Origin of the sequence: Mesorhizobium sp. B2-5-3, from assembly GCF_006441005.1 — a bacterium.
Lineage (GTDB): Bacteria > Pseudomonadota > Alphaproteobacteria > Rhizobiales > Rhizobiaceae > Mesorhizobium.
This window is the reverse complement of the sequence record NZ_VFUS01000002.1, coordinates 417,501-473,579: the sequence shown is the minus strand read 5'-3', so window position 1 is coordinate 473,579 and position 56,079 is coordinate 417,501. Positions and strand designations below refer to the sequence as shown.

Below are 56,079 nucleotides of genomic sequence, written 5' to 3'. Positions count from 1 at the left end.
TATCTCCGGATGGGCTTCCAGCGCTGGTGCTGAATGCGGATTACCGTCCGCTCAGCTATTACCCCCTGTCGCTCTGGTCGTGGCAGGACGCCATCAAGGCGGTGTTCCTCGAACGGGTGAACATCGTCGCCGAATACGAGCACGCGGTGTCCTCGCCGACCTTCTCGATGAAGCTGCCGAGCGTCGTCAGCCTGAAGGCCTATGTGAAGCCGTCGCGGCATCCAGCCTTCACACGCTTCAACGTCTTCCTGCGCGACCGCTTCCAGTGCCAGTATTGCGGCACGCCCGACGATCTGACCTTCGATCACGTCATCCCCCGCCATCGCGGGGGTGCTACGACGTGGGAGAATGTCGTCGCCGCCTGTTCGCCCTGCAATCTCAGGAAAGGTGGCATGATGCCGGCCCATGCCAAGATGTGGCCGTTGCAGAAGCCCTACCAGCCGACGGTGCACGACCTGCACAATAATGGCCGTCTGTTCCCGCCCAACCATCTGCATGAAAGCTGGATGGATTATCTGTACTGGGATGTCGAACTCGAACCCTGAGATCGTCCGAGAATTCGGGACGCTGGCCGTCTGAAGCGATTGTCTCCATGATAGTCTGACATACCCTGATATCGGACCAGCTCGGCCGCGCTCACTTATCAGCGGCTTCGCGTTTTGAGGACCGGCTTCCTCCACTCCGTCGCCGCTTCGCAGCGCCACCTCTCCCCCCTCCGGAGGGAGAGGAAAGGAGCCTGAGGCAATAGGTTCGCGCCATTCCTCTCCCCCGTCGATCGGGGGAGAGGTGGCTCGGCGGAGCCGAGACGGAGTGGGGGTCGACCTGGCTCGGACGTCGAAAGCCGCGCTATCCGACTCGGCCCGCCGGATTTCTGCTCGAACTCTTGTCGTGCCGTTCGGTTGAACGGACTCAGTCGCGCGAAAGCGCGCTGCGGAAGGCGATGGCCGCGAGGACAAGGCTGGCGATGGCGTTCCAGCCGGCGAGCGACAGGCCGAGAATGCGAAGCGCGGCCTTGTCGCAGGACGGGGGCACGAATTTGTCGAGCGCGTCGAGGACGCCTTTGCCGCCGGTGTCGACCGGGCCTCCGCCCGCGGTGCAATCGGCCGGGCCCTGCCACCAGGCCCACTCCACGCCGGCATGATAGATGCCGAGATAAAGGCCATAGAGCATCAGCAGGCCGCCGATGGCCAGCAAGCCGCGCACCACCCATGCCGGCGCGTGCAGCGCCGATGCAAGCAGCGCCAGCAGCATCAGCGGCACGCCGATATAGTAGGGCGTGCGCTGTTCCAGGCAGAGATGGCAAGGGATGTAGCCGCCAATGTACTGGAAGGCGAGCGCGGAGCCGACAGTGGCGGCCATGGCTACGGCAAGGAACAGGGCCGTCATGGTCCGCTGGCGTCCGGTGTTGGCAGTCATGGTCGCAGTCATGGGGTCTTTCGTCCGTTATGTTCGCCGCTCGCCCGGTCTTGTGGTCCATGTCGCCACGCCGCCGCGCGGTTTGGGCGACATGAATCAGAAGGCGTATTTGACCAGGATATAGAGCAAAATCAGGGCGGCTGCCGCCGCACCCGCGATCAGGCCGAGGCGCTTTTCGATGAACTCGCGGATCGGCTCGCCATAGCGGCGCAGCAGCCAGGCCAGGAGCAGGAAGCGCCCGCCGCGCGCCACGATTGCCAGCGCGATGAACAGCAAAAGATTGACGCCGATGACCCCCGAAAGGATCGTCACCACCTTGATCGGCGGCAGATGGGCGGCGCCCGAGGTGATCAGCATCAAGATGATGAAGCCGATGCCCGAAGAGACGCGCAGCGCCTCGAACTCGTCATACTTGCCGTAGAATTCGAGGATGGGCCGCGCCAGCGCGTCGTAGGCGTAGTGGCCGATGAACCAGCCGGCGATGCCGCCCAGCACGGAGGCGACGGTGGCGATCAGCGCATAGCGATAGGCGCGATCAGGCCGCGACAGTGCCATCGGCAGATAGAGCACGTCGGCCGGCACCAGGAACACGGAACTCTCGACGAAGGCGATGAAGGCCAGCCACCATTCGGCGGATTTGCGCGCCGCCAGCGACAAGGTCCAGTCGTACAGTCCGCGAAGCATCGGCTCTCCTAATGTCGTAAATGCCTACCGCACGGCGCCCACATGCACGGCGTGGCCGGCATAAGGGCAGGCAGAAAACCAGGGGCATGGATGAAACAGGTGCATGCGTGAAACCAAGACCCGAAGCGCGCCGCGTTCCTTCTTCCGGACGCCAGGCGCTTCGACACGACGCCTGTCTAGAAAGATTTTCCGCGCCGCACAATGGCAGTGCCCGCAGGAAACCGAAAGGGGCGGTTTGGTCGCGGCTCCGCAGGCTATCGGCAACAGGCCAGTTGACGAACAGGCCTCCAACCGTATAGTCCGCGCCATCCAGGCCGCCCGGCCTGAGCCCCTATGGCGGAATTGGTAGACGCGCTCGACTCAAAATCGAGTTCCGCAAGGAGTGCTGGTTCGATCCCGGCTAGGGGCACCACTGGACCCTCTTGGAGCCAGGAAATTCAACAGCAGCAAGGGCTTAGAAGTCCCCTGAGGTACAACGCAAGGTACCGACAGAGGACAGTTATGGTCAACGTGACGATGAAGTATTTGCAGGAGCGACAGGGGAAGAAGCGTGGGACGCTGTCCTACCGATACCGCCGCCCGGTGCCGGGGGCGCTCAAAGAGCATCTTGGAAAGGGCGAGTTGGTCGTGCCGCTGGGCAAGACGCTTGTCGCCGCTACGAAGGCCTACAGCAAGGTTGACAAAGAAGTTGAGAAGGCGCTCGCCGAAGCGTGGGACGCCCTCAACGGAAAGACGAAGGCGGCGAAGGTTCAGCAGGACAAGACGGCGCGCGAGCTATTCAACGATGCGATGGATCGGGCACGAGACCTTGGGGTCAACCCGTATCGCCATGATGATCACGACAGCGACGATGCCGACGACGAGGTGCGGGAGCTGATAGCCGATAGCGTCGCGAAGCAGTACCGCCCCAGCTACCGGGCGACGGGTGGTGCCTATGCGACCGACGTTGATGAGCCCGACGAGCCGGCGGGGGTGACGAAGGCTGATGCAACATTGCTCCGAGTGTTGATGACGCCCGACCCCAAGGCCCCTCCGGTGACCATCATGGACGCCAAGAAGCGTTATCTTCAGGACCGCTTTGCGTTGAGGGAGCCGGGCGAACTGGAGCGGAAAAAGGACGAGCAGCGCGCGGAACGGGCGGCGGACGCCATCGTCGAGGCGCTGGGGCGAGTGCCGACTGTCGCAAGTATCTCGCGTGAGGAGGCCCGCAAGGTGCAAGCGTACCTTAAGGGCAGGGTCGCTGCCGGGACGGTGGACCGCTATCTCAACGACGTTCGGTCGATCATCAACCACGCGATTGCCGAGTTCCCCGACCTCCACGAGTTGAAGAACCATTTCACTGGGCTGCCGATCCTCGCGGGCGGTCGTTATGGCGGGCCCACGGCAGATGAAGAAGGAAGGCCTCTGACGGTCGAGGAGGCGACGGCAATCCGGGACAGGATCGAGAGACTGTCCAGACAACCCGACCTCATCCTTATTTGGAGGATGCTGGAGGGCACTGGCTGCCGTCTTGCGGAAGTGACCGGCCTCCGGGTTGTGGACGTCGCGGCGGACGGCGAGATGCCCTACCTCGACATCAGGCCGCATGATCGGCGGGGTCTCAAGACCGTGGCGTCAATCCGCAGGGTGCCGCTTGTTGGTGACGCCCTCGACGCGACCCGCGCGGCCCTCAAGTTGATAGGCGAAAGTGACATGCTGTTCCCGCGCTATGGCGTTGAAGGCGGCAACACATCAGCCTCAGCGGCGCTCATGAAGCACGTTCGGGAGATCACCGACGACAAGTTGGCGAGGGTGCATTCGCTTCGGCACAACATGGCTGACAAGCTCAAGATTGCGGAGGTCGAAGAGGCTGACCGGAAGCTGGTTCTTGGCCATGCATTGGGCGGGGAAGGGAAGCGTTATGGTGGAGCAGAGGGACGGCTTGTGGCGGCGACGAGGGCCATGCGGAGGGCTATGGGCATAACTTAATGCGGCGGCTAGACTTGTGGCAGCAAACAAGGAACGAGCGCGCTCATGTTGCCAGCAACCGAGGAGGAGAAGGCTGACGTCGCCGGTTATCTGCTGTCACAGTCGCCAGCCAGGACGAAGGTGACATTTCTGCAGAAGGTTTATTCCGAGGCACTTATCGGCCATCGGCACGATGTGTGGGATGTCCACACGAACGGGGGCCGGTGGTGGGTGATCACCAATCCGACAAACCTCTACTCCCAAGAGCAGTTCCCCAACATGGACCTCGCGGTCACGTTCCACATGGGCCTCTGCCTGCGTATTCCGCGCACCCAGCAACAGCGCAAGTCGGACAGGCGCGTCATTCCTTTTGGAGACATCTTCAAGCGTCTGGCCGAGACCACGGACGCATTGGGACAGGCTCAGAATGTGGCCGACTACCAAGCCATAGGGGTGCGCGCCCGTGAGGTTCTTCTCGCATTTATCCGCGTTGCTCAGGACATCACTGAATGGACAACGGAGCCTGTTCCGAAGCGCGCTGACTTTCGCGCTTGGACTGACCTGATCTGCAATACTGCACTTGCTGGAGCGGCCCAGCAGGAACGACGGCACCTCTTCAAGACGATGTTGGCCGAGGCGTGGGTGTTCTCAAACTGGCTGACCCATGCCCACTCAGCCACGTGGCATGACGCCGAAGCGGCGATTGCAGCGGTTGAGCACGCTCTGGGTCTGGCCGCCTCCTTGGTGATCCGTCACACCCGCGAGGTGCCTGAAAAATGCCCCGAATGTGGCTCTCCTCACCTTTCCCCGCAGGAAGGGTACCGGGAGGATTTGCCGGAGATTGCCTGGGAGCGCCCAGTGTGTGGCGACTGCGGCTGGACGGGAAAGGGCGTTCCGATTGGAGCCCGAGATGACAAGACGGATGAACTGTTCACCCGAGCCGGGCAAGACAGCGACGAGTGCGCAATCATGACCATTCCGTTGACTGCGATCAGGAAGCCGGGAGAGACGGTACAGCGGCCCAAAAGGCGTCGGAAATCTCCGGCAAAAAATCTGCGCGGGTGATCGGATAGCTGGCACGCGCGCCGACCCCCCGTGCCCCCTCTGTTGAACCTATCGCGCGGGGGCGGCAATCTGATAAGCAAGCCATGGGACGCGAGAGCGAGACGGTGTCATCACACGAGCTATCGCTGCAGGGGGCAGGAACATGACCGACAAAGCAGCACCTGACGAAGAGCCGCCTCCAGCCGTTCCACAGCAGGAAGCTCCCCAGTCGAAAGGACGGCGGTCATTCACTGGTCTTCGCCGGGAACTCAGCGACGAAGAGCTGAAATCGTCCGGCGTTCAGAAGATGCTCCTTGACGACCTTGATAGGCTGGAGAGGGAACTGTTCGACGCCCAAAGCTATCGCGATAAATTCTACGAAGCGGACAAGCGCGCCGCCATCCTCACCGAGCAAGCAACAAAGTCGACGGGCTGGGACATCCTTTCCACCCTCACCATCGCAGTGGGTTCGGCGCTTCTGGGTTTTGCTCCGGTAGTTTGGGGTACCGGATTGGCGGGGCAGGGTGCGCTCGCGCTTGGCATAGCGTTGGTGTTCGGTGGCGCATTCAGCAAGTGGCTGGTCAAATGAACTTAGAGTTACGATCCATCATACGAGCAGGCGAACTATCGCACGAGCGGATTACACTCCGGGTAAGGTCGTCGACAGATGTCGGGGACTACCTACTTGCGCAATCAGGTCTCGGTGAGAACGACGAAGTCACCATACGTCTCCAGTACACGTATTGGTTCACGTACAAACCGGTGGCCGCCGGAGATCTTATCGTGCTGTACACGAAAGTGGGCACCGACAGCGAAAAAGTCCTCACAACCGGTAAGAAGGCGCATTTCTTCTACTGGGGTCAGTCATCGGCTATCTGGGACCGACCCGATAGAGCCGCAGTCTTGCTTAATGCGCCAACCTGGGAACATAAGCCAGCCAAGGCGCTATTCGCCCGCGAGTGATCCAGACCGCGCTTTGCGACAGAATGCCTTGGTCTGCCAAGGTGTGCCCTTTCCGAACCGGGTCGAGACAGGTTCGATAAATGCCTCTTGACCGGGTAAATCGAACCACTTATTAGCGAACCAGTCAAATCGAACTGGAGGGCACCATGACATTCATCCGAGCCTATCTCAGGGCCTCGACCAAGGAGCAGGACGCCGGGCGCGCGCGAGGTGATCTTGAAGCGTTCTGTCGGGAGCGTGGCCTGACCATCGCGGCCACCTACGAGGAGAACGAGAGCGGAGCATCGTTGCACAGGCCGGAGCTGTTCCGGCTGCTGCGGGACAGCAAGCCCGGCGACATCCTGCTGACCGAACAGGTCGACCGCCTGAGCCGCCTGTCTGACAAGGACTGGGAGCTGCTCAAGCGAGAGATCAAGGACCGTGAGGTGAAGGTGGTGGCGTTGGACTTGCCGACCTCGCACATGATGATGAAGAGCGAGGATGCCTTCACCGGGCGGATGTTCGATGCAATTAACGGGATGCTGCTCGACATGCTCGCCGCCATCGCGCGCAAGGACTATGACGACCGCCGCCGCCGCCAGGCTCAGGGGATCGCGAAGGCGAAGGCCGAGGGGCGCATGAAGGGACGCCCCGAGGACGCAGAGCGCAACAAGGCCATCTTGGACATGCTGCGGAAAGGGCAGAGCTGGAACACGATTGTGCGGGCCACCAACTGCTCGCGGTCGACACTGGCGAAGCTGGCAAAGCGAGTTACGCCTGCCGGCGATCCATTGGCGAACTCCGCCGCTAAGTAATCGAGGCTGGGACACATTGCCCGCTTGTCCGCGCAGATCGTGCTGCAGTAGACGCTTGCCCTTCCGCCTATGCGGGGTGGCTACTTTGAGGATGATGACGTGACCAACTGGACGGCCAAACGTGAGCGGAAGGCCGATTTGAAAGGCCGGGCGAATGAGCCCAGCGCGATGTTCACCCGATGCCGTGTGGTCGGGTGCAGCAGACCTGCTCGTGCTGGCACAGGCGACGGTCTGGACACGCGGTTCTGCCGTTCTCATGCTGATCACTATGCCCGCCACGGAAGCCCCTACAGAGCCTCGTATAGGGCGCAGGAGATCAACCCTTATCGGGCCGCCGCCCAGGCCTGGCTTGAGGTTAACCAGAGCGACACCTACGTGGCAAATGCGGTCGATCGGGTGGCGACGCTTCTGCGGACCGCAGGGCCCCACGTAGAGGCTTTCCGGCTGCGTGGGCTGTCACCACAGGATCGTGCAAAGGCCGCCTGGGCGCGGCTACGGAAGGCCGACACCGACCCACGCCGTGTGGTCGCCGTGTGGCTGGCCGTCGAGATGATCATCAGCAACGACCCGCAGGCCGAGCGCAAAGCCGAGTTCAAGCAGGTGCAGGCCGCCAAGCTCGTCCATCGGATGGCGTCTGGGACGCACAAGCGGTGGGGCGAGGGTCCGACCGCGACCGAGCTGCACGTCTATCCGAGGCCCCGGGGACGCGTGCTGCGGCACATGGGCGACGCGCTGGAGAAGGCTTGCGAGCTTCTTGTCGAGCATCGGGGCTCGGACCTCTTCAGGCAGTCGTCGAACCGATGATAGGAGCCGAGGAGGTGGGCGCGATGGCAACGGCCGAGGTCCCTCAGGCCGAGCCCAGATCGTCGACTGAATGGATGACCTGCGAGTGCGTCTTCTGCGCCAATGAGCGACGCAGGAGAGGCTTAGAGGCCGAGGCTGGAGCTGGTGAGCCGAGCCGCACCTCAGACCATGAGGCGATGGACCGCTATCGCTCTCGCTTGCTGCCGGGGTCGCTTGGGGTGAACCGGGACTGGTCTATCTTCATGGCCGGGCGAAGGTTCGTCGGGGGCAAGCCTATCGACTTCAAGGAGATCGTGCAGCGGGTCTATCGGGGAAAGGCAAGGCGGGCGCTTTATTCCAACTTCGGGGCGACCCAGGCCTCGCTGGACGGAGCCTCTCGCATCGACGCTCTCGACGCCGGCTCGAACGACCTTGGGCAAATCGGCGACCAATGGCTAGTAATCTCTGCTTACGCGCAATCGAAGGGCATGGGTCCTCGGAAGGCTCGGGACGTGATGCTCGGCCTTCATCTGCTTCAGCCGGAGATCGAAGTCCGAATGATCCCGTCCGTGGTTGCGCAGGGCGAGAGCGATGGCGACTGGCTAGGCGACACCAAGCCCGACTATCGGACCACGGTCCGTCTCGCCACATGGGCAATTCAGGCAGGGTTCGGCAGACGGATGAAGTCCCGAGCGGGGATTGAGTTCGATGTCCTGTCTCCTGAGGGGGTGGCGTGGCTCGATGCTCGTTGGCCGAAGCCAGTTGAGAAGCCGAAGCCAAAGCGCGGCCGCCCATCGACACTTCGGGAAGATGTCCGGCGCCTTCTCGATGAAGGCAAGACCCCGGCCGAAATAGCCCGGCTCCTCGGAAAGTCCCGGCAGATTGTGTCACACCACGCCAAGGCGCTCGCGTGTCAAACAATTCCGGGTCTTCGCTAAGATATACACCTTAAGGTGACCTGCTGGCTCCGCATGTGCGGAAGACCCCGGACGGGAAGACCACAGATCGTTCCCACCTGGGGTTCGTCCCTTCAAGGACGCTTCACGGCACACTTCGGAACCTTCGGAACGATGGCGACCGAAGGCCGACGTGAAATGAGGTGAAGAATTGGCTGAAGGTGACAGGATGATGAGGAGGACCATCACAAAGCGAGCGGAGCGAGCCAATCGGAAGTGAAGGGAGAGGTCAGATCATGAGTGCCTACCGTCCGGTAGGAGGGCATGATGGTCGTCCTCTCGTCGCCCTCTGTGGGGCTCGCTTCTGCTCGCCGGGAAATGGTTGTCTTCTAAGGTGTCGAGAATGCTCAGGTCGACCAGAAAAGGGCCGTCATTGCGACCCAGCGTGAAGCAGGTGACCATGAGTTGCACTTCTGGTGGCTCTCGTGTCCGCTCGCTGATCCTGATCACGAGGATCGCCGACCAGTCATCGCCCAAAGAGCCGGCTACAACCAGCTCGACTATCGACCTCGCGGTCCGCGTCTTCCCCTCGGAGCTACGTCGCGTCCTGCCCTGATCCGGTCCAGCAGCACGCTGGCGGGTTCGTCGGTCGGGTCTTGCGGTACAAGTTCGCCCCGGAAGGCTTTGGTGAGGACGGATTGGTCGAGATGGTCGATCAGCCTGCGGGCGCTTGCCGTATGAGTTGCAAGACGGTCGATCCACTTGAAGGCGACCTCGATGCGACGGACGATTTCTTCCTGTTGCTCCTTGGAGCAAATCGGAATTGGCAGGCCGCTGACCTTGGAGACGCTCAAGGTATGCAAGCCTGAACTCGACGATGCCACTGCTTCGATAGAGTTGCGCCCCTGCGGCGAAAGCAGCCAGAAGAGCGTGTATGGCGGTATGACATCGTCTCCCATGCGAGCGCGGATCAGATGGTTCTGGTGCGTACATCCCGGCCGCTCGCCCTTCCAAAGCGCGACACGTCCGATCTGGTCGAGGCTCCCATTGCCCTCCACGATCAAGAGGTCTCCGGGCTGTAACAGCGTTCGCTGATATTCACCCTCGGTGCAACCGATCTCTGTGATCTCATCCAGCCGTAGCTCATTGGCATAGACGTTAGCGACGCGAAGGTACGGCACACGAAGTGCCAAGGAGCTGCGGGAAGCGTTCTTAGTCAGACCGCCACCGATCTGTGCTACGGCGCCCATTGAGGTCCACGACCATCCTACGGGCAGGACGCCGAGGTTCATGAGGCGCCTGTCTATGCCGCGATCATCGTATGTAAGTGGGCCTTCCTCGCGCCACTCCCGCGTCAAGTCCCCTGTGAAGGCCGCCGCCAGCACGGCCTGCTTGTACTTCTCGACGAGACGGGGGATGTGATCGAGGTGATCGCGGGCGCGTCTCGATTTGCCGGTGAGGCTGTCGATCTTCGTCACGATCCGCGTTTGCTCGGGGATCGGTGCAACCGGAACCGCAAGTTCGGCGGCGCGGCTGCCCGACAACTCCTTAAAGGTTGTCCCGCTCGCCTTGCTTTCAGCGTAGTCCACCGAAGCCAGAAGGTAGTGCCGGGTGTACTCTGGACTTAGCCCGTTCTTTAGAACGAAGCTCTTGAACCCCTGATTTGTGCTGATCTCTCCACCCGCAATGGCGCAATACCCAACAGGCGCTCGCGATGAGAACAATACCGTTCCCGCCGGCACGATGCGGGCTGCACTGGTCCGATACCCCCTCTCGCTAAGGTCACGACGCCCACGGGAGATGTAAACGTCCCGATATCCTGTAAGATCAGCGGGCGTTAGCCACGGAATGCCATGCTCGACGAAGTTGTTGTCGTCGCCGGTCGACGGCGTACCGCCACCTACAACGTTGGCTATCTCACCGATAGAGGCCCACGCCCAAGACGTCGGTACTTCCCATCGCTCCTCGCTCATTCCGCAGCCTCCGCGATGGCAGCTGCCTCCTCGACGCTATCCGGCCCGATCTCTTCCGACAGCGCCTCGATCTCCTCAAGAGCGGCCTTAAGATGGCCGATGATCGCAGCGGCGATGTCTTCCGGCTCGGTCAGCGCCTCCTCGGCTTCGACCTCAGTGTCGCGCAGCCATGCGATGTCGAGATTGTCGTTCCGGGCAGCGATAGCCTCGCGCTTGAACTTGCGCCAGCGGCCTTCCTCGCCCTGATCTTCGCGCTCTGCCCCGCCATTCGGGTCGGTGCCGTAGGCGGCCTCGAACTCGGCGAAGTCAGCCACCGTGAGCGGGCGGGTCTTGCCGAAGGCGGGCATATTGGCCCGCATGTCATAGACCCAGACGGCGCTCGTGCTGCCCTTGTCGGTCTTGCCCCGCTGGAAGAACAGAACATTGGTCTTGACGCCCTGCGCGTAGAAGATGCCCGTCGGCAGGCGCAGGACCGTGTGCAGGCTGCAAAGGTCCATCAGCCATGTGCGGAGGCGGCGGCCCGTATTGTCCTCGAACAGCACGTTGTCGGGCACCACCACGGCAGCACGGCCACCGGGCTTCAAGGCGCGGACGATGTGTTCGACGAAGGCAAGCTGCTTGTTCGAGGTGTCAGCCGTAACCGAGAAGTCGGACCGGGTCGGGCGACCGCCTCCCTTCTTGGTGCCGAACGGCGGATTGGTCAGGATCAGGTCCGCCCTCGGCAGCGCCTCGCCATCCGGCGACAGCGTGTCGATGTTCTCCACGCCGCCCTCGATCCCGTGCAGCAGCAGGTTCATCATGCAGAGCCGGTGCGTGTCGGGCACAAGCTCGGCCCCGACAAAGGCGTTGTGTCGCTGGAAGAAGGCCTGCGCCTCCGGCAGCTTGTAGAGGTCGTCGGTGTGATCCTTGATGTAACGGTCGGCAGCGACCAGGAAGCCTGCGGTGCCGGCGGCCGGGTCCTGCGTTGTCTCACCCGGCTGCGGCTTCATGAGGCGCACGATGGCGTCGATCAGCGGGCGCGGCGTGAAGTACTGCCCGGCGCCGGACTTCTTGTCGGAGGCGTTCTTCTCCAACAGGCCTTCGTAGAGGTTGCCCAGACCCTCCTCGCGGGCCGAGAACCAGTCCAACTGGTCGATGTTGGAGGTCAGCGCCTTCAAGTTTGTAGGCTTGCGGAGGCGTGTCTGGGCGTCGATGAAGATCGCGCGGACAAGCCCGTCCCTGGCCTTGCCGAGATCGAGAAGCATTGCCTTGTAGTAATCGAGCTGCTCCATGCCCTCGCGCTTTGCGAGCAAGCCCCAGCGGTAATTGTCCGGCAGGCGGTTCTCACGCAGAGCGCCGTTCTGATCCCGGACTTCTGCCAGCATCTTCAGGAACAGCAGGTAAGTCAGCTCGGTCACATACTCGTTGTAAGTGACGCCATCGTCACGCAGGACATTGCAGAGGCCCCAGAGCTTGGCGACGATGTCGGTGGTGCTGGTCATGCTGTGGTGTTCCTTTCAAGCTCGCTCTTCAGCACTTCCCATTCACGCTTCAAGATCCGCTGACACAGCTCGACGTAAGCCGCGTTCAATCGGTATTTATCCGACAGACCGTCTGCGGCCAGATAGCCATACATCGCATCGTGGAGTGCCTCGAAATCCGGGTCTGCTCTATTCATCAAAAGCTCGATCTTAGTTCCCAAGCGATAGAACTCCCGCTCGTTTCGAGGGTCGACATTCGGGGTGGTTCCGTACGCTTGAAACTCCGCCATACAATCTCGCAGGGAGTTGATCCACGTCTGCCGAAACTCCGCTTTCTTGAAAGTCGCCTGAGCTATGTTCGTAGCTTGGACATTCCGAAATGCTGCGCGGGCCGAGAAGTAAGCGGCAAATCCTGCGCCAACGGCTCCTCCCAACGCACCCAGCAGCGCAGCAATGATTGGAATGTACGACACTGCGAACCCCTAGCCGGTCTTCTTCCACAATTCTTCGTTGATCTCGGCGAGCAGGGTTTCGAGCCCGCCGCCGAACACCTTGTTGAGCCGGTTGAACCCTCCATCGGCGATAAAGGGTTCCTTGTCGATGGCTTCGCGGTCGACGATGACCTCTTTCTCGATCTGTTCACCGATGCGCTTCAGCCACCGCTTCTGAGGTTCGGTCCATGCCCGGCTCGCCGTGATGGTTCGCATGGCGGCTCGCACCCGGTCGGCATAGGGCTTCAGCGGGTCCCCTATGGCGGCCTGGCGGACAAATCCGATGATCGAGGCGGCGATCTCCTCGTTCTTCGCGTCCGCCCAGGCCCGGCGCAAATTGGCTTCGGAATAGCCATTGCGGTCGAGCGCGAGACGAAGCTCCTTCAGGTCGGCGCGGGTCAGATCGCGCGGGCGCGTCACGACCAGCTTCAGCGCGGCGATGGTGTTGACGTTGCCGCGAACAAAGGCGGAGAAGCTATCGAGGAAGTCTTGCGGCTTCTTCGCCTCACCATAGCCACGGGTGACGTCCACCACCTCATCGGCATGGTGCGAGATCGGGACGAAGCGCGGGTTGTCGCCATCGCCCTGCCAGTCCAGGATCGGGCCGACGGCGGTACGATCCTTCAACCATGCCGCGAGTGCCGGAGCATCGTCGGCCAATAGACGCCTTAGCATTGCCTCCGGCGTCTCGCCCGCAACCGCCTCGAACTTCTGTCGGGCCTCCTCGGGCAGCTTCTTCAGGCGACGGCGCAGCTTCACGGCAAGCTGCTCGCGGATCGTGTTGCGATGGGCATCCTCGGTCGCCTCGACCAGTTCGCGCACGAGCTGCTCGAAAGTGATCGAGGGATTGACCACGACCGGCTTCATGTCGGTCAGGTCCTGGAGATGCGGGTAGAGGTCCACGGCATCGAAGATGCGGAACACGTCCTTGCCGATCTCTGGGCACTGGCGTGTCGCCCGCCCGATCATCTGCTCGTAGAGGATGCGGCTGTTGACCCTGCGCAGGAACACGAGATTGGTGATCTTCGGCACGTCGATGCCGGTGGTGAGCAGATCGACCGTCACCACGATCTGTGGATTGGCGTCGTTGCGGAACGACCGGATCAGGTTCTGCACCTTATCCACGCTGCCCGTGATCTTCTTCACCGCCGTGTCGTCGATCTCGCCATAGGCATCGGCAAATGCCTTCTTGATTGCGCTCACCACGATGTCGGCATGGGCGTCGGTGGCAGCGAAGATCAGCGTCTTGCCGGAAAGCGCCGGGTCGATGTGCCTCGCCAGCTCCTCGGCGACGACGCGGTTGAACTCCGGCGTGATCACCTGCTTGTTGAACTGATCGACCTCGAAGCGAATTTCGTCGGGGGCACGGGCGAGGTCGATCTCGCCGGTCTGGGTGTTTAGGAGGTCGAGCTGCTCATCCTTCTCGAACTTGATCCCTGCCCGCGCTAAGGCCGTTTCGATGCGTATCGGCGGCTCGTGGTCGATCAGGTAACCGTCGATCACCGCCTCACGGTAGGAGTAACGGAAGATCGGGTCCCCGAAGATGTCGGTGGTGTGCAGCGCGGGCGTGGCGGTCAGCCCGATTTTGATAGCGTCGAAGTACTCCAGCACGCGCCGGTATTTCGAGATGTAGTCGTCCTGACCCCGGAAGCTCAACTCGGCGTCGGACATCTCGCGGTCCAGTAGGTAGCCACGATGGCACTCGTCGATGACCATCAGGTCGTATTGGTCGACCGGCGGGGCTTCGGGGGTGTCGGCGAACAGCACGCGCTTGACCAGTCCCTGAATGGTGCAGATGTGGACCTTGGTCTCCAGCTCCGGCGTCACGTCCTGCAGGCCCTTCAGGCCGAAGATTTCGGCGAAGGTCTTGCCGGAGACGACCTTAGTGGTAGAGAACTCGCCCTCGGTCTGGTGCCCGAGCGCGCTACGGTCGACGACAAAGCAGATGCGACGGAACCGCTTGGCCGACAGCAGCCGGTAGAGCAGAGCAATGGCGAGCTTGGTCTTGCCGGTTCCGGTCGCCATAGCCACCAGCATTGAGCGTTGCTCGGCTGCCAAGGCAGTCTCTACGGCCCGTATGGCCCCTTCCTGATAGGGCCGGAGCGGGAAACCGAACTCGAACGGCTCGGTCTTCAAGGCGGCGATGGCGGCGTCCTGATCGACCTCCAGAAGCCCGGCCAATCCCTCTGGTGTCAGCCAGTCCACCAGCGCGCGGCGATGATTGGCACTGCGCCGCGTGTCGCGGAACCAGACGCCGCTCGCGGTTTCGATCTGCTTCAGATACGAGCGTCCGTTCGCGGCGAAGACGAAGGGTACGCGATACTCGCCCCATGGTCCGCCCGGCTTGACGAAATCGCCGCTGTCGCCGATCCCGGCCGAGTAGCGTTCGGCTTGGTCAATGGCTGCTGAGACGTTCTTGCGCTGGCGTTTCGCCTCCACCACGCCGACCAGCGTCGTGCCGACGAAGAGAGCGTAGTCGGCCGGGCCACTGGCGGTCGGCCATTCGGCAATCGCCATGTTGCGGCCCTTGGCGGGGCGGACACCGGCACTATGGCGCAGTGTCTTCGTGTTGGCTTCCCAGCCACGATCCCGAAGCTGCTGGTCGATAAGAGCGCGGGTCTGGCTCTCGTCGAGTTCGATCTTGGTGGCGGCTTCCTCGCCACGTTCGACCAGTTTGGCGACTTCGGAGCGTGGCGCGACTGCGGCCTCGGCTTGAATGCTGGCGAGCTTGGCGGCGAATGCCGCTTGATAGGCTTCGCTCTCCGTTGGCTCGAACGCAGGGAAGGGAGTGGCCGCCTCGTTGAACCCATACTGAGGCGGAACCGCCAGCCCCGCCTGGAGGCTTGTGAGCCTTGCAACAAGGGCTGACTTCTCGGTCTCGCTCTGGTGGGCAAGCTGCTCCCATACCGCCCGATCCTCGGCCTCGCGCTTGAACCGTTCCTCGACCGTCTCGCGGACGCGGACTTGCTCCTCGGCGTCGCGGCGGGCGATGGTGATTGCCTCCTCGCTCTCCGCGATCTTCCGGTGCAGCGCCTCGATCTCTTCATGCAGTGGCGCTGTGGCGTCGACCGGCTCGGCCGGAGGGATGAAGGGACCAGGGTTAAAGCCGGGCTGCCTGCCATAGGTACAGTGGAACCAGACACCCAGCGACCGAGCGTTCTTCAGAGCGATCAGGGCAAGTCCGTGGGAGCCCTTGATCTCGTGAGCGGCATCGTTGCCGACGTTCTTCAGCGCGTGGAAGAGATCGGCAACCTCTCTCGGAATGATGCGCTCGCAGGACAGCCTTCGGAGCAGATCGTTGAAGGTCTCGCGCTCGTCGCGATAGGCCGCATGGCTCGCGGCAATCAACTTGGCCATCAACTCGGCGAACTGCCGCAACTTGAAGATCGCAGTGGAAGGATCGTCGCGGAAATAGCGTTCCGCAAACGCCCCGAGCGTGGCAAGACGCTGGTCGTGAGTTGCCAGAAACAAGAAGTTCGAGGTGCCGCTCATTACTCCCCCCGAAGCAATGTTGCACATTCTGCTTACCGGATCATCAAAGTATTTGCCGGCATTCTCTTGCCCGGAGCGGATCGCGTTCGTAGCCAGCCAGGGGCTAGATGGCCCTTGACCTGAGGTACGACCACCGCTACTCATTCAGGTACGACGAAGCTTAGAAGCTTCAGGGGGCGACCTCCCTTATCCTGTTGAATTGCCGACTGAATACCGCGCCACAAAGTCCGGTTCGATTTGGTCGATCAAGCCCGGCTAGGGGCACCATTTCAGTCGCCGCTTCGATGCGTCTGCCGCTAATTTCCCGATCGGCGTTTCGGCACTGCGGATATGGTGCTCGAGTTTGTCGTGCGCCGCTTAAAGCCGATATCGCAAGAGCGACATCCGGGAGCGGCTCGGCAGGGTGCAGGACGGCCTGTCCAATGCGGTAGCCGCTTTCACGCTTCAGGACCTATGTTGGCCGCCTGACCGTTCCTCGGTGTGGATATATCAGGCCTTGAGATTGCCCCTTGCATCAGTTGTTGCTTATTTATCTGAAGGGAGGAACTCATGCCGATTCGTCAGAAAGCTCAGGAGGCTGGCGTCTTCGATTCCTCCGAAGTGGCCCTGCTTGGCCGCGTGTTCGACAGGCTGAAGCTCGACGCCCGATCGGCCCAGCAACGCGAAGCGATTTCATCCCGCATAATCGCGAATTACATGGCCGGGATCAGGGACGAAGACGAATTGGTTTCGGCATCCAGACAGCCGCTGGGACGCTAGCGCAATTCTGGTGCAAGTCGGGTCAAAACGGTTTCATCGACGAGCTTCGGAATCCACGTGAAAACAAACGGTTAGGGTGAGCCGGCGGTTTCATCAACGCCGAACCGCGCCAATGGGTCGGCGTAGACACCGGCCATAGTCGCAAGAAACGCCACTCGTGCCGTCCCATCCGACGACATCCGGGTTCAACAAGGAAATCCCGCGAAGCTGAATTCGGCGACCGTGCCGTCCTCCGATCTGGTGACCCGAACGAACAGCGCGCCTGGAATGCGGGGTTGCATCGGATGACCGGTTGCCCGTCTGGCAGCCCCTGCGGGACTTGAAGCCGCCACCTCGTGCGTGCCGATAATTCTCTCGCCCAGGATTTCCTCCACCTTGTAGCTGGTCATTTTCCCCGTTGGGCGACGATCTTGACTATCGACAGAAGGAGCCCGGCCTGCTTTTGGCGGTAGGTTCGGCACTTGGCGAGCAGGCCGGGCTGTGCTCCCGGCTGTCAGGTACCTTGGGTGGAGGGCTTAGCCGGTGCGAAAGGCAGACTGTCTCCTTCTCCTCGGACCCGCAATTGGGACTGAAGTCCGAAGCATCGACGCATTGGTCCTAAACCCTGAACATAAGCCGCCGTTCCTCATTGGCGTGGAAGCCGTCGAGTAAAGTCCCTTCATCGACGGTCCCTGGACGCCCGCCGTTGCTGCGAGCGGCGGGTGTCCGACTTCGGGGAGAAAGACATGCAGCTTGGCGAGATCATCGCGAACACCTTCGCCGTCCTGCTGCTGATTTGTTTTCTCGCGATCGTGTTCTTCCTGTTTGGAAAGCCGCTGTGGCCGGACCACTATGCTCGCATGTCGATTATTCTCCCGGTCGACGCGATGACCACGGCTTCGGTGAGACGGACCGGCGCGCATCCTCATCTGCCGGACACTTTCGACATGGCGCTCGCTCGCCCAAGACCGTCCCCGTAGGGCTCCGTGGCGGGCTTTTTCGCGTCCAGGATTCTGGCGCCCGCAGCTTTCCCATTGGCGGCTCCCCCGCTGGTTCCGGCAGGTGGATTTCTCGCGTTCAGCGCCTGTTCCTCGCAATCCGCGCGCCACCGCCGAAAGCGACGGGGAAGAATGAGGACGAGTGGCTCAAGTTAGATCTGGTCGGCCGTTTCAAGTTCCTGAAGAGCAATGAAGATTAGCCTCATGCTCGCTGCCGGATTTCGTGAAGGCGGACCAAAGTCCCAGGGTCTGGTCCCAAAGGTCTTATGTTACCACTTAAGTTCCGTGAATGTCCTTTATATGTTCGAATGAATTAGCTAATTCTGATGTCCGCCACGAGGAAAAGCGCTGAAGAAAAACGGATGCGCCGCCGGCAAGCGACATGAATTATACCCAAAATCGCATCACCTTTGTCGCGCTTTGTTGAAAGATTGTGACTGTTGCTCAAGCAGGCGCTGGCGAATAAACGCTATCAATACAGTGACTGTTTATCCCATGAAGCAACCAAATGCTCAGGCTTGAAGCAAGCATCCACGCGATCCAGAAGATGCGAGCGCGTCTATCGTCTCTTGAGCAGGCTCTTCATCCGGTTGCGCAGCAGGCGGGCCATGTTGCGGGTCTCCCGGTAGAGATGCAGTTGCGAGGCCGCCTGGCGGGCGAGACGGTCGGCGTCCGGCGTCAGGCCGATCACCAGCGTGCCCATCGGCTTGCGCTCGGTCCACAGCCTGCTCATCACTGGATGGTCGGGCACGGCACAGGAATCGGTCATCATGATGTTGGGGTCGTCGAGATGCTGCCTGGTCACCTCGATCATCAGCAGCGTGCCTGGCGAATAGCCGGCCAGAGTTTCGTCGTAGGCCGTCTTCCAGGTGTAGGCAACGCCGGCTTCGACGAAGACGATCAGGCACGCAATGGTGCGGCCGTCGAGCGTCAGCGAATGGATGCGGCACAGGTCCTGCTCGGCCAGCCTGTGCACGGCCTCGCGGGCGAAGGCGGCGCGGTAGCGGTCGATCGCCATGGCCGTGCGCTCGCGGCCCTTCCAGCCGGCCGCCTCCAGCGTCAGGAAGCTCTCGATGGCGTGACGGATCTCGTCGGGGCCGCGCGCCACGACATGTTCAAGCTTGCCGAGGTCGCCCAGCCGCCGCTTGAGGCGGCGGAACTCGCGGTAATGGTGCGCGCGCAGCGAAGCCTTCAGATAGTCCTCGGCGTCGCGTTCGCTCTCGAGCAGCGGACGCTGGGCGTGACCGGTGGTGACCAACATCAGGCCACGCGTTTCGGCCACAGTGGCAACCAGGCTCGCCACCGCGCCGTCGAGCCTGATGTCGGGCAGGACGAACACTTTCGGCAGCTTCAGATGCGGGCGCGACAGCATCGAGAAGAAATCCTCGAGGACACCGACCGGATCGTCGCGGTCGACCAGCGGGGTGCCGAGCGGGCCGAACGGGCTCGACCATGTGCGCATGACCGGAACCCCGAGCGGCACCACCGGCCGCTCCACCGAGAACGGCACCAGAAGGCGTAGCCGGTTGCGGTATTCATCGCCGTCACGGATGACGGCCAGACGCACCTCGCGGTCTTCCAGCCGGGGCATTGCGGGCGCGAGGAAACGCGGGTTGAAGAAGACGTTGGGCTCGATGGTGCGGGCGCACAGATAATCCAGCTCCTCGACGAGGTCGAACCCGGCCGACGCCGGATAGATGGCCAGTTTCCGCTCGGGCCGGTTGTTGGCGAGGATCTCGATATGGGCCGGGTCGGTGTCGCGCCCCAGTCCGGCAAGGCCGGACACCATGGCGCCGGCGGGGCCGCCGCTGGTTTCCTCGAGCAAGGGGATGGCGGCCATCACGCGGCTCCTTTGGCTGGCACGAAGATCGCCATGACGATGCCGAGCTTGCGCCAGACCGTGAAGGACAGCGCGCCGGCCTCGAAGATCATGGCGAAGGCGGTGGCCATTGCGGCGCCCCACAGGCCGAAGAGCGGGATCAGCACCACGTTCAGGCCAATGTTGAAGGCCAGCGTCATGGCATAGACGGCGGCGCAGACATTCTGGTTGCCGCTCATGGTGAGCAGGCTTTCGCACGGGCCCACGGCGGCGCGCGCCACGACGCCGAAGACGAGCAGGAACAGAAGCGGATAACCCGATGTGAATTCGGGACCGAACAGCATCAGCATCGGTTTGCCAAGCGCCAGCACCAGCAGCGCCATGGCGAGCGATGGCCAGAAGGTCCACGACACCGTCTCGCGGGCGAAGGCGGCGAGCTTTTCCGGCTCGCCATGGGTGAACTGGGCATAGCGCTGAGCGACGCCTGCCTTGACGGCGAAGTAGACGAAATGCACCAGCGCCAGTGTCTTGACCGTGGCGAAATAGACGGCGACGTCGTTGGGGTCCATATAGGCGCCGACCATCAGCACGTCGGCATTGGTGAGCAGGAAAAAGAAGCTTTCGACCAGGAAGATCGGCAGCGAGACAATGAACCATTGTGCGAAATGCACCTTCATCGGCCCGGCCGGAATCTGCTTTTCCATGCGCCGGGTGACGCCGATAAGCTGGGCGAGCGTGGTGACGTAAGTGGCGGCGATCGAGGCGAAGATCGCGGTCTTCGCGTCGGGCGCGTAGCCGGCGAAAAGCATCAGCGCCATGAACAGCAGGATCAGCACGGGCCGTATCAGATAGGTCGGCGCCAGGGCGAACAGCGCCCAGCTGTTCGCCCTGGCCTGGCCTTGCAGCAGATCCGACAGCGCTATCATCGGCAGGCAGATGACGCCGAGGATGAACGGCAGGACATAGTAGTTTTCAGTCCATGACGAAGCGAGCCACACGCCGAGCGCGCCGAGCCCGGCGATGACCGTCGAAGCGATCAGGACGAACAGGCGGCTGGCCACGACGATACCGCGCAACTCGTCGATGAGGCCGCGCTCGCGGTATTCGGGAATGAAGCGGATGACCGAGGTGTGGAAGCCGAGGCAGGCGAGATTGCCGACGATGACCATGGTCACCCAGACAAGGACGAAGATGCCGTATTCGAACGAGCCCATCCAGCGTGCCATCAACACCTGGCTGACGAAGGCGATGACGGCGCTGACGATGCGGATGGAAAAGGCAATGACCGACATGCGGCCGGCCTCGCCGCGCTCGTCGGCGGTGAACAGCACGGCGTCGACGCGGCCAAGCAACGGCTCCACGCGCAGCGCCAAACGCTGCGGCAAGAACCGCCCGGCTGTCGTGGCCGCGGAAAAGCGCACCCCGATTGTTCTCCGTTTTCCGCTTCTTTTCAGGCTTTGGTGTAGCGGAGACACCTTAAGAAAGGGTGGGTGGGAGAGGCATGCACAATGGCAGAGGGGCGAGCGAGGACGACCGGTGTGGGTTCCATGCCGCAAGTGGGAGACAGGCGCTCTGTCGTTCCAACTCCCAGCCAAGCCTAAGAGCGGCGCGCTTCGCCGTGAGTTGCGACATAGTCGATCTCGGAACGGCTGATGCCGATGTCTTTCAGCATGAAATCGGGCATCGCCTCCAGGTGACGCCGCTCATGTCGGAGGCGCCGTCCGCGCGCCAGCCAAGCGAGGATGGCCATCAGCCGCCATGGTGGGGCGCGCAGCCTTGCCAGGAAGATAGCTATCTCGGGCATGGTTTCTCCTCGCGACGCGTAAAAGGCCTGCCGGCACTGTTCCGGCAGGCGGTGCCGTCAGTCGGCCTTTTTCATGGCGTCGCATGAGACATTCGGGTTCATGTCGGCGAAGGCGCCGGTCGGGTTCGGCTTCCAGGCCCAGACATGAAGTTCGTAGAAGGGGCCGAGGCCGTAGCGGTTGGGAGCGCTGTCGAAGTTGAACAGCTGGCCTTCGAGCGACGCGGGACCCTTCGCGGTGATATATTCGACGGCCACCAGCTTCAGCTTGCCATCGGCCATCGGCTCGTACATCACGGCCTCCGGCTTGGCGAGGTCGACGGCATCGTCCTTGAGATAGGCGCCATTGACGTAGTGAATGCCCATGGCGCCGCCGGTGATGCCGCTGGCGCAGGGAATCGGCGCATAGCCCTCGGCGGTGGCCGCCGCGACATTCACGAAGCGGCCGTTGGCCGCCCGCACCTCGGCTGCCAGCCGATTGCCACTCTCCGCAGATGCGGCAGTGGCGGCGATCGCCATGATGGACAGCGCGGCAAGGCGCCAGAAATTGACGTTCATTTTATTCTCCATTGGTTGTTGGTGACGCGCAGGCGGCAGGACCGGCCAGTAAGGCCCTGCTGCCCTGCCTGCGCGTTGGATCGTCAGTTGCGGGACGGGTCCGATCCGTCCGTCTCTAGCCGGGCGGCGGTCTCATTGATGCCACCACCAGTATTCCCAGTAGTCCCGCTGCGTCTCGTGCTCCGGCAGACCGACGTCCCGCCTTAAATAATCGTCTTGCGGTGGCAGGCGCCTGCGCCGGCTTCGCAACGGCGCGAGCAGCGCGGACACAATCCGCGATGCGAGACCACGCCGGGAGGGTGCATGGTCGAACGCCACGACGGCGGCTGCCGTTTCGGGAGGAAACAGCACGGTAAGCCGACACCCATCGCTGCCCAGGACGATCTCACGCTCATTGTTCCATCCTTGGTCCATAGGGTCAGCGATAAAAGTAAGGGTCCAGGACCCTCACCTCCGTGATCTTGTCCACCGGTAGCGAATTCTTCTGCGCCGTGCTGCGGATCGCCTCCGGCGAGGGGGCGTCGTAGATGCAGAAACTCTTGTTCCTGTCGGGCGACACGAAGGAGTGCAGCCAGGTGACCCCCTTCTCGGCGTTGCGCATGATGATGCCGCCGAGCGCCGTCGCGCCGACGTCGTTCGTCGGCACGTTGAGCCCGTCGGGGAATGTCCGTTCGATCAGATAGCGAGGCATGGAGTGGCTTCCTTTTGTGACTGATTCACGCTCGAAATGAGCGCGGTTGGAGAAAAATCACGATCGTCGAAAGCGCACATCGGAGCCTTTCCCCATATTGCGCGGGACGATTCCCTATGTTTTCGACGTTTGGTCTGGGAGCCACACTGCGGATACCGAAGCGGGGGTATTTTGGAGAAGGGTCGAGGGACGACGATACTTATGGGCCAGTGACGATGCTTCTGGAACGGCAGGCACAACTCGATCAGTTGGAGGAACTGCTCGCGGAGGCCGCGCGCGGTCGCGGCCGCGTGGCGGCATTGCTGGGCGAGGCCGGCGCCGGCAAGACGGCACTCGTCGAGGCGTTCGTAACCCGTGCCGGGCAGCACGTTTCCATATTCCGCAGCGCTTGCGAGGACCTGTCGATTCCCGATCCGCTGGGACCGCTCTATGATCTGGCCCGGGACGCGCAGTGGGCACTGCCCCGGGCAATCGACGACCGCCAAGGTCAGCGGCTGCCCCTGTTTTCAGACGCTCTCGAGGTTTTCGAGGCGAGGTCTCGGCCGGGTTTGCTGGTCATCGAGGATATGCACTGGGCCGACGACGCGACCCTGGATTTCGTCCGTTTCCTGGGCCGGCGCATCACCAACACGCATATGCTGGTGCTGTTCACGGCACGCACCGACCGCAGCGAAGGGCAGATGCGTGCGCGCCGGGTGCTCGGCGAAATTCCAGCCGGCAACGTCCAGCGCATCGAAGTGCCACTGCTCAGCGAGGCGGCGGTGTTGTCGCTTGCCGAAGCAGCCAACCGCGACGGCAGCGCAATCTATCGCGCCACCGCGGGCAACGCCTTCTTCGTCACCGAATTGCTGGCTGCCGAAAGCGAGATGATCCCGCCGGCCAGCGTCCGCGACGCCGTGCTGGCGCGTGCCGAGCGCCTGTCGCAGGGAGCGCGCTCGATGCTCGACGCGGTGTCTGTGTTTCCACGCCGCGCCGATGCCTGGGCGCTGCGCGGCCTCTGTGGCGTCGCCAGCGCCGGCCAGCTGGCGGAATGTGTCTCGAATGGCTTGCTCGACGATCTCGGCGATGGCTACGCCTTCCGGCACGAGATCGCCCGTCGCGCCATCGAGATGGCGCTGACCTCGAGCCGTCGGCGCGAATTCAACCAACGCGCGCTTTCCGCACTGCAGGAAAACGCCGAGGTGACTACCGCAAGGCTTGTGCACCATGCGGTGGAGGCCCAGAATCTTGAGGCGGTGCGCGAGCTTGCCCCGCTCGCAGCGCGCGAGGCTTCCCGCGTCGGCGCGCATCGCGATGCCGCCGGCTACTACGAGGTCGCCTTGCGGCATGCCGACAGCCTGCCGATGAGCGACCGGGCGAGGCTTTACGAAGGATATGCGTTTGAATGCCATCTGATCGGCCGCATCGATGCGGCCATCGAGGCGCAGAGCCAGGCGCGCCGGCTACAGCAGGCGCTGGGCGACACGCTCAGGGAGGGCGACAGCCTCAGATGCCTGTCGCGCTTCGCCTATCTGGTGGGTGACCGCGAACAGGCGGACCTGTTCGGGGCCCAGGCAGTGGAACTGCTGGAACAGGCGCCTGCCAGTCCGGAGCTTGCCATGGCCTATTCCAATCTCTCGCAGCTGGCGATGCTGGCCGAGAAGCTCGATGAGACGCTGCTGCTTGGCGGCAAGGCAGTCGCTCTGGCCGAACGGTTGAACAAGCCGGAGATAATCTGCCACGCGCTCAACAATCTTGGTTCGGCCGAGCAGTGGCTTGACCTGGCCAAGGGCCGGCTGCACCTCGCCCGCAGCCTTGAAATCGCACTCGTGCAGAATTTCCAGGAGCACGCGGCACGCGGCTTCACCAATTGCGCCTGCGCCGAAATGAACCAGCTCGATCTTGTGCGCGCGCAATCCTTTCTCGACCGCGGCATTGCCTATTGCGTTGAGAACGACCTCGCGACCTGGCGCGACTATATGCGGGGCGTGCAGGCGCAGCTGCTTTTGCGACGCGGCCTTTGGGACGATGCGGCGGCCATGGCTCTCGACGTCATCGACGATGCTGCAACGACAGCCCTGGTGCGTTACCCATCCCTGGTCGCGCTGGCGAAACTGCGCATAAGGCGAGGCGATCCGGCTGGGCCGGTGCTGGAGGAAATGAAGCGGTTCCTGGACAGGGGAATGGAGCTGCAGCGGCTGGTGCCTTACACGGCGTCGATGGCCGAACTGGCATGGCTTGGGCAAGGCGACGCCAGTGAGGCGCTTCGCCTGATCGAGCTGGCAGAAAGCCTGTCGCCGACGAGGGCGATGTTCGCCGAACTGGCCGTCTGGCGGCTGCTCTTGTCGCCTGAAAGCGACCCTGGCGATACGACCGGCATGGCGGAGCCCTATCGCCTGCTGCTCGCCGGCGATTGGCACGGTGCCGCGACGCTGTGGGCCCGGCTGGGTGCTCCGTTCGAGCAGGCGCTCGCCCTGCTGCGCGGCGACGAGCCGGCCCTGCGCCTGGCCCTGGATATATTCGAGGGGCTCGGTGCCCGGCCGGTCGCCCAGCACGTCCGCGCCGTCATGCGGCAGAATGGCGTCAATAACATTGCAAGGGGACCGCGGCAGAGCACGCGCGCCAATCAAGCTGGCCTGACGCTGCGCCAGATGCAGGTCCTGCAACTGATCGAACGCGGTTTTTCCAACAAGAGAATAGCCGAGCACCTGACCATCTCACCGAAGACCGTCGATCATCATGTCTCGGCGGTGCTGGGCAAGCTGGACGCCATTTCGCGTGGCGAGGCGACCGCCGCCGCGCGCGATTCCGGGCTGATCTGAGCACGTAGGAATCTCGCCCGGATCAGAAATCCGGGAATGTGAGCCCTGCAGGTTTTCCTTACGCGAAAGCGCCGTGGCAGTGCTTGTATTTCTTGCCGGAGCCGCAGGGGCACGCTTCGTTGCGGCCGACCTTGCCCCAGGTGGCGGGGTTGTTGGGGTCGCGGTCTTCGGGGGCGACGATGGCGTTGCTTTCCTGGCGCACCAGAAGGGCGGTTTCGCCGCCTTCGAAATCGTTCTCGCCGGTGGTACCGTCAATATGCGTGCCGAACATGTCGGGGGCTTCCGGCGGCGGGGCCTCGGCAGCCTGGCGGACCAGTTCGACGCGCATCAGCTGCGCGGTGACGGCCTGGCGCAGATTGCCCAGCATCGCCTGGAACAGCTCGAACGCCTCGCTCTTGTATTCCTGCAAAGGATCGCGCTGGGCGTAGCCGCGGAAGCCGACAACCGAACGCAGATGGTCGAGATTAACGATGTGCTCGCGCCACAGATGGTCGAGCGTCTGCAGCACCACGGAGCGCTCGACATAGGTCATCACCTCGGGCCCGAAGCGCTCGGCGCGCTCCTTGGCGGCGGCGTCGGCGGCTTGCGTGATGCGCTCGCGAATGTCGTCCTCGGCGATGCCTTCTTCCTTGACCCATTCCTCAATCGGCAGGTCGAGATTGAGGAACTCGGCGACTTCGGCCTTCAACCCGGCGACATCCCACTGCTCGGCATAGGCGTTCTCGGGAATGGCCTTGGCGACGATCTCGTCGATAACGCCTTCGCGCATCTCGGCAATGGTCTCCGACAGGCCTTCGCCGTCCATCAGCTCGATGCGCTGTTCGAACACGACCTTGCGCTGGTCGTTGGAAACGTCGTCATATTTCAGAAGATTCTTGCGGATGTCGAAGTTGCGCGCCTCGACCTTCTTCTGCGCCTTTTCCAGCGCCTTGTTGATCCAGGGATGGATGATGGCCTCGTCTTCCTTGAGGCCGAGCTTCTGCAACATGCCGTCCATGCGCTCGGAGCCGAAGATGCGCATCAGATCGTCCTGCAGCGACAGGAAGAATTTCGAGCGGCCGGGGTCGCCCTGGCGGCCGGAGCGGCCACGAAGCTGGTTGTCGATGCGGCGTGACTCGTGGCGTTCGGTGGCGAGCACGTAGAGGCCGCCGGCAGCCAGCGCCTTTTCCTTCAGGCGCTCGACGTCGGCATAGATTTCCTTTTCCCGCGCCTCGCGCTCGGGCCCTTCGGGCATGTCGCCCAGTTCCTCGGCGATGCGCATCTCGGCATTGCCGCCGAGCTTGATGTCGGTGCCGCGGCCGGCCATGTTGGTGGCGATGGTGATGGCGCCGGGCTTGCCCGCCTGGGCGACGATCGCCGCCTCGCGCTCGTGATGGCGGGCGTTCAGCACCTCGAAATCCTTAAAACCTTCCTTGCGCAGCCGCTCGGCCAGTTGCTCGGACTTCTCGATCGAGGTGGTGCCGACCAGCGTCGGCTGGCCCTTGGCGCTGGCTTCGCGGATCTCCTTGACGATCGCCTTGTATTTCTCCTCGACCGTCCGGTAGACCTCGTCGTCCTCATCCTTGCGGATGACCGGCAGGTTGGTCGGGATCTCGGTGACTTCGAGGCCGTAGATGTTGCCGAATTCCTCGGCCTCGGTCAGCGCGGTGCCGGTCATGCCGGAAAGCTTCTTGTAGAGGCGGAAATAGTTCTGGAAGGTAACGGAGGCGAGCGTCTGGTTCTCCGGCTGGATTGCCACATGCTCCTTGGCTTCAAGCGCCTGGTGCAGGCCTTCCGAGTAGCGGCGGCCGGGCATCATGCGGCCGGTGAACTCGTCGATGATGACGATCTCGCCGTTGCGCACGATATAGTCCTTGTCGCGCTGGAACAGGCGGTGCGCCTTCAGCGCATTGTTGACGTGATGGACGATGGCGACGTTCTCGACGTCATAAAGCGACTCGCCCTTGAGCAGGCCGGCGTCGCGCAGCAGGTTCTCGAGCTTCTCGGTGCCTTCCTCGGTAAAGATGGAGGTCTTCTGCTTCTCGTCGATCTCATAATCCTGCGGCTGCAGCTGGATGATGAAAGTGTCGATGGTGTTGTACATTTCCGAACGGTCCTCGAGCGGACCGGAAATGATCAGCGGCGTGCGCGCTTCATCGACCAGGATGGAATCGACTTCGTCGACGATCGCGTAGTTGTGACCACGCTGTACCATCTGGGCGCGCTCGTACTTCATGTTGTCGCGCAGATAGTCGAAGCCGAGTTCGTTGTTGGTGGCATAGGTGACGTCGGCGGCGTAGGCGACGCGGCGCTCCTCGTCGGACAGGCCATGGACGATGACGCCGACCGAGAGGCCGAGGAACTTATAGACGCGGCCCATCCATTCGGAGTCGCGGGTGGCGAGATAGTCGTTGACGGTGACGACGTGGACGCCATTGCCGGCCAGTGCATTGAGATAAACGGGCAAGGTCGCGACCAGCGTCTTGCCCTCACCGGTGCGCATCTCGGCGATGCCGCCATTGTGCAGCACCATGCCGCCGATCAGCTGGACGTCGAAGGGGCGCATGCCGAGCACGCGGCGCGCCGCCTCGCGGGCGGTGGCGAAGGCCGGGATCAGCAGGTCCTCGAGGCTGGCGCCGTTGGCGATGTCCTGGCGGAATTTTTCCGTGCGGCCGGCGAGCTCTGCATCGGAGAGCGCCCGCATCTCGTTTTCCATGGCATTGATCGCCTCGACACGGGGCCGGGTCGACTTGACCCTGCGGTCGTTGGAGGAGCCGAAAACCTTACGGGCGAGACCGCCGAGACTGACCATCCAATGGTCCTTTCGATAGAATTCTCAAACTGAGACGAGCGCCGGCCGGCCCCATCAAATCAACGTGAATGCGCCGCCTGTATGCGGGCAACGCAAAAAGCGCCCGGAAAACGGTTCTGGACGCAAAGTCGTTGGACAGATAAGAGGGGGCTCAACTGATGTCAACGCCGCGCTGGCCCTGCCGGTCGCGCCAAATTCGGCCACAATCTGGCTGATCTGGAAGCCTCCCGTCCTTCACATCCTCATCGGAGTCATCTTAATGTCCTTGTTGTTCCGCCGTGCGTCGCTCGCCAGCCTCGGCCTGGCCGTCGGCCTGTCGGCTCTTTGCCTGTCGCCGCTGATGGCGCAGGAAACCGCACCAGCCCAGCCGGCACCACCAGCGGCACCGGCCGCACCGGCGGCACCGGTCGATCCGAATACAGTGGTTGCCACCGTCAACGGCCAACCCCTCACCGAAGCAGATCTCGTGCTTGCCGAAGGCGAGCTGTCGCAGCAGTTCGCGCAACTCCCGGCCGAGCAACGCCGCGCCGCGGCGCTTTCGGCCGCAATCGAGATCCGCGTCATGGCCGCCCAGGCCGTCTCGACCGGTCTCGACAAGGATCCCGATTTCCAGCGCCGCATGGCCTTCCTGCAGCAGCGCGCGCTGCATGGCGAGATGGTCGAGAAGGGCGTCGTCGACAAGGTCACCGACGCCGAGATCCGCGCCCGCTACGACCAGGAGATCGCCAACACGCCGCCGGTCAACGAGGTGCATGCCCGTCACATCCTCGTGAAGACGAAGGAAGAGGCCGAGGCGATTATCAAGCAACTCGACGGCGGCGCCGATTTCCAGAAGCTCGCCAACGAGCACACCTCGGATCCGAGCGGCAAGACCAGTGGCGGCGATCTCGGCTGGTTCGGACCTGGCCAGATGGTGCCGGAATTCGACAAGGCCGCTTTCGCGCTCGAGGTCGGCAAATACACCGAGCAGCCGGTGCAGTCGCAGTTCGGCTGGCATGTGATCAAGCTCGAGGACAAGCGCACCAAGCAGCCGCCGGCCTTCGACGACGTCAAGGACCAGGCCAAGCAGGCGGTCATCCGCGACAAGTATTTCGCGCTGGTCAAGTCGCTGCGCGCCGATGCCAAGGTCGAAATTCCCGACGCCAATTTGAAGAAGGCCGTCGATACGCTGGAAAGCGCCAAGTAAACCAGAACGGTTTCGAAAAAGGGGCGCGGTGGCCAAAGGGCGCCGCGCCCTTGTTGCGTCAGTTCAGCCGTCGGGCCCCTCTATGCCTCGCAGGAGATAGCGGACCACCTTGCGTATCGTCGCCTCGTCTTCGTCGAGCCGGTTGGTCAGGAGCTGCCGCCACGCATAGGAAGCCACCAGGTCGGCGGCCACAGCCGGATCGACATCGGCCGCGACCTCGCCCCTTGCCTTGGCGCGCTCGATGATCTGGCCGGTGTGGGCCCGGCGCCCGCCGGTATAGCCGGCAAGGGCCGTGGCCGCCGTTTCGTCCGACTGCGCCTCGGCGATCAGCGACCTGAACACGCTGCCCGACGACGTCTCGCGCCAGTGCGCGAACAGGTTCTTGAGGAAGCCGACGAGATCCTCTTCCAGTCTTCCCGTATCGGGAACATCGACGCGTTTCTGGCGCTGGTAGACCTCCAGCAGCAGCGAGGCCTTGCTCGGCCACCAGCGATAGATGGTCGGCTTTCCGGCACGCGCCCGCCGCGCCACGGCCTCGATCGAGAAGCCGGCATAGCCGGCCTCGACCAACACCGCCTCGGCGGCATCGAGAATGGCTTCCGCGCTGTCGGGATTGCGCCGCGCACCGATGGACTTACGCGCCGTATCCGCCTCTTCGGCCATCCTGTCGCCCTCGCCGTCGGTTTAGGCCGGCAATATAAGTGATCCGACGATGGAACGAAACGGCCCGTTCTTGGCGGCTGACGCAGGAGACATTTGCCTGCCATGTCTCCCGCACGATGCGCAGGCCGCCATGGTGCTGACCAACTCCGGCCGCGCGCCCGCACCGAGTCGCAACGATCGCAACCTGGGCAGGGCGGTGCCAGCGAACTGCAACGGAGCCGGCTGCGAACCGGTCAAGGCCAATTCCGGTTCTCACGCCGCCACCAAAACGCCTTGCGCGGGCGCGCCGTATCGGGCAAACCGGCGTTTCTCCGCCGATTTTTCCCGTCCGAGGTTCCATGTCCACGACGATTTCGCCGCTCGCGCCGAAGAAATACCCCAAGATGCCTGAGATCGAGGGGGTGCGCATCGCCACCGCCGAAGCGGGGATAAAATACAAGAACCGCACCGATCTCCTGGCCATGGTCTTCGAGCCCGGCACGGCGGTCGCCGGCGTGTTCACAAAGTCGAAATGCCCCTCGGCGCCAGTCGATTTCTGCCGGCAGAACCTTGCCGCGGGCAAGGCCCGGGTGCTCGTCGTCAATTCCGGCAACGCCAACGCCTTCACCGGCAAGAAGGGCCGGGACTCCACCGCGCTGACGGGCGAAGCGGCAGCCAAGGCTGCCGGCTGCACGCCAGGCGAGGTGTTCCTGGCCTCGACCGGCGTCATCGGCGAGCCGCTTGACACAACCAAGTTCAGCCATCTGCTGGCTGGTCTGGTCAGCAACGGCAAGCCCGACCTGTGGACCGAGGCGGCCAAAGCCATCATGACCACGGACACTTATCCGAAGGTGGCGACGCAGACCGTCAAGCTCGGTGACACCGATGTCACCATCAACGGTATTTCCAAGGGCGCCGGCATGATCGCACCCGACATGGCCACGATGCTGTCCTTTGTCGCCACCGATGCGCCGATCGCCGCCCCCGTGCTGCAGGATCTGCTGTCGCGCGGCACGGCCAAGACCTTCAACGCGGTGACCGTCGACAGCGACACCTCCACCAGCGACACGCTGCTGCTCTTCGCCACCGGAAAGGCCGCCAAACGCGGCGCGCCGGAGGTAACCGACCCCAAGGATGCCCGTCTGGGGGCGTTCCGCCGTGCGCTCGGCAAAGTGCTGAAGTCGCTGGCGCTGCAAGTGGTGCGCGACGGTGAGGGCGCCCGCAAGCAGGTCGAAGTCACCGTTACCGGCGCGAAATCGGCGCGCTCGGCCAAGCGCATCGCGCTCTCGATCGCCAATTCGCCGCTGGTCAAGACCGCGGTCGCCGGCGAGGACGCCAATTGGGGCCGCGTCGTCATGGCCGTCGGCAAGGCCGGCGAGCCGGCTGACCGCGACCGCCTGTCGATCTGGTTCGGCGACAACAGGCTGGCGCATGAGGGCGAGCGCGATCCGGCCTATTCGGAGGAAGCGACCTCGGCGTATATGAAGCGCGACGACATCCGCATCCGCGCCGATATCGGCATCGGCCGCGGCAAGGCGACGGTGTGGACCTGCGACCTCACCAAGGAATACGTCGCCATCAATGGCGACTACCGGAGCTGACGGACTTGGTTTCCAAACATCCGGCCAGCATGCTGGCGACAGTGCGCCGCTATGAGGCGGCCGGGTTCCGCGCCTGGCCCGCGGCGGCAGTCCATTATGACGGCACCTGGGTGGTGCGGCTGACGGCCGGACATCCGGCCAAGCGGCTGAATTCGGTCAATCCGCTCGATCCCGGCGACACCCAGCACATCGCCGACCGCATCGGCCGCGCCAGCCGCCGTTTCGATGCCTATGGCCGTCCGCTGACCTTCCGCATGTCGCCGTTATCGGGGCCGGATCTGGCCAGCCATCTCGACCGCGAGGGTTGGAGTCGGTTCGACGAATCGCTGGTGATGCGGCTGCCGCTGGCGGATGCGCAACTCGACGCCGCCATGGACCAGATCCCGTTGAAGGACATCAGCCGCTTCATCGGCGCGTCGCTCAAGGTCAGCGGCTCGGACGCGTCGCTGCGGCCAGGCCTGTCGGAGATCATCGGCGCCATCCAGCCCGAGGCCGGGCTGTTCGCGCTCGAGGCTGGAGCGGAACCACTGGCGACGCTGATCTGCGTCCATGACGGCGATCTCGCCGGCCTGTTCGAGGTCGCCACCGACAAGTCGGCACGCAACAAGGGCCACGGCCGCAACCTGATCCTGTCGGCGCTGAAATGGGCGCGGCTGCGCGGCGCGCGGGAAGCCTGGCTGCAGGTCGAGGCCGGCAATGTGCCGGCGCTGGCGCTCTATCATTCTCTCGGCTTCGACGAGGTCTATCGCTACCACTACCGCCGGCCGCCTGTTCATGGGTGAAATCGGGCATGAATGATGTGACGATCGCCGGCAAGCGCCTGCTCCTGGTCGCCGCCTGCGCCCTGGTCGACGCCGACGGGCGCGTGCTCCTGGCGCAGCGGCCCGAGGGCAAGCAGCTTGCCGGGCTCTGGGAGTTTCCCGGCGGCAAGGTCGAGCCCGGCGAGACGCCGGAGCAATGCCTTATCCGCGAGCTCTATGAGGAGATCGCGATCGAGACCGACATCCCGTGCCTGGCACCGCTCACCTTCGCCAGTCATAGCTACGACGATTTCCATCTTTTGATGCCGCTTTTCATCTGCCGCCGCTTTCGCGGCATCGCCCAGCCGAAGGAGGGGCAGGCGCTGAAATGGGTGCGGCCCAGGCAGATGCGCGACTACCCGATGCCGCCGGCCGACGCTCCGCTGATCCCGTTCCTGATCGACCTCCTGTAGGCGAACAGAACCGCTAGCGGCCTGTGGCTGAGCGGAGCTGCGGGGCGCATAAACCAGCATTAATGGAAGATTTATCTCATCATGAAAAATTGATGCAAGGCTGCCTCGTCGCGGCCGTGCCGGCGATTTTCTGGGGAGCGACAGCATGAGCCTAGACAGGGATTGGGATTCGATCCGGCCCGACCGCAGTTTTCGCGCCGCGGATGCGGGCATGGGCGTGTTGCGCGTCACGCTGCTGTTCGGGTCGGCCGCGGTGGCGCTGGCCCTGATCGCAACGCCCTTCCTCGAGAGCCAGACGCGCTCGCAATCGGCTCGGAATTTTGCCAGCGGTCTCGACATGACTGCCACTGGTTCGATCACTCGTCGCGATACCTATACGGTGCGCCGCAGCGTGCTTCAGCCGCAGCCCGATTCGGTCTGCATCATCCGATCCGACGGCCGGACCAGCGGCGACTGCTGATCGGGTCCAAGACATTTTCAGAGGCGGCGGTTTCATCGCCTATTAAGCCTGTGCCGTTAACCTTTCTTAACAGGTCGGCGGTATGGTTCCGGCAAGAGGGATCGACGTGATGAAAACAGTGCTGCTGCGTTTCCTGAACGATGAAAAGGGCGCCACGGCCGTCGAATACGGCTTGATCGTCGCCGTACTGTCGCTGACGATCGTCGGCGGCATCAGCCAGGTCTTCAACGCGATCACCTGGCTGTTCAGCGACAATGGCAGCAGGCTTGCCAACGCTTTCGCACCCTGATCTGGCTGTCCGCGTCCGCGGACACTGTCATTGCCCCTTGGGCTGCTCCAACACAGTCTTCAGCGAGATCTTGGCCGAACCCGGCTTGAGCGGCTTTTGCTGCGATGCATCGGGCGCCCAGCCGGACATCCAGACCATCGAAAAGCTTGCGCGGATGCGGCCGTCGGGATCCGAAAACCGCTCGGCGTAGATTTGCGCGGCGCGGGCGAACAGCTGGCGTGTGCCCGGCCGCCGGCTGCGATCGGCAAGCGCGCTGGTTTCGCCCATGGCGCGCAAATCGGCCATCAGGTTGAAAAGACTGTCATAGCGCACCGTCACCGTCTCGACATCGGCGACCGGCAGAGCGAGGCCGGCGCGCTGCAGCAGCGCTCCCGCGTCGCGAACGTCGGTGAACGGAATGACGCGCGGGCTGGCGCCGCCGTGAAGCTCGGTCTCGGCCGCCAGCAGGCTTTCACGCAATTCGCCGAGCGTGCCGGCGCCGGCGAAGGCGCCGAGGAAAAGCCCGTCCGGACGCAGCGCACGGCGGATCTGCACCAGCATGCCGGGAATGTCGTTCATGGCCTGCAACGAAAGAAGCGACACCGCCAGGTCGAGGCTTTGCGGCTCGAAGGGCACGGTTTCCAGCGGCGCTACCATGCCGGCGGAATTGCCCAGGAAAGCCGTATCCGCCTCGACACGGACGATGTCCGCCACCTTGCCGCTCGCGGCGAGGATGTCGGCTGCGGCCGACGTCTGGCAAAACAGCACCGCTGCCTTGCTAAACCTGCGCTCCACGGCACCCAGCCGGTCGGCAAGATCGTCGGCACTGCGCCGCATCAGGAAGTCCGCGCCGCCGACCGGATGATCGAGCGCGCGCTGCTTGTGCGCCAGCCACAGTGAGGTGTCCATTATCGGCAGCAAACGGGCAGATCCTTTGTTTGTCCATTCCCCGATGGAGTTGATATAGTGGCGCACAGCACCCACCACGTGGCCGATCCCATGCCCAAGATCAAGCCTCTGGACATCAGGAACCTTGCACGGTCGGCGGCGAACTGGCCGGCGCGCATCCTGTTCCCGCCTGTCTGCGCCGGCTGCCGCAGGCATGTCTCGCAGCCCGGCGTTCTGTGCGGCGCCTGCTGGCCGAAGTTGCGCCTCCTGGAGCGGCCCTGGTGCCCGGTGATGGGCACGCCGTTCACCCACCATATGGGCGAGGGCTTTCTGTCCGCCGAGGCGATCGCCGATCCGCCGCCCTTCGAGCGGGCGCGGGCGGCCGTCGCCTATTCCGGCGTCGCCCGCCAGATGGTGCAGGGGCTGAAGTACCAGGATCGCACCGACCTGGCGCCGTGGATGGCGCGCTGGATGCTGCGCGCGGGCGCTGACCTCATTGCCGAGGCGGATGTGGTGGTGCCGGTGCCGCTGCACTGGCGCCGCTTCTTCAGGCGGCGGTTCAACCAGTCGGCGGAATTGGCGAGGGCGGTCTGCGAGCTCAGCGGCCTGTCTTTCGCACCCTCGGCCATGCGGCGTGTCAAGCTCACGCGCCAGCAGGTCGGGCTGGAGCGCAAGGACCGCGAGGAGAATGTGCGGGCCGCCTTTCGCGTGCCTGCTGAAGCGGAAATCGAGATCGCCGGCCGCCGCGTGCTTTTGATCGACGACGTCTACACCACGGGCGCCACGGTTCGCGCCGCCAGCAAGGCGCTGAAAAAAGCAGGGGCCGGCGCCGTCGACGTGCTGACCTTCGCACGCGTGCTGCCGGGGGACTTTCGGGCCGACGAGTCCACGACTATATAAGTCGGCAACAAACAGTGGAAATTCGTCATGGTCGACGTCACCATCTATACACGCATGATGTGCGGCTACTGCACGGCCGCCAAGCGGCTGCTCGAGCGCAAGGGCATCGCCTATACGGAGCATGACGCGTCGTTTTCACCGGAACTGCGCCAGGAGATGATTTCGCGCGCCCATGGCCGCACAACCTTTCCGCAGATTTTCGTCGGCGACACGCATGTCGGCGGCTGCGACGACCTCCACGAGCTGGAGGCGCAAGGCCGACTGGACAAGTTGCTCGCCAATGGCTCGACGAATTGAGGATATGACGATGGGTGTTTTCAAGGCGGCCGCGATCCAGATGCGTTCGGGGGAGAGGCCGGAGCGCAACGCAATCGAGCTCGAGCGGCTGGTGCGCGAGGCAGCCGGCCAGGGGGCGAGCTACATCCAGACACCGGAAATGACCGGAGCGCTGGTGCGTGACAAGAAGGCCGCGTCTTTCACCTCAGAGGACAAGGACATCATCGTCGGGACCGCCCGCCGACTGGCCCGCGAACTTGGCGTCCACCTGCATATCGGCTCGACCGCCATCCTGCGCGCCGACGGCAAGCTCGCCAACCGGGCGCTGCTGTTCGGTCCGGACGGCGCCACGCTCGCCTCCTATGACAAGATCCATATGTTCGACGTCGATCTCGACAATGGCGAGAGCTGGCGCGAATCCGCGACCTACGAGCCCGGCACGGAGGCGGTCGTCACGACCATCGAAGGCGCCAAGCTGGGCTTTGCCGTCTGTTATGACCTGCGGTTTCCGCAACTGTTCCGCGCCGAGGCGCTAGCCGGCGCCGACCTGCTTTCCGTGCCCGCCGCCTTCACCCGCCAAACCGGCGAGGCGCATTGGCACGTGCTGCTCAGGGCCCGCGCCATCGAGAACGGCGCCTATGTCGTGGCCGCTGCGCAAGGCGGCCTTCACGAGGACGGCCGCGAAACCTATGGCCATTCGCTGATCGTCGATCCGTGGGGCCGCGTCATCGCGGAGGCGGCGCACAATGAGCCGGCGGTGATCGTCGCCGAGATCGACTCCGCGCAGTCGCTGGCGGCTCGCAAGAAGATCCCCAATCTGAAAAATGCGCGGGATTTCGCTATCAATGCCGGTTCGTCCGAGGCATCGCGTCTCAGGGGAGCGGCCTCTTGATCCGCTTCTCCCTGATCTGCGAAAACGATCACGAGTTCGAGGGCTGGTTCCGCAGCAATGACGATTTCGACACGCAGAAGAAGCGTGGCTTCGTCGATTGCCCGACCTGCGGCTCGCACAAGGTGGAGAAAGCCCTGATGGCGCCGGCCGTGTCGACGGCGCGCAAGCAGGAAACGATAGCGCTCGCCATGGGCGAGGCGCAGAAGCAGGCGCTGGCGCAGCTGAAGGCAATGGCCGAGAAGGTTCGCGAGAATGCCGATTACGTCGGCGACAAATTCGCCGAGGAAGCGCGCAAGATCCATTTCGGCGAGACCGACCCGCGCGGCATCTATGGCGAGGCGACGCTGGAGGAGGCCAAGAGTCTGGCCGAGGACGGCGTCGAGTTCATGCCGATCCCGGTGTTTCCGGAGGATCGGAACTGAGCGGTCAGCTTACGCTGCCGATCAATTTTTCAAGCAGGCGCGAAAGCGTTTCCCGTTCGGCTTGCGTCAGGCCGGAAAGAATCTCGTGCTCGTTGGCGACGTGGGCCGTAACGGCCTCGTCGATCAAAGCGAGACCTTTTTCAGTCAACCGCACGACGATGCCGCGCCGGTCATTGGGGTGCGGACCGCGCACGATCAACCCTGAGGTTTCGAGCCGGTCGAGCCGGTTGGTCATGGCGCCCGAGGTCACCATCGTCGCCTCGTAAAGGGCGGTCGGGGTCAGCGCGTAGGGCGCGCCCGAGCGGCGCAACGTCGCCAGCACGTCGAATTCGCCGGCCTGCAATCCATAGCGCGCAAACAACGGCGCGAGGCGCTCGCGGGCAATCAGCGAGGATGCTTCATTCAACCGCCCGATCACGCCCATCGGCGAGACGTCAAGGTCCGGCCGCTCCCTGTTCCATTGTTCGATCGCCTTTGCCGCCCTGTCCATCTACTCTGCCATGTATCTTGACGTTAAGAATCTTTTCGTTATCTTATCGGAAAATGAAGTGGCGGCCAAGTGCCGGCGACGATGACGAGGACCATCAGATGAAATTTCTCTGGGATTCGGCGCTTGGCCTGTTGGTCGTGACGGGCGGCCTGCTTGGCCTCACGCTGCCGTTCGGCAAGCTTGCGACCGCCGCCGGCGTTCCAGCCATGGTCTGGGCCTTCGTCATCTCGCTCGGCGCCGGCGGCGTGCTGTTGCTGGCTCTCCTGCTGCGTGGCGAGCGCATCAAGCTTACGGCGCGCAAGCTGCGCTATTTCTTCGTCACGGCGGCGGTGTCCTATGCCTTTCCCAACCTCTTGATGTTTTCGGCCATCCCGCATCTCGGCGCGGGATACACGGGCATCATGTTCACGCTATCGCCGGTGATCACGCTCGTGTTCTCGATCTTGCTTGGCGTTCGGCGCCCCAACCTGCTCGGCGTCATCGGCATTGCGGTCGGCTTCATCGGTGCGGTCATGGTCGCGCTCACACGCGGCGAAGCTGGCCAACCGGCCGATTATTTCTGGGTAACGATCGGATTGCTGATCCCGGTCAGCCTTGCCGCGGGCAACATCTACCGCACCGTCGACTGGCCCGAAGGAACCGGCCCGATCGAGCTTGCCGTGGGCAGCCATCTGGCGTCGGCGACCTTGCTTCTCCTCGGCATCCTGACGCTTTTCGGCTGGCAAGCGTTTGTTCCGCTGGGCGCGGTACCGCCTGTGGTCGTCGCGCAGATGGCGTCGGCTTCGGCAATGTTTGCCTTCTTCTTCCGGCTGCAGGCGGTGGGCGGCCCGGTCTATCTCAGCCAGATCGGCTATGTGGCGGCGGCCGTCGGGCTGTTCGCGGGCACGATCTTCCTCGGCGAACACTATCAGCTGCTGACCTGGGCAGGCGCTGTCATCATCACGGCCGGCGTGTTCATCACCACCAAGGCGCAAAGCCGGCCCAGCGCGAAGGCGCAGAGTCAGGCGGCGTGAGCCGGTTCAGACCGTGCCCTTTTCCGCCAGCACCATGTAGTTGACGTCCATGTCTTTCGACCGCTGCCAGCGGTCGGCAAGCGGGTGGTAGACGACGCCGGTGCGGTCGATGACGGTCAGGCCGGCGCCGCTGAGCGCCTTTTCCAGCTCTTCCGGGCGCACCAGCTTGCCGAACTGATGAGTGCCGCGCGGCAGCCAGCGCAGCACATATTCGGCGCCGATGATGGCCAGCCCTAGCGCCTTCAGCGTGCGGTTGATCGTGGCCACGAACATGATGCCGCCGGGCTTGACCATCTCGCCGCATTTGGCGACGAACAGGTCGATGTCGGCGACATGCTCGACCACTTCCATATTGAGGATAACGTCGAATTTTTCGCCGGCGTCGGCCAGGTCCTCGGCCGTGGTGGCGCGGTAGTCGATCGTCACGCCAACTTCGGCGGCGTGCAATTTGGCCACTTCGATATTGGTGGCGGAAGCATCGGCGCCGACCACTTCGGCGCCAAGCCGCGCCATTGGCTCGCACAGCAGGCCGCCGCCGCAACCGATGTCGAGAAAGCGCAGGCCCTCGAATGGCCGTGCCGCGCGCGGATCGCGGCCGAAGCGCGTTGCCACCTGGTCGCGTATGTAGGCAAGCCGGATGGGGTTGAACTTGTGCAGCGGCCGGAACTTGCCGTTCGGGTTCCACCATTCGGCGGCAAGGGCGGAAAAGCGCTCCACTTCTCCGGCATCGATCGTCGATCGTCGGGGCTCTGGCATCGATTGGTCTCCTCGGACGCTAGCAAGTCGGGCGTGGGGGAGGGAAAGTCAAGGCTGCATTTTCGCCTGCTGACAGTGCGAGGCCGGCACCGCCGACAAGCGCCCTCTATTGCCGGCGGCGCCCTGTCAGGACGTGTCAGCTCAGGGAGCACCTCGGCCGAAACAAAAAAGCGGCGGCGTGCGAAAAAGGGAAGATCGTGTTGAGAAAAGGAGATGGCCGTGATTCAGACCGCATCGATCCTTTGGCGCAGGCTCGACCTTGAAGGTCACGATTCCTGCATGCTCTCGCAGCGGCCCGGCGGGCACCGCCTGAAGGGGCAGGCCATCTTCCTGCAAGACGACAAGCCGTGTTGCATCGCCTACGAGGTGGATTGCGATGCCGTCTGGCACACGCGCTCGGCACGGGTCGAGGGCTTTCTCGGCCCGCAAGAGCTTTCCCTGGGGATCGAACGCCGCGCCGACGGCTCCTGGGCGCTGAATGGCGAGCCGCAGCCGGAGGTGGCCGGCCTGATAGACGTCGATCTCGGCTTCACGCCGGCTTCGAACCTCCTGGCGATCCGCCGGTTCGCGCTCGCCGTCGGCGAAGCGACGCCGGCACCGGCCGCCTATCTGGCCTTTCCCGAGCTCAGAATGATGCGGCTCGAGCAGACCTATCGGCGCCTCGACGCGGCCCGCTACGCCTATGCCGCGCCGGCATTCGGCTATGAGGCGGTTCTGGAGGTCTCTCCACTCGGCTTCGTGCTCGACTATCCACATTTGTGGAAAAGCATCGTGCGCCTGGGCTGACGCCCGTCGCCGTGTGAGCCTTGCCGGTTGGGCCCTGCGCAAAATGAAGTTACCGTTCAGCCCGCGCGGCGCTCTTCTTATGAGCCGTCGCTTGCGAAGCCTGGATGTTTTGGCTAAGGAGGCCGCGCATTCAGCGGCCGGCGCCAGCCGGGCGCTTTCCTCGGTTTTTCGGCGCAGAGCCGGCTTCAGTCAAAGGCATTTCGCTTCCATGGCGCGCATCGTGATGAAATTCGGCGGAACCTCCGTCGCCGACATCGCCCGCATCCGCAATGTGGCGCGTCACGTCAAACGGGAGGTCGATGCCGGCCACGAGGTGGCGGTGGTGGTCTCGGCGATGGCCGGCAAGACCAACGAACTGGTCGGCTGGACGCGCGAGGCCTCGCCGATGCACGACGCGCGCGAATATGATGCCGTGGTTGCGTCCGGCGAGCAGGTGACGGCAGGCCTCCTGGCGATCACCTTGCAGAACATGGGCGTGCACGCCCGCTCCTGGCAGGGCTGGCAGATCCCTATCAAGACCGACAACGCGCATGGCGCGGCACGCATCCTCGACATCGACGGCGCTTTCCTGGTCAAGCGCTTCGGCGAGGGCCAGGTGGCCGTCATCGCAGGTTTCCAGGGCATCGGACCGGACAACCGCATCGCAACGCTTGGTCGTGGCGGCTCCGACACCAGCGCGGTGGCGATCGCGGCCGCCGTCAAAGCCGACCGCTGCGACATCTATACCGACGTCGACGGCGTCTACACCACCGATCCGCGCATCGAGCCCAAGGCGCGGCGGCTGGCCAAGATATCGTTCGAGGAAATGCTTGAAATGGCCTCACTCGGCGCCAAGGTTCTGCAGGTGCGATCGGTCGAGCTTGCCATGGTGCACAGGGTGCGTACCTTCGTGCGGTCGTCCTTCGACGATCCCGACGCGCCCGGAATGGGGGATTTGCTCAATCCGCCCGGAACGCTTATTTGCGACGAGGAAGAGATCGTGGAACAGCAGGTCGTCACCGGAATTGCCTATGCCAAGGACGAGGCGCAGATTTCGCTGCGCCGTGTCGGCGACCGGCCGGGCGTTGCCGCCGGCATCTTCGGGCCGCTGGCCGAGGCCAACATCAACGTAGACATGATCGTCCAGAACATTTCCGAGGACGGCAAGCTTACCGACATGACCTTCACGGTGCCCTCCGGAGACGTCGACAAAGCGCTGGCCGTGCTCGACCGGCTGAAGGCCGATGTCGGCTACGACGTCGTGCAGTCGGAAGCCGGCATGTCGAAGGTCTCGGTGATCGGCATCGGCATGAGAAGCCATGCCGGCGTTGCCGCCACCGCCTTCAAGGCGCTGGCCGACAAGGCGATCAACATCCGCGCCATCACCACCTCCGAGATCAAGATTTCGATACTGATCGACGGTCCTTACACGGAACTCGCGGTTCGCACTTTGCATTCCGTCTACGGTCTGGATAAGCAGTAGCAGACTGAATCAGTTGTTGCGTGCGTGCCGGCGGCGGCCGAAACTGCGCCGGCAGGAAGCCTATTGGAGAAGAAGCCGCGATGCGTGACCCGGCCAGTGGCCCGCGCGTTCTGCTGAAGCGGCTCCGCGAGCTCATGCAGGAGCCGCTGGAGCCGCAGGAGCGGCTCGACCGCATCGTGCGCGACATCGCCTCCAACATGGTCGCCGAAGTGTGCTCGCTCTATGTGCTGCGCGCCGATTCCGTGCTCGAACTCTACGCCACCGAAGGCCTGAACCCGAACGCGGTGCACCTGGCGCAGCTCAGGCTGGGGCAAGGTCTGGTCGGCACGATTGCCGCCAGCGCGCGGCCGCTCAACCTGTCCAATGCGCAGGAACATCCGGCCTTCGCCTACCTGCCGGAAACCGGGGAAGAGATCTACAATTCCTTCCTCGGCGTGCCGGTGCTCAGGGCAGGGCGCACGCTGGGCGTGCTGGTGGTGCAGAACAAGACCATGCGCCACTATCGCGACGACGAGGTCGAGGCGCTGGAAACCACCGCCATGGTCATCGCCGAGATGATCGCCACCGGCGATCTGGCGCGGCTGACGCGGCCCGGCCTCGAGCTCGACCTGCGCCGCCCGGTCAGCTTCACCGGCCTGTCGTTCAACGAGGGCGTCGGGCTCGGCCATGTCGTGCTGCACGAACCGCGCATCGTCGTCACCAACCTGTTCAACGAGGACAGCGAAGAGGAAGTCCGCCGGCTCGAGGCATCGCTCGGCTCGCTCAGGCTTTCCATCGACGACATGCTCGAGCGCCGCGACGTCGCCTTCGAGGGCGAGCATCGCCAGGTGCTGGAAGCCTACCGCATGTTCGCCAACGACCGCGGCTGGGTCCGGCGGCTGGAAGAGGCGATCCGCAACGGCCTGACGGCGGAAGCTGCGGTCGAAAAGGTGCAGAGCGACATGCGCGCGCGCATGCTGCACATGACCGATCCTTATCTGCGCGAGCGGATGAGCGATTTCGACGACCTCGCCAACCGGCTTCTGCGCCAGCTGATGGGACGCGGGCCTGACGATGTCGCGGCCTCGCTGCCGAAGGATGCCATCATTGTCGCCCGCTCGATGGGCGCCGCCGAACTGCTCGACTACCCCCGGGACAAATTGCGCGGACTGGTGCTCGAGGATGGCGCCGCCACCAGCCACGTCGTCATCGTCGCGCGCGCCATGGGCATTCCCGTCGCCGGGCAGATGAAGGGCGCCGTTTCCATGGCGGAAAACGGCGATGCCATCATCGTCGACGGTGAGGAAGGCGCGATTCATCTTCGTCCGCAGTCGGATCTCGAAGCCGCCTATGCCGAAAAGGTGCGGTTCCGGGCGCGCCGGCAGGAAGTCTACCGCGAACTGCGCAAGAAGCCGTCGGTGACCAAGGATGGCATTGCGGTCGACCTTTTGATGAATGCCGGGCTTGCCGTCGACCTGCCGCAACTGGCCGAGTCGGGTGCCGCCGGGATCGGCCTGTTCCGCACCGAATTGCAGTTCATGGTCGCCTCGACCTTTCCCCGTGCCGAGGCGCAGGAGCGGCTCTACCGCGACGTGCTCGATGCCGCGCGCGGCAAGCCGGTGACCTTCCGCACCATCGACATCGGCGGCGACAAGGTGCTGCCCTATTTCAAAGGCGCCATCCAGGAAGAGAACCCGGCGCTCGGCTGGCGGGCGATCCGCCTGACGCTGGACCGTCCGGGATTGCTGCGCACCCAGATCCGCGCCCTGCTGAAAGCCTGCGGCGGGCGGGAGCTCAAGCTGATGCTGCCGATGGTCACCGAGCTCGGCGAGATCGCCCAGGCGCGCGAAATCATCGACCGCGAGGTGCGGCATCTGTCGCGCTTTGCCCATCATTTGCCGACCAGCCTCAAGCTCGGGGCAATGTTGGAGGTGCCGTCCCTCCTGTTCCAGCTTGACGAGTTGATGAAGGCGGTCGACTTCGTCTCGGTCGGCTCGAACGACCTGTTCCAGTTCGTGATGGCGGTCGACCGCGGCAACACGCAGCTTTCCGATCGCTTCGACACGTTGTCGACGCCGTTCCTGCGGGTGCTCAAGACCATCGCCGATGCCGGTGCCCGCAACCACACGCCCGTCACACTCTGCGGCGAACTCGCCGGCAAACCGATCTCGGCAATGGCGCTGGTCGGCCTCGGTTTCCGTTCTATCTCGATGTCGCCCGCTTCGATCGGTCCGGTCAAGGCGATGCTGACCGAATTGCCGCTGGAGGCGTTGAAAGCGTTCTTTGACGACAATCTGATGGCGCCGGTCCAGGGGCTGCCGATGCGGGCGCTGCTGCAGGCCTTTGCCGACGACCGCTCAATTCCGTTATAGCACCTTTACAATGATCTCCCTTCCCCGCGACCGCATGGATCAAGTCGTCAAGCGTTTCGAGATGCTCGAAGCGCAGATGTCGGCCGGCCCGGCGCCGGATGCCTATGTGAAGATGGCATCGGAATATGCCGAGCTCCAGGAGATGGTGGCCAAAGTCAGAGCCTTGCGTGCGGCCGAGCAGGAGCAGGCCGATCTCGAGGCGATGCTCGCCGACAAGGGCACCGATGCCGAGATGCGAGCGCTCGCCGAGGCCGACCTGCCAGGCGTCGATGAGCGCATTGAGGCGTTGCAGAAGGACATCCAGATCCTGCTCTTGCCCAGGGATGCGGCCGATGACAAGAACGCCATCCTGGAAATCCGCGCCGGCACCGGCGGCGACGAGGCAGCATTGTTCGCCGGCGACCTGTTTCGCATGTATGAGCGCTATGCCGCTTCGCGTGGCTGGCGGTTCGAGACGGTATCGGCCAGCGAGGGCGATGCCGGCGGCTATAAGGAAATCATCGCCACGGTTTCCGGCAAGGGGGTTTTCGCGCATCTGAAATTCGAGTCCGGCGTCCACCGGGTGCAGCGCGTGCCCGCGACCGAGGCCAGCGGACGCATTCACACCTCGGCGGCCACGGTGGCCGTGCTGCCGGAGGCGGAGGAAGTCGACATCGACATCCGGGCCGAAGACATCCGCATCGACACGATGCGCGCGTCGGGCTCGGGCGGCCAGCACGTCAACACCACCGATTCGGCGGTGCGCATCACCCATTTGCCGACCGGCATCATGGTGGTGCAGGCGGAGAAATCGCAGCACCAGAACCGGGCCAAGGCCATGCAGATCCTGCGGGCCCGGCTCTACGACCTGGAACGCAGCAAGGCCGACGAGGAGCGCTCGGAATCGCGCAAGTCTCAGGTCGGCTCCGGCGACCGCTCAGAGCGCATCCGCACCTACAATTTTCCGCAAGGCCGCGTCACCGATCATCGCATCAACCTGACGCTCTACAAGCTCGACCGGGTGATGATGGGCGAACTCGACGAAGTCATCGACGCGCTGATCGCCGACCACCAGTCGAAGCTGCTCGCCGATATCGGCCTCGATGGCTGATCCTTTGCCCCAGGCGCTGAGGCCGCTGCTGCGGGAAGCGAGAGCGCGCTTGGCGGCGGTCGATAATCCGGCGCTCGATGCAAGACTGATCGTGGAGCACTTTTCAGGTACGACTCGCACGCAGGCCATTGCCGATCCCGAACATGCGGTCGATGCCGCCGCTCTTGTCCAGATCGACCGCGCCTTGAGGCGCCGCGCGGGCGGCGAGCCCGTGCACCGCATCCTGGGCTATCGGGAGTTCTACGGGTTGCGGCTGTCGCTGTCGCCGGAAACGCTGGAGCCGCGGCCCGACACCGAAACGCTGGTCGAGGCCATACTGCCCTTTGTCAGGGCAACCGTCATGCGCGAGGGCGAGTGCCGCATCCTCGATCTGGGAACCGGCAGCGGAGCCATCGCGCTGGCGCTGCTCAGCGCCGTGCCGGCAGCGATTGCCACCGGGGTCGACTTCTCGGAAGGGGCGTTGAGGACGGCAACGCGCAATGCCGCGCAATTGGGGCTTGGCGACCGGTTCACGGCGCTGCTGTCCGACTGGTTTGAAAAAGTTTCTGGTCGATACCATGTAATTGTCGCAAACCCTCCCTATATACGATCGGAGGACATCGGAAATCTGCAGGATGAAGTCCGGGATTTCGACCCGCGCCTGGCCCTGGATGGCGGCGCGGATGGGTTGGCCCCTTACAGGGTCATCGCCGCTGAGGCGGCTAAGTTTCTAGAAGCCGGAAGCAGGATTGCGGTCGAGATCGGCTACACACAGCACATCGAGGTCACCGCTATATTTCGCTCGTCCGGCTATGCGGTCGCTGGTGCGTTCGGCGACCTCGGCGGAAACGACAGGGTTCTTGTCTTTCAACGGGGAAAGCCTTGACGCAGTGCGAAAAAAACCGCTTGGCAATGCCGGGGAATGCGGCTAGGGTCGCGTTAACCGGATGAGACGAAGCAGGCAGTGCTCTTAGCGATTCGGTTTTCCTTGGAAATAGCTGCCTTCTTGCGCAAACGACGCCCAAGCTTCGTGCGGGAATCGTCCGGCAAGTGATGTAACCGGAACAGGATGGCACGTGGCGCCAACGCAATTGATGCGGGCGAACGCCGGTGAAGAAACGAAACGGCTGGCTGCATGAGCGCCACCGTTCGTGAAGAGTTTTCGAAAATTTCAATATGAAGAGAGTCGAATGAGGCCACAACAGCAGAACAGGCGCATGCGCGGTCGCAACAACAATGGCGGCGGCGGCAACAACAACAATAACAACAACCGCAAGGGGCCAAATCCCCTGACGCGCAACTACGAGAGCAACGGCCCGGACGTGAAGATCCGTGGGTCTGCTCAGCAGATCGCTGAAAAGTACGCCACCCTTGCCCGTGATGCGCAAAGCTCCGGCGACCGGGTGATGGCGGAGAACTATCTCCAGCACGCCGAGCACTATAATCGCATCATTGCCGCCGCGCAGGCGCAGATGCCGATCCAGAACGTCCAGCAGAATCGCGACGAATTCGACGATGATGGCGATGAGGATCGCGACGAGTTCGACAATGTCGGCAACGCCGGCAACAACGTTGCGGATGCGCCGGTTCCGGTGATCAACCACGGCGCGGGTCCGCAGCCGGTTATCGAAGGCATGCCGGCCGAAGTCGCGCTGAACCGGGAAAACGGCCGCGATCGTGATAATCGCGATCGTGATAATAATGGCGGGCGCAACAGTGGCGGCCGCGACAACAATGGCGGACGCCATCGCGACCGCCGCCCCAATGGCGGCTATGGCCAGAACAGCCAGCGCGGCGATTATGGTTCGTCCGCCGAGCAGGGTGCCCAGCAGCAGCGCAACGAGACGGCCGAACAGGCCGAGGCCGTCACGCCAGCCGAATCCGCCGCGCCGGTCGAGCAGGCGGCGCCGCTGTTCGAGAACCTGTCGCCGGCCGGGCTCGCAGCCCAGGCCGAACTCAATGAGACGGCCGCGGAGACTAGTCCCAGCCGTCGTCCGAGGCGTCCGCGCCGCCCGCGCGGCAATGCCGACCAGATCACCAGCGGCAACGACAATGCCGACGCTGGCGAGGTGGTCGCGGCGCCGACGGACAATGGCAACGCCGACACCGCGGTCGCCGACATCGACAACTGAGCGGCGACGCTTCCATGCATTGAACGGCGGAGAGAAATCTCCGCCGTTTTCGTTTTGCGCGGCCGTGGAATATTATGCTTTCGCAGCCATCGAGACGTCTTGAGGGTTCGCGGGTTGCGCACCATATCAGCCTCAACTGGATCCGGCTCTCACGGGCGGGTCCGTCACCGCAAACTGATCCGGTGCCGCAAAGCGGGCCGGTGATGGAAGGAGACAGGTATGAATCTCGAGAAATACTCGGAGCGCGTGCGCGGCTTCATCCAATCCGCGCAAACCATGGCGCTCTCGCGCAACCACCAGCAATTCACCCCCGAACATATCCTGAAAGTGCTCGTCGATGACGACGAGGGTCTGGCTGCGTCGCTCATCGAGCGCGCCGGCGGCAGCGTCCGCGACGTCAAGCTCGGCATCGAGACGGCACTCGAAGCGATGCCCAAGGTGGAGGGCGGCAACGGCCAGCTCTATCTGGCACAGCCGTTGGCCAAGGTGTTTTCGACGGCCGAGGAACTGGCCAAGAAGGCCGGCGACAGCTTCGTCACGGTCGAAAGGCTGCTGACGGCGCTTGCAGTCGAGAAATCGGCCAAGACATCAGACATACTGGCCAAGGCCGGCGTTACCGCGCAGGCGCTCAACCAGGTGATCAACGATGTCCGCAAGGGCCGCACCGCCGATTCGGCGAATGCCGAACAGGGCTATGACGCGCTGAAGAAATACGCGCGCGATCTCACCGCCGATGCCCGCGCCGGCAAGCTCGATCCGGTCATCGGCCGCGACGACGAGATCCGCCGCACCATCCAGGTGCTGTCGCGCCGCACCAAGAACAATCCGGTGCTGATCGGCGAGCCGGGCGTCGGCAAGACGGCGATTGCAGAAGGCCTGGCGCTGCGTATCGTCAATGGCGACGTGCCGGAATCGCTGAAGGACAAGCAGCTGATGGCGCTCGACATGGGCGCGCTGATCGCCGGCGCCAAATATCGCGGTGAGTTCGAGGAGCGGCTGAAGGCCGTGCTTTCCGAGGTCACTGCCGCTGCCGGCGGGATCATCCTGTTCATCGACGAGATGCACACCCTGGTCGGCGCCGGCAAGGCGGACGGCGCCATGGATGCGTCCAACCTTCTGAAGCCGGCGCTGGCGCGCGGCGAACTGCACTGCGTCGGCGCCACCACGCTCGACGAATACCGCAAGCATGTGGAGAAGGATGCCGCACTCGCCCGCCGCTTCCAGCCGGTCTTCGTCGAGGAGCCGACGGTGGAGGACACGGTCTCCATCCTGCGCGGCCTGAAGGAGAAATACGAACAGCACCACAAGGTGCGCATTTCCGATTCGGCGCTGGTCGCGGCGGCGACGCTGTCCAACCGCTACATCGCCGACCGGTTCCTGCCGGACAAGGCGATCGACCTCGTCGACGAAGCCGCTTCGAGGCTTCGCATGCAGGTCGATTCCAAGCCCGAAGCGCTGGACGAGATCGACCGCCGCATCATGCAGCTCAAGATCGAGCGTGAAGCGCTGAAGGTCGAGAAGGACGAGGCTTCGAAGGACAGGCTTGCCCGGCTCGAGAAGGACCTCGCTAGCCTTGAGGAGGAATCGACCGAGATGACCTCGAAATGGCAGGCAGAGAAGCAGAAGCTCGGGCTCGCCGCCGATCTCAAGAAGCAACTTGACGAGGCGCGCAACGAACTGGCCATCGCCCAGCGCAAGGGCGAGTTCCAGCGCGCCGGCGAGCTTGCCTATGGCAAGATCCCGGAACTGGAAAAGAAGCTGAAGGAAGCCGAGGCCCAGGACGGCAAGGCTGGCATGGTCGAGGAAGTGGTCACGCCCGATCATGTCGCCCACATCGTCTCGCGCTGGACCGGAATTCCGGTCGACAAGATGCTGGAAGGCGAGCGCGACAAGCTGTTGCGCATGGAAGACGAGATCGGCAAGCGCGTCGTCGGCCAGGGCGAGGCGGTGCAAGCGGTTTCCAAGGCAGTGCGGCGCGCTCGCGCCGGCCTGCAGGATCCGAACCGGCCGATCGGCTCGTTCATGTTCCTCGGCCCGACCGGCGTTGGCAAGACCGAACTGACCAAGGCGCTGGCGAACTTCCTGTTCGACGACGAGAGCGCGATGGTGCGCATCGACATGTCGGAGTTCATGGAGAAGCATTCGGTTGCCCGATTGATCGGCGCGCCTCCCGGCTATGTCGGTTATGAGGAAGGCGGCGCGCTGACCGAAGCGGTGCGGCGCCGGCCCTATCAGGTCGTGCTGTTCGACGAGATCGAGAAAGCGCATCCCGACGTGTTCAACGTGCTCCTGCAGGTGCTCGACGACGGCCGGCTCACCGATGGGCAGGGCCGCACGGTCGACTTCCGCAACACGCTGATCATCATGACGTCGAACCTCGGCGCCGAATACCTGGTCAATCTCGGCGAGGACCAGGATGTCGACCAGGTTCGCGACGAAGTGATGAACGTCGTCAAGGCGTCGTTCCGGCCGGAGTTCCTCAACCGCGTCGACGAGGTGATCCTGTTCCATCGGCTGCGCCGGCAGGATATGGGCCGCATCGTCGAAATCCAGCTCAAGCGGCTGGAAAACCTGCTGGTCGACCGCAAGATCACGCTGTCGCTGGACCAGGAGGCGATCGACTGGCTGGCATCCAAGGGTTACGACCCTGCCTATGGCGCGCGGCCGTTAAAGCGGGTGATGCAGAAAGACTTGCAGGATCCGCTGGCTGAGAAGATCCTGCTCGGCGAGATTCTCCACGGCTCGACCGTCAAGGTGACCGCCGGCTCCGACCGGCTGAATTTCCGTTCGAAGCCGACGGTCGTCGCGACCGAAGCGGCAGCATGATTGAACGCCGCGCGCCCAGGACGGGCGCGCGGCCTTTTCGCGTCTTTCGGCAGGAGCACGCATGACGCTGGACGACTATAACGGCTTCTGCGCCTCGCTGCCCGCCACATCGCATGTCGTCCAGTGGGGCGGCGCCCATGTCTGGAAGGTCGGCGCCAAGGTCTTTGCGATCGGCGGCTGGAGCGAGGGCCGCGACCCTTTCATCACCTTCAAATGTTCCGACATTGCCTATGATGTGCTGAAGGAGCAGCCGGGCTTGCGGCCCGCACCCTATCTTGCCTCGCGCGGCATGAAATGGATCCAGCGCCAGACAAGCAAGAGCATGGATGATGGCGCGCTGAAGGACTACCTGCGCGAGAGCCATCGTCTTGTCGCCCTGAAGTTGACGAAGCAGGCGCGAAGGGAACTGGGACTTGCCTGAGGCTAAAGCGCGTCACGTTCGACGGATTCAGGCGACGCGCTTTAGCTCTTGGTTCTATGCATGTCGTTCGCCCCAAACCGGGCCGCTTTTGGACGATATGCATTTAGCTGATATTCGTCGAGGCGCCGGAAAACCGCCATCTTCATGCCCGGTTCATATTGGAACCTTATGGTCGGGCGGTGGTTCGCTGGCGAAGGATTCGCTACGCGCGAAAGCCGCCTGCGACGGCAATTACGGACCGGAGAGTTTGCCCACCATGTTGCGGACGATCTTCACCCTTTCGGCACTTGCGGCCGGACTGGCGTTTTCAAGCGCGTTCGCCGCGCCGACTGAGGACGCTTCGCCGCGGGTCGTCCGCCCCGCTGACGGCGGCATCCTGCTGGCCCAGGACGGCAATCTCGACATCTATTACGACGCCAGGGGCAACCGCGTCATCGTCGATGCGGACACGGGCAAGGTCGTCGCCATCCAACCGCCGCAGACCAGGCTCGACCGACGCGCGCTGCGCCGCGAGACACGGCTGCGCGAACTCGGCCGCGTTCCCGCCGACGACGACCGCTACTATCTCGACGATCCGGAAGACATGGCACGCTTCCGCCGCAGGCAGATGGAAGACGAAGGCCGGGTCATCGCGCCGCCCGTCCAGGAATATGATCCCTATGGCGACAATTCCGTCGAGGCCTACCCGCCGGCCCCCGGCGGCGACGGCGTCTACGACGACAACTATCCGGAAGCGCCCCAGCCGGCAACGCCGCCCTCCGTCAAGCGCCAGCCGCTGAACGAGGCCTCGATAGAGCCGGTCCAGCCCACGGCTCCCGCCGCGCAGCCGGCGCCTGCAGACGAAGCGGGATTACCGCCGAAAGCAGGCGGCAAGACTGTGGTCGACCCGTCGCTTTCGCTCGGAGCACGCCAGGATGTCGCGGCTCTGCAGGTGCTGCTTGATCGCGGCGGCGCTTCGCCTGGCGTCATCGACGGGCGCTTCGGTTCGAATGTCGACAAGGCGCTGGCTGCCTACAACCAGATCACCGGCAGCAATCTGCGATCGACCGACGCCGTCGGCATCCAGGCGGCCCTTGCACAATCGGGCGGCGATGCCTTGGCCAACTACACGATCACGCCGGAGGATGCGGCCGGTCCCTATGTTGCGTCGATCCCGGAAGATTACAGCCAGAAGGCGCAGCTCGACCGCATGGGCTATACGTCGGTCACGGAAGCGCTTGCCGAGCGCTTCCACATGGACGAGAACTATCTCAAGGCGCTCAACCCGGAGGCCAATTTCAACCGTCCCGGAACGATCATCAAGGTTGCCAATTTCGGCAGACTGGTGTCGTCGCCGGTGGCTCGTATCGTCGCCGACAAGGGCAAGAAAGAGGTCTTTGCCTATGATACGGCGGGCAAGCTGGTCGCGGCCTATCCCGCCACCATCGGCTCGTCCGACACGCCGTCGCCGTCCGGCATTCATGCCGTGTCCCGTGTCGCGCTCGATCCGAACTACACTTACAACCCCAACATCAATTTCAAACAGGGCGAGAACAATAAGGTCCTGACCATTCCGCCCGGCCCGAATGGCCCTGTCGGCTCGGTGTGGATCGCGTTGGACAAGCCGACCTACGGCATCCATGGCACGCCGGATCCCTCGAAGATCGGCAAGACCGAAAGCCATGGTTGCGTGCGACTAACCAATTGGGATGCCCGCGAGCTGGCCAAGCTGGTTTCGCCCGGCGTGACGGTGGAATTCGTCGACTGAGACGATGCGGCGTTCGTCGCTGGTTAGAGCGGTTCAGTGTTCGATGGACTTCCGAGCCGCTCCAGCGCTGCGCGCTTTTCCCGGGAAACCGCCACGTTTTTCCTGGAATTGCTCTACCCGATCATCCTGCGCAACCATTTCGCGCTCGGTGTCGCGGCATAAATCAGCTGCACCATGAGAATGAAGCCGACGCTGAGCAGCGGGGTGACCAGACAGAGCAGGGCGCCGACCGCCCACAGAAGCTGCGCCTTGACGATGCGCAGGTAGACCGTGCGTTTCGTTTCGACGTCGACATCATCCGCCAGAAGGCCATTTTTCTCCGCATAGCGCCAGCTGGCGATCAGGGTGACGCCGAGCATCAGCAGATTGAGCCAATAGACGGCGACCGCGGTTCTGAATTCGAGGAAGTCGGCCAGAAGATCGGTCGAGAACGGCAGCAGGGCGATAAAGGCGAGAAAGCACAAATTGAGCGTTGCCAGCCGCCTGTCGGATCTGGTGATCAACCCATGCTGCGCCTGCTGGCCGAACCAGAAGATGGTCAGCGTCAGGAAGGAAAGCGCATAGGTCAGGAAGCGCGGCGCCAACGCCAGGACGGCGTCGAGGAGATCGCCTTCGGAATGGATCGCCTCGTGCGTCGGTACACGAATCTCCAGAACGATCAGGGTCAGCGCGATGGCGAAGACGCCGTCGGTCAGGCCAACAACGCGGTGGAGCCCGGACTGGGATGGTTCGAGCGGTCGCTTCATCGATTTTCTCCCCTGTCTGATCGGCTCCGTCCGATGCCGCGTGAAAGCTTAGCATGCCGGCGCTTGTTTGCACCTGCGTGGGCCGGCACCTGCCAATGCGGCCAGGTGGCTGCGCAGCTGGTTTCAACGACCGGGACCGCTGGCTGGTTGTTGCAGGCGCGCCGCGGGTTTATGCAGGTTGCATGCATTCACCGAGCAAAGCCGCTGCCGTCCCGCCGCCGACCGCCAACGGTACGTTCTGCCCGCAGTCGCAGCGGCGCTATGTGCTGATCGCCGCGATCCTGGCTTCAGCGCTTGGTTTCATCGACGGTTCGATCCTTGCCATCGCCACGCCGGCAATCCGCGTCGATCTCGGCGCCAGCCTGGCGCAAGCGCAGTGGATATCCAATGCCTATGGGCTGACGCTTTCGGCGCTCATCCTTGCCGGCGGTGCTGCGGGCGACCGCTTCGGCCTGCGCCGCGCCTTCGTCGCCGGCATCGCGCTGTTCATCGCCGCTTCATTGGCCTGCGCGCTGGCGCCCAATCCGGCGGTGCTGATCGCGTTTCGTGCAATCCAGGGCGTCGGCGCTGCGATCATGGTGCCGGGAAGCCTTGCCATCATCGCCAAGGCCTATCCTAAAAAGGAGCGCGGCCGCGCAATCGGCATCTGGGCCGCCGCTTCGGCGCTGACCACGGCACTCGGTCCGGTGCTGGGCGGTTTCGTGTTGTCGACCCTTGGCAATGGAATCTGGCGTGCGATATTTGCCATCAACCTGCCGCTTGGGCTGGTTTCGATCTACCTGCTGCTCGCCAAGATCCCGGCGGATCGGCCGACCGAAAAGCGCAGCCTCGATCTTGGCGGCGCGGCGCTGGCGACACTGGCCTTCGGGTTGCTGGCCTACGGGCTGACGGCGATGAACGCGGAGGCTGCCGGATTCATGTCGGGTTCGGCAATCGTTGCCGGCGTGGTCCTGCTTTTTGTCTTCATTTTCTACGAGCGCCGGCAGCGCGAGCCGATGATCGATCTCAATCTGTTTCGCATCGGCGCCTTCGCCGGCGCCAATCTCGCGACCTTCTTTCTCTATTTCGCGCTGTCGGCCAATCTTTTCTACCTGCCCATGCTTTTGATCGCCGGCTGGGGGCTGAGCACGGCCGAGGTCGGCTTCATCTTCCTGCCGCTGTCTGCATTGATCGCACTGCTGTCTGGGCCTGTCGGCCAGTGGTCCGACCGGATCGGACCGCGTTTTCCGATCGCCAGCGGCAGTCTGGTGGTTGCCTTCGCCTTCGCCGGGCTTGGCTTGTTGACGCATGCCGGTATCCACAATTTCTGGACCGGAACATTTCCGCTGATGGCGCTGATGGGGTTCGGCATGGCGCTGGTGGTGTCGCCGCTGTCGACCGCGATCATGACGGCGGTGGAAGACAAGGATACGGGCGCGGCCTCCGGTATCAACAATGCCGTCTCGCGCATAGGCGGCCTGATTGCGGTTGCGGCTATGGGGTCGCTTGCCGCCTGGGTCTACGCGAAGGCCCTGGATGGCAGCGCCTTGCCCGGCGTGCCGGGGTTCGGTGAACCGGCGACGACCGGACTGGCCCCGGCTGTCGACGCCGCACGGCTTGCCGCCAGCGACGCCGCATTCTCGGCTGTTTCCTTTGTAACGGCGCTGCTTTGCCTGCTTTCGGCTGTCATCGCCTGGATGACGATTTCAGGCGAATCATTGCCATGGCGCCGGCCCGCCGAAAACCCTCGCGACTGACGGGTGGATCGAAGGAACTATCCTTCGATCTTGGCGCTCGCGACCTTCAGCGAATCACTGTCTTCCTGCTTCAGCAGGTCGTCGATGCGCTCGCGTTCACGCTTGAAGGCGACAAGGTCCTCGCCCTTCAACACCTTGCCGACGGGCAGGCGGACGCGCATCGGATCGACCTTGGTGCCATTGACGATCAGCTCGTAGTGAAGATGCGGGCCGGTGGCGAGGCCGGTCTGGCCGAGATAGCCGATGGTCTGGCCTTGGCGGACGTGAACGCCCGGTTCGATGCCTTTGGCAAAAGCGCTCTGGTGATTGTAGGAGGTCTCATAGCCGTTGGCATGGCGAATGATGATCTGCTTGCCATAGCCGCCGGCCCAGCCGACCTTCTCGATGACGCCATTGCCCGCGGCGATGATCGGCGTGCCGATGGGGGCTGCCCAGTCGACGCCGGTATGCATGCGGACATAGCCGAGGATCGGGTGCCTGCGCGCGCCAAAGCCGGAGCGGAACTTTCCGGCCGGCAACGGATTGCGCAGCAGGAACTGCTGGGCGCTCGAGCCGTCCTCGTCGAAATAATCCGTGCTGCCGTCCTGCATCTGGAAGCGGTAGAAATTGCGCGTCTGCCCGCCGAAGGTCGCCGAGACGTAAAGCAGTTCGGAATTGTCCGAGGTCTGGTCGTCGCCGTCGGGCTGCGAGAACAGCACTTCGAGACGGTCGGCCGGATTGAGGCGGGACTGGAAGTCGACATCGGAAGCCAACAGCTTGATGAGCCGCTGCGTCATGGCCTTGGACATGCCGTAGGAATAGGCGGCGCGGTAGATGCCGTCATAGACGTTGGGCAGGTTGCCGCGCACCACCACTGGCGCCGACGAATCATCGAACGCCGTCAGCAACTCCGGATTGGGCTCCGGTTCCTGCGCCGGCACATACTGGCCGCGATCGTCGAGCGCTATGGTGACGATATGCTGGGTCCGATCGTAGACGCTGGTGCGCACGACCTTGGCGGCGTCGCCATGGACCTCGAGACCAACACGCAGCACGGTTCCAGCCTTGAGCGCCGGGGCGTTCAAGAGCTTGGTGATCGCCTCGGCCATGCCGGCGGCGTCCTCGCCCGTATAGCCCGAATCTGCGAAGGCTTCCGTGATGGCGAGGTCCTTGGTGAAAGGGATGATTTCCTCGGCGAAGGCCGGTGCCTGGTCATCGGCGTTGGCACGTGGCGCGACCGAAACGTTCTCCGGCACGATCCTGACGTCGTAGGAGCCGGCCATGCTCTCGGCAAACGCCTCGCCAAATCGCTGCGGGTCGACATAGTGGAGCGAAGCGACCTGGACGGCGCCGTCGCTGAGATCGGTGCCGGCCTCGCGCACTACCTTTTCCACCTCATCGGCGGAAAGGTCGCTCTTTTCATCGAAGGAAGCCGTTTCAATGGGGAAGTCGACGGTCTTCAGGCTCATTTCGCTTTCGACCTTGGTGCCGTAGATCTGGCCCGGCGCAGCGGCGGCCGTCGCCGGTTGCGCCGATGCATCGTCACCGTCGTCGCCGAACACCTGCATCGGATCGAAGGGCGGGTAGGGCCGGTTGGTGGTATGGCCAGCCGCCAATGCCATCTTGATCTGCACGAAAGGCATGGTGTGGATGACATCGCGGTCGCCGACCTTGGTG

Annotated in this window: 51 protein-coding genes and 1 tRNA gene (2 of these 52 running past the window's edge); 33 read left to right on the top strand and 19 right to left on the bottom strand. The window is 63.5% G+C overall.

All coding sequences use genetic code 11. From position 1 onward, the window contains the following. On the top strand, positions 1-545 hold the 3' portion of the coding sequence (locus tag FJ867_RS06925) for an HNH endonuclease (protein WP_023677956.1). 13 nt of this gene lie to the left of the window's left edge; only the last 545 of its 558 coding nucleotides appear in the window; its start codon lies beyond the left edge, outside the window; it ends in the stop codon at positions 543-545. A 364-nt stretch (positions 546-909) separates the two neighbouring features. Here FJ867_RS06925 and FJ867_RS06915 read toward each other — a convergent pair whose 3' ends face one another. Further along, entirely contained in the window at positions 910-1,428 is a 519-nt protein-coding gene (locus FJ867_RS06915; protein ID WP_140500880.1) for a disulfide bond formation protein B, read from the bottom strand. Between the two features lie 84 nt (positions 1,429-1,512). Beyond that, the gene (locus FJ867_RS06910) at positions 1,513-2,100 is read right to left on the bottom strand and encodes a YqaA family protein (protein WP_140500881.1); all 588 of its coding nucleotides are present in this window, start codon (positions 2,098-2,100) and stop codon (positions 1,513-1,515) included. A 327-nt stretch (positions 2,101-2,427) separates the two neighbouring features. Here FJ867_RS06910 and FJ867_RS06905 point away from each other — a divergent pair. The 7 genes from FJ867_RS06905 (at position 2,428) to FJ867_RS06875 (ending at position 8,569) form a co-directional block, all read left to right on the top strand. Continuing rightward, positions 2,428-2,512, top strand: a tRNA-Leu gene (locus tag FJ867_RS06905). Positions 2,513-2,601: 89 nt separating this feature from the next. Beyond that, positions 2,602-4,068 carry a tyrosine-type recombinase/integrase gene (locus FJ867_RS06900; protein WP_140816858.1) on the top strand — a complete coding sequence of 489 codons (1,467 nt, stop codon included), beginning with the start codon at positions 2,602-2,604 and terminating at the stop codon, positions 4,066-4,068. A gap of 45 nt (positions 4,069-4,113) precedes the next feature. Next, positions 4,114-5,112 (top strand): hypothetical protein, encoded by a 999-nt coding sequence (locus FJ867_RS06895; RefSeq protein ID WP_140816856.1) that lies wholly within the window; start codon positions 4,114-4,116, stop codon positions 5,110-5,112. Positions 5,113-5,254: 142 nt separating this feature from the next. Further along, positions 5,255-5,680 (top strand): hypothetical protein, encoded by a 426-nt coding sequence (locus FJ867_RS06890; protein WP_140816854.1) that lies wholly within the window; start codon positions 5,255-5,257, stop codon positions 5,678-5,680. A 520-nt stretch (positions 5,681-6,200) separates the two neighbouring features. Next, positions 6,201-6,848: a recombinase family protein gene (locus FJ867_RS06885; RefSeq protein WP_140816852.1), complete on the top strand. Its 648-nt coding sequence runs from the start codon at positions 6,201-6,203 to the stop codon at positions 6,846-6,848. Positions 6,849-6,947: 99 nt separating this feature from the next. Continuing rightward, positions 6,948-7,652, top strand: a complete 705-nt coding sequence (locus tag FJ867_RS06880; protein ID WP_246675021.1) for a hypothetical protein — start codon at positions 6,948-6,950, stop codon at positions 7,650-7,652. A gap of 23 nt (positions 7,653-7,675) precedes the next feature. Then, the gene (locus FJ867_RS06875; RefSeq protein WP_140816850.1) at positions 7,676-8,569 is read left to right on the top strand and encodes a hypothetical protein; all 894 of its coding nucleotides are present in this window, start codon (positions 7,676-7,678) and stop codon (positions 8,567-8,569) included. Positions 8,570-9,087: 518 nt separating this feature from the next. Here the strand turns inward: FJ867_RS06875 and FJ867_RS06870 are convergent. Genes FJ867_RS06870 through hsdR form a run of 4 tightly spaced genes read right to left on the bottom strand, consistent with a single transcriptional unit; the run spans position 9,088 to position 15,943 of the window. Then, positions 9,088-10,500: a restriction endonuclease subunit S gene (locus tag FJ867_RS06870; RefSeq protein WP_140816848.1), complete on the bottom strand. Its 1,413-nt coding sequence runs from the start codon at positions 10,498-10,500 to the stop codon at positions 9,088-9,090. Further along, a complete protein-coding gene (locus FJ867_RS06865; protein WP_140816846.1) occupies positions 10,497-11,981 on the bottom strand; it encodes an N-6 DNA methylase in 1,485 nt (494 codons plus the stop codon). Before FJ867_RS06865 ends, FJ867_RS06870 begins: the two co-directional genes overlap by 4 nt. Then, on the bottom strand, positions 11,978-12,433 hold the full coding sequence (locus FJ867_RS06860) for a hypothetical protein (RefSeq protein WP_140816845.1): 456 nt from the start codon (positions 12,431-12,433) through the stop codon (positions 11,978-11,980). The genes FJ867_RS06865 and FJ867_RS06860 overlap by 4 nt, the downstream gene beginning before the upstream one ends. A gap of 9 nt (positions 12,434-12,442) precedes the next feature. Then, complete coding sequence (gene hsdR / locus FJ867_RS06855; protein ID WP_140816843.1) at positions 12,443-15,943, bottom strand: type I restriction-modification system endonuclease; 3,501 nt, start codon at positions 15,941-15,943, stop codon at positions 12,443-12,445. A 549-nt stretch (positions 15,944-16,492) separates the two neighbouring features. Between hsdR and FJ867_RS06850 the strand changes: the two genes are divergently transcribed. After that, positions 16,493-16,702, top strand: coding sequence for a hypothetical protein (locus FJ867_RS06850; RefSeq protein ID WP_140500898.1), 210 nt, complete (start codon positions 16,493-16,495; stop codon positions 16,700-16,702). 185 nt (positions 16,703-16,887) lie between these two features. Here FJ867_RS06850 and FJ867_RS06845 read toward each other — a convergent pair whose 3' ends face one another. Next, entirely contained in the window at positions 16,888-17,091 is a 204-nt protein-coding gene (locus tag FJ867_RS06845) for a hypothetical protein (protein WP_140500899.1), read from the bottom strand. A 336-nt stretch (positions 17,092-17,427) separates the two neighbouring features. Here FJ867_RS06845 and FJ867_RS06840 point away from each other — a divergent pair, with 336 nt between their 5' ends. Further along, positions 17,428-17,661, top strand: coding sequence for a polymerase (locus FJ867_RS06840; protein WP_140500900.1), 234 nt, complete (start codon positions 17,428-17,430; stop codon positions 17,659-17,661). 577 nt (positions 17,662-18,238) lie between these two features. Here FJ867_RS06840 and FJ867_RS06835 read toward each other — a convergent pair. From FJ867_RS06835 to FJ867_RS06810, 5 genes are all read right to left on the bottom strand, one after another. Next, positions 18,239-19,519 carry a GNAT family N-acetyltransferase gene (locus FJ867_RS06835; protein WP_140525444.1) on the bottom strand — a complete coding sequence of 427 codons (1,281 nt, stop codon included), beginning with the start codon at positions 19,517-19,519 and terminating at the stop codon, positions 18,239-18,241. Continuing rightward, a complete protein-coding gene (locus FJ867_RS06830; protein ID WP_140513849.1) occupies positions 19,519-20,919 on the bottom strand; it encodes a lipopolysaccharide biosynthesis protein in 1,401 nt (466 codons plus the stop codon). The genes FJ867_RS06835 and FJ867_RS06830 overlap by 1 nt, the downstream gene beginning before the upstream one ends. Before the next feature lie 176 nt (positions 20,920-21,095). Then, the gene (locus tag FJ867_RS06825) at positions 21,096-21,302 is read right to left on the bottom strand and encodes a DUF1127 domain-containing protein (RefSeq protein ID WP_140525446.1); all 207 of its coding nucleotides are present in this window, start codon (positions 21,300-21,302) and stop codon (positions 21,096-21,098) included. 57 nt (positions 21,303-21,359) lie between these two features. Beyond that, positions 21,360-21,857 carry a hypothetical protein gene (locus FJ867_RS06820; protein WP_140816841.1) on the bottom strand — a complete coding sequence of 166 codons (498 nt, stop codon included), beginning with the start codon at positions 21,855-21,857 and terminating at the stop codon, positions 21,360-21,362. A 418-nt stretch (positions 21,858-22,275) separates the two neighbouring features. Further along, positions 22,276-22,548, bottom strand: coding sequence for a DUF4242 domain-containing protein (locus FJ867_RS06810; protein WP_140500909.1), 273 nt, complete (start codon positions 22,546-22,548; stop codon positions 22,276-22,278). Between the two features lie 215 nt (positions 22,549-22,763). Between FJ867_RS06810 and FJ867_RS06805 the strand changes: the two genes are divergently transcribed. Continuing rightward, on the top strand, positions 22,764-25,349 hold the full coding sequence (locus FJ867_RS06805) for an AAA family ATPase (RefSeq protein WP_140625594.1): 2,586 nt from the start codon (positions 22,764-22,766) through the stop codon (positions 25,347-25,349). A 58-nt stretch (positions 25,350-25,407) separates the two neighbouring features. Here FJ867_RS06805 and secA read toward each other — a convergent pair whose 3' ends face one another. Further along, positions 25,408-28,140: a preprotein translocase subunit SecA gene (gene secA / locus FJ867_RS06800; protein ID WP_140500910.1), complete on the bottom strand. Its 2,733-nt coding sequence runs from the start codon at positions 28,138-28,140 to the stop codon at positions 25,408-25,410. Positions 28,141-28,399: 259 nt separating this feature from the next. On the opposite strand from secA, the gene FJ867_RS06795 reads away from it, so the two are divergent. After that, positions 28,400-29,326 (top strand): peptidylprolyl isomerase, encoded by a 927-nt coding sequence (locus FJ867_RS06795; protein WP_140558156.1) that lies wholly within the window; start codon positions 28,400-28,402, stop codon positions 29,324-29,326. Between the two features lie 63 nt (positions 29,327-29,389). Here the strand turns inward: FJ867_RS06795 and FJ867_RS06790 are convergent, their stop codons facing one another. Further along, positions 29,390-29,989, bottom strand: a complete 600-nt coding sequence (locus FJ867_RS06790) for a TetR/AcrR family transcriptional regulator (RefSeq protein WP_140525449.1) — start codon at positions 29,987-29,989, stop codon at positions 29,390-29,392. Positions 29,990-30,119: 130 nt separating this feature from the next. Between FJ867_RS06790 and FJ867_RS28670 the strand changes: the two genes are divergently transcribed. From FJ867_RS28670 to FJ867_RS06765, 6 genes are all read left to right on the top strand, one after another. Continuing rightward, positions 30,120-30,380, top strand: coding sequence for a hypothetical protein (locus tag FJ867_RS28670; protein ID WP_181168325.1), 261 nt, complete (start codon positions 30,120-30,122; stop codon positions 30,378-30,380). Further along, positions 30,328-31,569 carry a bifunctional glutamate N-acetyltransferase/amino-acid acetyltransferase ArgJ gene (gene argJ, locus FJ867_RS06785; protein WP_140565928.1) on the top strand — a complete coding sequence of 414 codons (1,242 nt, stop codon included), beginning with the start codon at positions 30,328-30,330 and terminating at the stop codon, positions 31,567-31,569. Before FJ867_RS28670 ends, argJ begins: the two co-directional genes overlap by 53 nt. A 29-nt stretch (positions 31,570-31,598) precedes the next feature. Further along, on the top strand, positions 31,599-32,351 hold the full coding sequence (locus tag FJ867_RS06780) for a GNAT family N-acetyltransferase (RefSeq protein WP_140500961.1): 753 nt from the start codon (positions 31,599-31,601) through the stop codon (positions 32,349-32,351). 8 nt (positions 32,352-32,359) lie between these two features. Next, positions 32,360-32,782, top strand: coding sequence for a (deoxy)nucleoside triphosphate pyrophosphohydrolase (locus tag FJ867_RS06775; RefSeq protein ID WP_140625586.1), 423 nt, complete (start codon positions 32,360-32,362; stop codon positions 32,780-32,782). A 145-nt stretch (positions 32,783-32,927) separates the two neighbouring features. Beyond that, positions 32,928-33,242, top strand: a complete 315-nt coding sequence (locus tag FJ867_RS06770) for a hypothetical protein (RefSeq protein ID WP_140500915.1) — start codon at positions 32,928-32,930, stop codon at positions 33,240-33,242. A gap of 109 nt (positions 33,243-33,351) precedes the next feature. After that, positions 33,352-33,531, top strand: coding sequence for a Flp family type IVb pilin (locus FJ867_RS06765; RefSeq protein ID WP_140500916.1), 180 nt, complete (start codon positions 33,352-33,354; stop codon positions 33,529-33,531). A 27-nt stretch (positions 33,532-33,558) separates the two neighbouring features. Here FJ867_RS06765 and FJ867_RS06760 read toward each other — a convergent pair whose 3' ends face one another. Beyond that, positions 33,559-34,431, bottom strand: a complete 873-nt coding sequence (locus FJ867_RS06760) for a methyltransferase domain-containing protein (RefSeq protein WP_140513845.1) — start codon at positions 34,429-34,431, stop codon at positions 33,559-33,561. 66 nt (positions 34,432-34,497) lie between these two features. Here FJ867_RS06760 and FJ867_RS06755 point away from each other — a divergent pair, with 66 nt between their 5' ends. Genes FJ867_RS06755 through FJ867_RS06740 form a run of 4 tightly spaced genes read left to right on the top strand, consistent with a single transcriptional unit; the run spans position 34,498 to position 36,888 of the window. Further along, positions 34,498-35,298, top strand: coding sequence for a ComF family protein (locus tag FJ867_RS06755; protein WP_140500963.1), 801 nt, complete (start codon positions 34,498-34,500; stop codon positions 35,296-35,298). Positions 35,299-35,325: 27 nt separating this feature from the next. Next, positions 35,326-35,595, top strand: a complete 270-nt coding sequence (gene grxC / locus FJ867_RS06750; RefSeq protein WP_140500918.1) for a glutaredoxin 3 — start codon at positions 35,326-35,328, stop codon at positions 35,593-35,595. 10 nt (positions 35,596-35,605) lie between these two features. After that, positions 35,606-36,466 (top strand): carbon-nitrogen hydrolase family protein, encoded by an 861-nt coding sequence (locus tag FJ867_RS06745; RefSeq protein WP_140558162.1) that lies wholly within the window; start codon positions 35,606-35,608, stop codon positions 36,464-36,466. Then, positions 36,463-36,888: a DUF1178 family protein gene (locus FJ867_RS06740; protein WP_140558163.1), complete on the top strand. Its 426-nt coding sequence runs from the start codon at positions 36,463-36,465 to the stop codon at positions 36,886-36,888. Before FJ867_RS06745 ends, FJ867_RS06740 begins: the two co-directional genes overlap by 4 nt. Before the next feature lie 4 nt (positions 36,889-36,892). Here FJ867_RS06740 and FJ867_RS06735 read toward each other — a convergent pair whose 3' ends face one another. Then, a complete protein-coding gene (locus FJ867_RS06735; RefSeq protein WP_140558165.1) occupies positions 36,893-37,378 on the bottom strand; it encodes a MarR family transcriptional regulator in 486 nt (161 codons plus the stop codon). Positions 37,379-37,476: 98 nt separating this feature from the next. On the opposite strand from FJ867_RS06735, the gene FJ867_RS06730 reads away from it, so the two are divergent. After that, positions 37,477-38,391 (top strand): DMT family transporter, encoded by a 915-nt coding sequence (locus FJ867_RS06730; protein WP_140584066.1) that lies wholly within the window; start codon positions 37,477-37,479, stop codon positions 38,389-38,391. 6 nt (positions 38,392-38,397) lie between these two features. Here the strand turns inward: FJ867_RS06730 and ubiG are convergent, their stop codons facing one another. Continuing rightward, the gene (gene ubiG, locus FJ867_RS06725; protein ID WP_140558167.1) at positions 38,398-39,147 is read right to left on the bottom strand and encodes a bifunctional 2-polyprenyl-6-hydroxyphenol methylase/3-demethylubiquinol 3-O-methyltransferase UbiG; all 750 of its coding nucleotides are present in this window, start codon (positions 39,145-39,147) and stop codon (positions 38,398-38,400) included. Positions 39,148-39,360: 213 nt separating this feature from the next. On the opposite strand from ubiG, the gene FJ867_RS06720 reads away from it, so the two are divergent. From FJ867_RS06720 to FJ867_RS06680, 9 genes are all read left to right on the top strand, one after another. Next, a complete protein-coding gene (locus FJ867_RS06720; protein ID WP_140816837.1) occupies positions 39,361-39,933 on the top strand; it encodes a putative glycolipid-binding domain-containing protein in 573 nt (190 codons plus the stop codon). A gap of 208 nt (positions 39,934-40,141) precedes the next feature. After that, positions 40,142-41,395, top strand: a complete 1,254-nt coding sequence (locus FJ867_RS06715) for an aspartate kinase (protein WP_140640348.1) — start codon at positions 40,142-40,144, stop codon at positions 41,393-41,395. 80 nt (positions 41,396-41,475) lie between these two features. Then, the gene (gene ptsP, locus FJ867_RS06710) at positions 41,476-43,746 is read left to right on the top strand and encodes a phosphoenolpyruvate--protein phosphotransferase (RefSeq protein ID WP_140513837.1); all 2,271 of its coding nucleotides are present in this window, start codon (positions 41,476-41,478) and stop codon (positions 43,744-43,746) included. A gap of 10 nt (positions 43,747-43,756) precedes the next feature. Next, positions 43,757-44,836 carry a peptide chain release factor 1 gene (gene prfA, locus FJ867_RS06705; RefSeq protein WP_140558173.1) on the top strand — a complete coding sequence of 360 codons (1,080 nt, stop codon included), beginning with the start codon at positions 43,757-43,759 and terminating at the stop codon, positions 44,834-44,836. Continuing rightward, positions 44,829-45,701, top strand: coding sequence for a peptide chain release factor N(5)-glutamine methyltransferase (prmC, locus tag FJ867_RS06700; protein ID WP_140816836.1), 873 nt, complete (start codon positions 44,829-44,831; stop codon positions 45,699-45,701). Before prfA ends, prmC begins: the two co-directional genes overlap by 8 nt. A gap of 304 nt (positions 45,702-46,005) precedes the next feature. Continuing rightward, entirely contained in the window at positions 46,006-46,947 is a 942-nt protein-coding gene (locus tag FJ867_RS06695) for a DUF4167 domain-containing protein (RefSeq protein WP_140500936.1), read from the top strand. 219 nt (positions 46,948-47,166) lie between these two features. Next, positions 47,167-49,773, top strand: a complete 2,607-nt coding sequence (gene clpB / locus FJ867_RS06690; protein WP_140816834.1) for an ATP-dependent chaperone ClpB — start codon at positions 47,167-47,169, stop codon at positions 49,771-49,773. A 61-nt stretch (positions 49,774-49,834) separates the two neighbouring features. Then, positions 49,835-50,194 carry an MmcQ/YjbR family DNA-binding protein gene (locus FJ867_RS06685; protein WP_140565948.1) on the top strand — a complete coding sequence of 120 codons (360 nt, stop codon included), beginning with the start codon at positions 49,835-49,837 and terminating at the stop codon, positions 50,192-50,194. A gap of 256 nt (positions 50,195-50,450) precedes the next feature. Continuing rightward, on the top strand, positions 50,451-51,941 hold the full coding sequence (locus tag FJ867_RS06680) for a L,D-transpeptidase family protein (RefSeq protein ID WP_140558176.1): 1,491 nt from the start codon (positions 50,451-50,453) through the stop codon (positions 51,939-51,941). Between the two features lie 113 nt (positions 51,942-52,054). Here FJ867_RS06680 and FJ867_RS06675 read toward each other — a convergent pair whose 3' ends face one another. After that, a complete protein-coding gene (locus FJ867_RS06675; RefSeq protein ID WP_140625592.1) occupies positions 52,055-52,687 on the bottom strand; it encodes a TMEM175 family protein in 633 nt (210 codons plus the stop codon). Between the two features lie 182 nt (positions 52,688-52,869). On the opposite strand from FJ867_RS06675, the gene FJ867_RS06670 reads away from it, so the two are divergent. Beyond that, positions 52,870-54,423 (top strand): MFS transporter, encoded by a 1,554-nt coding sequence (locus tag FJ867_RS06670; RefSeq protein WP_140500947.1) that lies wholly within the window; start codon positions 52,870-52,872, stop codon positions 54,421-54,423. Positions 54,424-54,440: 17 nt separating this feature from the next. Here FJ867_RS06670 and FJ867_RS06665 read toward each other — a convergent pair whose 3' ends face one another. Next, positions 54,441-56,079: the 3' portion of a M23 family metallopeptidase gene (locus FJ867_RS06665; protein ID WP_181168324.1), read on the bottom strand. Its footprint extends 332 nt past the window's final position; the window shows 1,639 of its 1,971 coding nt (coding positions 333-1,971); its start codon lies beyond the right edge, outside the window — the gene reads right to left on this strand; its stop codon occupies positions 54,441-54,443.

What these genes read in the sequence shown, in the direction of transcription:
- FJ867_RS06780 (WP_140500961.1), top strand. Translation starts at nt 31,599, where the DNA reads ATGCTGGCGACAGTGCGCCGCTATGAGGCGGCCGGGTTCCGCGCCTGG.
- FJ867_RS06675 (WP_140625592.1), bottom strand. Translation starts at nt 52,687, where the DNA reads ATGAAGCGACCGCTCGAACCATCCCAGTCCGGGCTCCACCGCGTTGTT.
- FJ867_RS06790 (WP_140525449.1), bottom strand. Translation starts at nt 29,989, where the DNA reads ATGGCCGAAGAGGCGGATACGGCGCGTAAGTCCATCGGTGCGCGGCGC.
- FJ867_RS06850 (WP_140500898.1), top strand. Translation starts at nt 16,493, where the DNA reads ATGCCGATTCGTCAGAAAGCTCAGGAGGCTGGCGTCTTCGATTCCTCC.
- hsdR (WP_140816843.1), bottom strand. Translation starts at nt 15,943, where the DNA reads ATGAGCGGCACCTCGAACTTCTTGTTTCTGGCAACTCACGACCAGCGT.
- FJ867_RS06820 (WP_140816841.1), bottom strand. Translation starts at nt 21,857, where the DNA reads ATGAACGTCAATTTCTGGCGCCTTGCCGCGCTGTCCATCATGGCGATC.
- FJ867_RS06865 (WP_140816846.1), bottom strand. Translation starts at nt 11,981, where the DNA reads ATGACCAGCACCACCGACATCGTCGCCAAGCTCTGGGGCCTCTGCAAT.
- FJ867_RS06770 (WP_140500915.1), top strand. Translation starts at nt 32,928, where the DNA reads ATGAGCCTAGACAGGGATTGGGATTCGATCCGGCCCGACCGCAGTTTT.
- prfA (WP_140558173.1), top strand. Translation starts at nt 43,757, where the DNA reads ATGATCTCCCTTCCCCGCGACCGCATGGATCAAGTCGTCAAGCGTTTC.
- FJ867_RS06735 (WP_140558165.1), bottom strand. Translation starts at nt 37,378, where the DNA reads ATGGACAGGGCGGCAAAGGCGATCGAACAATGGAACAGGGAGCGGCCG.
- FJ867_RS28670 (WP_181168325.1), top strand. Translation starts at nt 30,120, where the DNA reads ATGGTGCTGACCAACTCCGGCCGCGCGCCCGCACCGAGTCGCAACGAT.
- FJ867_RS06795 (WP_140558156.1), top strand. Translation starts at nt 28,400, where the DNA reads ATGTCCTTGTTGTTCCGCCGTGCGTCGCTCGCCAGCCTCGGCCTGGCC.
- FJ867_RS06890 (WP_140816854.1), top strand. Translation starts at nt 5,255, where the DNA reads ATGACCGACAAAGCAGCACCTGACGAAGAGCCGCCTCCAGCCGTTCCA.
- FJ867_RS06775 (WP_140625586.1), top strand. Translation starts at nt 32,360, where the DNA reads ATGAATGATGTGACGATCGCCGGCAAGCGCCTGCTCCTGGTCGCCGCC.
- clpB (WP_140816834.1), top strand. Translation starts at nt 47,167, where the DNA reads ATGAATCTCGAGAAATACTCGGAGCGCGTGCGCGGCTTCATCCAATCC.
- FJ867_RS06810 (WP_140500909.1), bottom strand. Translation starts at nt 22,548, where the DNA reads ATGCCTCGCTATCTGATCGAACGGACATTCCCCGACGGGCTCAACGTG.
- FJ867_RS06910 (WP_140500881.1), bottom strand. Translation starts at nt 2,100, where the DNA reads ATGCTTCGCGGACTGTACGACTGGACCTTGTCGCTGGCGGCGCGCAAA.
- FJ867_RS06720 (WP_140816837.1), top strand. Translation starts at nt 39,361, where the DNA reads ATGGCCGTGATTCAGACCGCATCGATCCTTTGGCGCAGGCTCGACCTT.
- FJ867_RS06915 (WP_140500880.1), bottom strand. Translation starts at nt 1,428, where the DNA reads ATGACTGCGACCATGACTGCCAACACCGGACGCCAGCGGACCATGACG.
- FJ867_RS06670 (WP_140500947.1), top strand. Translation starts at nt 52,870, where the DNA reads ATGCATTCACCGAGCAAAGCCGCTGCCGTCCCGCCGCCGACCGCCAAC.
- argJ (WP_140565928.1), top strand. Translation starts at nt 30,328, where the DNA reads ATGTCCACGACGATTTCGCCGCTCGCGCCGAAGAAATACCCCAAGATG.
- ubiG (WP_140558167.1), bottom strand. Translation starts at nt 39,147, where the DNA reads ATGCCAGAGCCCCGACGATCGACGATCGATGCCGGAGAAGTGGAGCGC.
- FJ867_RS06765 (WP_140500916.1), top strand. Translation starts at nt 33,352, where the DNA reads ATGAAAACAGTGCTGCTGCGTTTCCTGAACGATGAAAAGGGCGCCACG.
- FJ867_RS06840 (WP_140500900.1), top strand. Translation starts at nt 17,428, where the DNA reads ATGCAGCTTGGCGAGATCATCGCGAACACCTTCGCCGTCCTGCTGCTG.
- FJ867_RS06805 (WP_140625594.1), top strand. Translation starts at nt 22,764, where the DNA reads ATGCTTCTGGAACGGCAGGCACAACTCGATCAGTTGGAGGAACTGCTC.
- FJ867_RS06870 (WP_140816848.1), bottom strand. Translation starts at nt 10,500, where the DNA reads ATGAGCGAGGAGCGATGGGAAGTACCGACGTCTTGGGCGTGGGCCTCT.
- grxC (WP_140500918.1), top strand. Translation starts at nt 35,326, where the DNA reads ATGGTCGACGTCACCATCTATACACGCATGATGTGCGGCTACTGCACG.
- FJ867_RS06685 (WP_140565948.1), top strand. Translation starts at nt 49,835, where the DNA reads ATGACGCTGGACGACTATAACGGCTTCTGCGCCTCGCTGCCCGCCACA.
- FJ867_RS06680 (WP_140558176.1), top strand. Translation starts at nt 50,451, where the DNA reads ATGTTGCGGACGATCTTCACCCTTTCGGCACTTGCGGCCGGACTGGCG.
- FJ867_RS06885 (WP_140816852.1), top strand. Translation starts at nt 6,201, where the DNA reads ATGACATTCATCCGAGCCTATCTCAGGGCCTCGACCAAGGAGCAGGAC.
- FJ867_RS06715 (WP_140640348.1), top strand. Translation starts at nt 40,142, where the DNA reads ATGGCGCGCATCGTGATGAAATTCGGCGGAACCTCCGTCGCCGACATC.
- secA (WP_140500910.1), bottom strand. Translation starts at nt 28,140, where the DNA reads ATGGTCAGTCTCGGCGGTCTCGCCCGTAAGGTTTTCGGCTCCTCCAAC.
- FJ867_RS06875 (WP_140816850.1), top strand. Translation starts at nt 7,676, where the DNA reads ATGGCAACGGCCGAGGTCCCTCAGGCCGAGCCCAGATCGTCGACTGAA.
- FJ867_RS06845 (WP_140500899.1), bottom strand. Translation starts at nt 17,091, where the DNA reads ATGACCAGCTACAAGGTGGAGGAAATCCTGGGCGAGAGAATTATCGGC.
- FJ867_RS06730 (WP_140584066.1), top strand. Translation starts at nt 37,477, where the DNA reads ATGAAATTTCTCTGGGATTCGGCGCTTGGCCTGTTGGTCGTGACGGGC.
- FJ867_RS06695 (WP_140500936.1), top strand. Translation starts at nt 46,006, where the DNA reads ATGAGGCCACAACAGCAGAACAGGCGCATGCGCGGTCGCAACAACAAT.
- ptsP (WP_140513837.1), top strand. Translation starts at nt 41,476, where the DNA reads ATGCGTGACCCGGCCAGTGGCCCGCGCGTTCTGCTGAAGCGGCTCCGC.
- FJ867_RS06835 (WP_140525444.1), bottom strand. Translation starts at nt 19,519, where the DNA reads ATGGCCGCCATCCCCTTGCTCGAGGAAACCAGCGGCGGCCCCGCCGGC.
- FJ867_RS06825 (WP_140525446.1), bottom strand. Translation starts at nt 21,302, where the DNA reads ATGCCCGAGATAGCTATCTTCCTGGCAAGGCTGCGCGCCCCACCATGG.
- FJ867_RS06895 (WP_140816856.1), top strand. Translation starts at nt 4,114, where the DNA reads ATGTTGCCAGCAACCGAGGAGGAGAAGGCTGACGTCGCCGGTTATCTG.
- FJ867_RS06900 (WP_140816858.1), top strand. Translation starts at nt 2,602, where the DNA reads ATGGTCAACGTGACGATGAAGTATTTGCAGGAGCGACAGGGGAAGAAG.
- FJ867_RS06745 (WP_140558162.1), top strand. Translation starts at nt 35,606, where the DNA reads ATGGGTGTTTTCAAGGCGGCCGCGATCCAGATGCGTTCGGGGGAGAGG.
- prmC (WP_140816836.1), top strand. Translation starts at nt 44,829, where the DNA reads ATGGCTGATCCTTTGCCCCAGGCGCTGAGGCCGCTGCTGCGGGAAGCG.